This is a genomic window from Janthinobacterium sp. SUN176 (assembly GCF_030587335.1).
In the GTDB taxonomy this organism is placed as follows: Bacteria; Pseudomonadota; Gammaproteobacteria; order Burkholderiales; family Burkholderiaceae_D; genus Janthinobacterium; species Janthinobacterium kumbetense.
Genome location: NZ_JAPWIA010000002.1, coordinates 394679 through 452222 on the forward strand (window position 1 = coordinate 394679; position 57544 = coordinate 452222).

Sequence of the window (57544 nt, forward strand, 5' to 3'; positions counted from 1 at the left end):
CCGTAGTCGCCGCCATGAACGACAATCAGCTGCTGCGCTATTCGCGCCACATCCTGCTGGACCAGATCGGCATCGAAGGCCAGCAAGCCTTGCTCGACGCGCATGTGCTGGTGATCGGCGCGGGCGGACTCGGCTCGCCCGCGGCCATGTATTTGGCCGCCAGCGGCGTCGGCAAGCTGACCCTGGTCGATGACGACACGGTCGACCTGACCAATCTGCAGCGCCAGATCGCCCACACCACGCAGCGCGTGGGGCAGCCGAAAGTGCTGTCGGCGCGCCAAACCTTGACCGGGATCAATCCCGAGATCGATATCGTCGCCTTGCAGGAGCGCCTCGACGGCGCGCGCCTGGCCGAACTGGTCTGCTCCGCCACGGTGGTGCTCGACTGCACCGACAACTTCGCCACGCGCCACGCCGTCAACCGCGCCTGCGTGGCGGCCAGGGTGCCGCTGGTGTCGGGCGCCGTGATCCGTTTCGACGGGCAAGTGAGCGTGTTCGACCCGCGCACGGGCACGCAACCGTGCTATTCCTGCCTGTTTCCGCAGGAACAGCAGTTCACGGACGAGGCGTGCTCGACCATGGGCGTGTTCGCGCCGCTGGTGGGCGTGGTGGGCGCCATGCAGGCGGCCGAGGCCTTGAAGCTGATCATGGGCGTGGGAGAGTCCTTGGCCGGACGGCTGCTGCTGCTCGACGGCTTGCACATGGAATGGAGCAGCATGCGCGTCGCGCGCGACCCCGGCTGCGCCGTTTGCGGCGAAGTGGTCTTGCCGGCCTGACAGCCCCCGCACAAATTTTTCCCTATATGACAGGCTTTGTCATATTTCCGCTTTATACTCTGCACTCATTACTCACCTTCTTCTCTCTTTCTTATGCAAAACGCAGCAAACCATCCGATACGCCAGCGCCGCGCGCGCGGTTTCACTTTGATCGAAATCATGGTCGTGGTGGTGATCATGGGTATCCTCGCGTCGCTGGTGGTGCCCAAGCTGATCGCCCGCACGGGCGAGTCGAAAGTGGCGGCGGCGAAAGTCGATATCGCTACCGTGATGCAAGCCTTGAAACTGTATCGCCTGGATAACCAGCGCTACCCGACCACGGAACAGGGCTTGCAGGCGCTGATCGAGAAACCGACCACGGGACCGGCCGCGAATGGCTGGAAAGCGGGCGGTTACCTGGAAAAAATGCCGAAGGACCCATGGGGCAATCCGTACCAGTTCCTGTCGCCGGGCGTGAAAGGCGAAGTCGACATCATTTCGCTGGGCGCCGACGGCCAGCCTGGCGGTAGCGGCGACGATGCCGATATCGGTTCCTGGGAACTGTAAGTTTTCCATTGCATGCCAGCCATGACCACCGGTCGCGCACCGCCCCGGCCACGCGCCAGCGGCTTCACGCTGATCGAATTGCTGGTGGTGATGGTCATCATCGGCGTGACCCTGGGCCTGGTGTCGCTGAACGCCATGCCGAATGGCCAGCAAGCCTTGCAAAAGGAAGCCGAACGCATCGCGCTGCTGCTGCAGCTGGCGCGCGATGAAGCCATCGTGCGCAGCCGGCAGGTGGCGTTCGAGGCTGACGAAAATCAATACCGTTTCCTGGTCCTCAATGAAAAGCTGTGGCAACCCGTGACGCAGGACGATTTGCTGCGCGAGCGCGCGTTTGCCAACACGCCCATGCTGCTCAGCGTGCAGCCCTCGAACAGCGTGGCCCAGCCGCTGCGCATCATCTTCGGCCGCGAACCGGTCGACAAGCCTTTCGTGCTGACCCTGGCCAGCGGCGAGCGCAGCGTGGCCATCCGCGCCGACGGCATCGGCCACTTCACGGTCGAACAATGATGCGGCTCCCACGTCATGGCCGCCAGCGCGGCTTCACTTTGCTGGAAGTCCTGGTCGCCCTCGTCATCGTCGGCACGGCCCTGGGCGCGTCCTTGCGCGCCGTCGGCAGCCTGACGCAGAACAGCGACGGCTTGCGCAGCGCCATGATGGCCACCTGGTCGGCGGAAAACCATCTGGTGCGGCTGCGCCTGGCAAAAACCTTTCCGCAGACGGGCAAGCGCACGGTCGACTGCCCGCAGGGCGATTTAAAACTCATTTGCGAGGAGGAAGTGGTGGCCACGCCGAATCCCCGCATCCGCCAAGTGCGCGTCAACGTGTATGACGCACAGTACCCGGCCCGGCGCATCGTGCGCCTGGTCTTGCTTTCCTTTAACGACTGATGCTGCGCCGCCCTGTCCCTGCCGCGGGTTTCACCCTGATCGAGCTGCTCGTGGCCATCGGCATCCTGGCCATGGTCGCCGTGCTGGGCTGGCGCGGCCTGGACAGCATCATGCGCTCGCGCGAAGTGCTGACCAGCCAGCTGGAGCAGGCGCGCGGCATGCAGCTGGCGTTTGCCCAGATGCAGAGCGATTGCGACCACCTGGCCGGCGCCGGGCTGAACAACAGCCTGCTGAACGGCCGCATCAACCTGTCGGCGGAAAATGACCGCCTGACCCTGGTGCGCCTGGCCGCCTCGGAGCAGGAGCCGCAACAGTTGCAAGTGGTCACTTACCGGCTGCGCGGCGGCGTGCTGACGCGGCGCGAGTCGAACGGCACGCGCGACCTGGCCGTGCTCGACACCCTGTGGCAGGCGGCGCGCGACGATACCGATACCTCCAGCGCCGACGTGGCCCTGATGCAGGGCGTTGACAGCATGGTCATGCGCGGCTGGAGCAATGGCGCCTGGAACGTGCTGACGGCGGGCGCCACCATCTCCACCCAGGTGCCGGGCCTGGAAGTGACCTTGCAAATGCCGGGCCAGGACGCGGGCCTGTCCAAAGTCTTTTTATTGGGGCCGGGATGACGCGCTTCAAGTTCCCCTCGCGCCAGCGCGGCGTGGCCGTCATCACGGCCTTGCTGCTGACGGCGCTGGCCATCACCGTCGTCGCCAGCCTGTTCTGGCAGCAGCAGGTGCAGGTGCGCTCGATGGAAAACCAGCGCTTGCGCCTGCAGACGCAGTGGGCCATGCGCGGCATGGTCGACTTCGCCCGCTTCTGGTTGCGCCAGGACAATCCCATGCTGACGGCGGCCGACGGCGTGTGGGCCACGCCCATCGAGGAAGCGCGGCTCGACGATTATGTGGACCGCGAAAAGGTCGACACGGAAAAATTCGACGCCACCGTCTCGGGCCGCGCGCTCGATGCGCAGGCGCGTTTCAATATCACCAACCTGGTCGACGCCACGGGCAGCATCAATCCGAAACAGGTGCTGGCCTACCAGCGTCTGTTGTCCAACATGAAGCTCGACAGCGGCCTGGCGCAAGCGACGGCCGATGCCGTGCTGCGCGCGCGGCCGAAGCCGCGTACCGCCAGCGGCACCGACGGCAAGACGCCCGCTGCCACGCCCGCCACGGGTGGCAGCAGCGAGCCGGTGGCGTTCACCCAGGTCGAGGATTTGCTGGCCGTGCCCGGCTATACGCCGCAAATGATCGAGCAGCTGCGCGATGTCGTCATCATCTTGCCCGAAATCACGGGGGTCAACGTGAACACGGCCCCGGCCGAGGTGCTGGCGGCCGTAACGATGATGTCGCTGTCCGAGGCCAGTGCCCTGACTTTGAGCAATCCGCGCAAAAAGTTTGTCGATAAGTTAAATTTCCAGAATAATATTAATGCTGAACTGATTGAAGGCGTGGAACTCGATGTGAAGAGCCGCTATTTCCTTACCGTCATCCGCGTGCGGCTGGACCGTGCCGCGCTCGATGCCGTGGCGCTCATCAATCGAAAAACGGATCCGCAGCGCACCACCAGCCTGGTCTGGTTGCGGGAAAATTAACAGCTGAAAGCGAGTCACTTTGACAATATTGTATATCCGTCACCCGGCCAAGGCCTCCACCGACAGCGCGCCGGCCTGCTCCTTCGTGCTGGCCGGCGACGGCGGCGCCCTGTTGCAGCAGGGCAGCGTGCCGCTGGGCAGCCTGGGCCAGCTGATCGCCGGCGCGAAGCAGGTGGTGCTGCTGCTGGCGGCGGCCGACGTGACCCTGCTGCGCCTGAAAACGCCGCCGCTGGCCGGCGCCCGCCTGCGCGCGGCCTTGCCGGGCCTGGTGGAGGAACACATCCTCGGCGACACCCAGGATTGCCTGCTGGCCGCCGGCGCGCCCGATGCCGCCGGCATGCGCACGGTGGCCGTGGCGCAGCGCGCCTGGGCCGAGGTACTCGTGAAAGCCTTGCTGGCACAGGGCGCGCGCAAGGTGGCGCTGCTGCCGTCGCAGCTGTGCCTGCCTTTGCAGCCCGGCAGCGTGACGGCTGCCCTGCAAGCCAGCGGCGATGGCCTGGAACTGGCCTTGCGCCAGGCGCCGCAAGAGGGCCTGGGCCTGGTGTTGCCGGCCCAGCCGCAACAGGCCTTGCTGACGACGCGCGCGTTTGCCGGCGACGTGCCTCTGACGGTCTACGTGGCGCAGGCCGAGCTTGCGCAATATCAACAATTGGCCGCCGGCATGGACGGCGTGACGGTGGAACCGGACCACTGGGCGCACTGGATCGCCGGCGCCAAAGGCGCGGGACTGGACCTGGCCGCTTCCCTGGGCACGGCGACGGGCTCGGCCACCGAATGGCGCCGCTGGCGCTGGCCGCTGCGCCTGGCGCTGCTGGCCGTGATCGTCAACCTGGCCGGCATGAATATCGAATGGATGCGCTTGAAGCGCGAGGCCGCCACCGTGCGCACCTCGATGCAGCAAACCTTCAAGGCCGCGTATCCGAACGAAGCGCCCGTGTATGGCCTGGAAGCGGAGCAGATGCGGCGCAATATCGCCGCCGCCCGTCTGCAGGGCGGGCAAGCGAGCATGGATGACTTCACCAGCATGAGCGCGGCGCTGGGCGAGGCGCTGGGCGGCCTGGCCGGGCGCGGCGTGGTGGCCTCGCTGGAATACCGCGAGCGCAGCCTGATCGTCAAACTGAAACCGGACATGGTCGACGCCAGCGCCCAGGCGCAGGTGCGCGACGGCCTGGCCGCGCGCAAGCTGGCCTTGAATGAAACGGCGCCGGGCGTGTGGAAGATCACGCCGGCCACGGGAGCAAAAACATGAGTGCAGCAGTCAACAAGGCGCGCGCCGCGTGGGCGGGGCAGCAGCAGGCCGTGCAGGCCTTCTGGGCCGAGCGCACGCCGCAGGAGCGCAAGCTCCTGAGCATCGGCGGCGTGGTGGCGGGGCTGGCCCTCGTCTACGCCGTATTCTTCGAGCCGGCCTGGACGGGCCGCATCGCCTTGCAGAAGAGCTTGCCCGAGCTGCGCCAGAACGCGGCCCAGTTGCAGGCGCTGGCGCGCGAAGCGGGCGAGCTGGCGCGCCAGGCGCCCGTGCAGGTGGCAAGCATGAGCCGTGACAGTCTCGACGCGTCGCTGAAGGCGCGCGGCCTGGCGCCGCAATCGCTGTCGCTGACGGGAGAGTACGCGCGCGTGCAGCTGAACGGCGTGCCGTTCGCCAGCGTCATGCTGTGGCTGGACGGCTTGCGCCGCGAAGGCCGCGTGGCGGTGCAGGAAGCGAAGATCACGGCGCAGGGCAAGGCGGGGCTGGTCGACGCCAGCCTGACCCTGCACCAGAGCCCGGGCGCGGCGCGATGATGCGCCTGCTAGGCTGGCTGCTGGCCATCATCGTCAGCGTCTGCGTCACCCTGCTGGTGTTTTTCCCGGCCGGCTGGGTCGCCAGTCTCGTGGAAAAGCAGACGGGCGGACGTTTGACCTTGGGCGATGCGCAAGGTACCCTGTGGCGCGGCTCGGCCTTTGTCGGCGGGGCGGCCAGCGCGAATGGCGCCGTGACGCCGCTGCTGCCGGGGCGCTTCAGCTGGCGCATTTCGCCCTCGGTGCTGTGGGGATCGGTGGACGTGGAATTGCAGAATGCGCAGGCGCTGTCGCAGGCCGTCAATTTGCGCGGCTCGTGGTCGCACTGGCAAGTCAGCCCGGCGGCCCTGCTGCTGCCGGCCGACGGCCTGGGCGGCCTGGGCGCGCCCTTGAATACCGTGGCGCCGACGGGCAGCATGCGCTTGTCGTGGAGCACTTTGCAGCTGGCGCTGGAAAAACAGCAGTTTTCCGCCGTCGGCCGCACGACCCTGCAGATGACGGACATGGCTTCGCGCCTGTCGTCCTTGCGTCCGTTGGGCAGTTACGAGCTCGATTTCGATTGGCAGGGGCAGCAGGCGACGTTGACCTTGCGCTCCATCAAAGGACCGCTGCTGCTCGACGGCAGCGGGAGCCTGCAACAGGGGCGCATGCAGTTTTCCGGCCAGGCCCAGGCCGCAGCAGGATATGAAGAGACCTTGGCGAGTTTGTTGAATTTGCTGGGACAGCGCCGTAGCAATAGCGAAAAAAACATCATCGCCTTAGAGTTCAGACAATGAAAAAACCATCCGTGAGCCCCCATACCTTCTCCTTTTCGCTGCGCCGTCTGTCGGCCGCCGCCTTGCTGTGCTGTTCCGTGGCCGGCATGCCGGCTCCCGTCTGGGCCGCGCCCGGCGATGAAGCGGCGCTCAATTTCGTCGGCGCCGACATCGAGTCCGTGATCAAGGCCGTGGGCCATTACACCAACATCAATTTCGTCATCGACCCGCGCGTCAAGGGCACGATCACGCTGGTGTCGGAAAAATCCATCAGCAAGACGCAAGCCTTCGCGCTGCTGGCCTCGGCCCTGCGCCTGCAGGGCTATGCGGTGGTCTCCGGCGACGGCTACGCGAAAGTGGTGCCGGAAGCGGACGCCAAGCTGCAATCCGTGCCGACCCAGGTGGGCAACGGCAGCAGCCAGGTGAAGGGTGACCAGATCGCCACCCAGGTGTTTTACCTGAACTACGAATCGTCGGCCAACCTGCTGGCCGTGCTGCGCCCCCTGATTTCGCCGAACAACACGATCAATGCCAATCCGGGCAACAACTCGCTGGTGATCACCGATTACGCGGATAACCTCAAGCGCCTGGCGAAGATCATCGCCGCGCTCGACGTGCCCGCCTCGACGGACCTGGACGTGATCCCCGTGCGCTATGCCATCGCTTCCGACCTGGCCTCGATGGTGAATAAACTGATGGAAGGCGGCAATGCGGGCGGCGCCGCAGGGGCCGACGCGGGCAAGGTATCCGTGCTGGCCGATCCGCGCACCAATTCGCTGGTGCTGCGCGCGCCATCGGCGGCGCGCGCCAACCTGGCCAAGTCGCTCATTTCCAAGCTGGACCAGCCGACCACGCAGCTGGGCAACGTGCACGTGGTGTACCTCAAAAATGCGGACGCCACCAAGCTGGCGCAGACCCTGCGCTCGGTGGTGACGTCGGACGGCACGGCCGCTTCGGCGCAGCAGCCGGGCAACAACAGCCTGAATACGAATAACCAGAACAACCAGGGCGGCGGCATGAACACCACTGGCCTGGGCGGCAATACGCAAAGCGGCACCACGGGCGGCGCTTCGCTGAGCAACGGGCCGCAGCAGCTGTCCTCGGGCGGCGCGGCAGGCTTCATCCAGGCCGACGCCTCCACCAATACCCTGATCCTGACGTGCAACGAGGCCGTCTATCGCAACCTGCGCGCCGTGATCGACCAGCTCGACGTGCGCCGCGCCCAGGTCTACATCGAGGCGCTGATCGTCGAAGTGACGTCGGCCAAGGCCTCCGAGTTCGGCGTGCAGTGGCTGGGGCTTTCCGGCGACAGCAGCAGCAGCTACCGCGTGGGCGCGCTGCAGTCGTTCGCCGGCGGCACGGACAACAATATCGCCAAGCTGGCGCTGGGCGGCGGCAAGGTGCTGCCGACGGGGGGCCTGACGCTCGGTATCTTCAAGCAGATCAACGGCGCGCTGGGCCTGGGCGCCGTGGCGCATGCGCTGGAATCGGACGGCAACGCGAACATCCTGTCGACGCCGAACCTGATCACCCTGGACAACGAGCTGGCCACCATCAAGGTGGGCCAGAACGTGCCTATCCTGACGGGCCAGTACACCAGCACGGCCGGCACCAACACGAACCCGTTCCAGACCATCGACCGCAAGGAAGTGGGCCTGACCCTGAAGGTGCGTCCGCAGATTTCCGAAGGCGGCACGATCAAGCTGGGCATCTATCACGAGACGTCGAGCGTGGACAAATCCACCTCGACGGCCGTCAGCGGCATCACCATCAACAACCGCGTGATCGAAAACAATGTGCTGGCCGACGATGGCCAGATCATCGTCCTGGGCGGCTTGATCGAGGACAGCACGGGCGACAACGCGGAAAAAGTGCGCGGCCTGGGCGACATTCCCCTGATCGGCAACCTGTTCAAGTACCAGACGCGCGAGCGCAAGAAAACCAATCTGATGATCTTCCTGCGCCCCGTCATCGTGCGCAACAAGGAGCAGAGCGGCAGCCTGGCGGCCGACCGCTACGACTACATGCGCTCGGCCGAGACGGCCGCCGTGCCGGCGTCGGGCAATCTGATGCTGAAAGACCTGGGCACGCCCGTGCTGCCGGCCCTGCAGGATGGCCAGCCGGTGGGCGGCAGCATGGTGACGCGCCCCGTGCCGCCGGCACCGACGCCGCCGCCAGGCGCGCCGGCCAACGCGGCCACGCCGCCGCAGTCGCTGCTGCAGCAATATCAGCAACAACCGCAGCAGCCGCAGAAGTGATGGGACAGTCATGAGTAATCTGCTTCCCTACGCCTACGCGCGCGATTTCGGCTTGCTGGCCCGGCCCGGCGCCGTCGACGGCGCCCCCGTCGAGGTGCTGGTGGCCGCGTCGACGGCGCCGGCGGCGATTGCCGAAGTGTCGCGCCGTTTCGGCCAGATCCAGCTGACGGTGCTGCCGCGCGGCGACCTCGATGCGGCCATTGCCGGCGCCTACGCGGGCGGCGGCGGCGACGCGTCGCAGATGGCCGATGAATTCGACGCCGACCTGGATTTGACAAAACTGCTGCAGGACGTGCCGGCCATCGAGGATTTGCTCGAATCGTCCGACGACGCGCCCGTCATCCGCATGATCAACGCCTTGCTCACGCAAGCGCTGCGCGAAGGCGCGTCCGATATCCACATCGAGCCGTTCGAACAGACGTCCGTCGTGCGCTTCCGCATCGACGGCAGCCTGCGCGACGTCGTGCGTCCCAGGAAAGCCATCCACGGTTCGCTGATTTCGCGCATCAAGATCATGGCGCAGCTCGACATCGCCGAAAAGCGCTTGCCGCAGGACGGCCGCATCACCCTGCGCGTGGGCGGCAAGCCCGTCGACGTGCGCGTCTCGACCCTGCCCACCGGGCATGGCGAACGGGCCGTGCTGCGTTTGCTGGACAAGGAAGCGGGGCGCCTCGACCTGCAGCACCTGGGCATGAGCGCGCCCATGCTCGGGCAGTTCGACGGCCTGATCACGCAGCCGCACGGCATCGTGCTCGTCACGGGCCCCACCGGCTCGGGCAAGACGACGACCCTGTACGCGGCGCTGTCGATGCTCAACGCCACCACCACGAACATCCTGACGGTGGAAGACCCGATCGAGTACGACCTGGCCGGCGTCGGCCAGACGCAGGTCAATCCGCGCATCGACATGACATTTGCCAAGGCGCTGCGGGCGATTTTGCGGCAAGATCCAGATGTGATCATGATCGGCGAGATCCGCGACCTGGAAACGGCGCAGATCGCCGTGCAGGCATCCTTGACGGGCCACCTGGTGCTGGCGACCCTGCACACGAACGACGCTTCGGCGGCCGTCACGCGCTTGCTCGACATGGGCATCGAGCCGTTCCTGCTGTCGTCGTCGCTCCTAGGCGTGCTGGCGCAGCGCCTGGTGCGCAAGCTGTGCGGTTCCTGCAAGACCTTCGACGGCCAGTACTGGCAGGCGGTCGGCTGCGAGCATTGCGGCCAGACGGGCTACCAGGGCCGCGTCGGCGTGTACGAGCTGCTGCGCACGACGGAGCAGATCCGCGCGCAGATCCACAACCGCGCCTCGGAAGCGGAAGTGCGCGCCGTGGCCCTGCAGGACGGCATGACGAGCATGCGCGACGACGGCGAACGCTGGCTGCGCGACGGCACCACCACGCAGGCCGAGTTGCTGCGCGTGACCAAAGACTAGGCCCGCCACCATGCCCGCATTCCGCTATGAAGCCGTCGACGCGCAAGGCGCCACCCGCAAGGGCGTGCTCAATGCCGACAGTCCCCGTTCCGCGCGCGCCGAGTTGCGCGTGCAAGGCCTGGTGCCGCTGGCCGTCGAACCGATCGCCGCGCAGGTCGACGCCGCCGGCGTGACCAAACGGCGCGGCTTCGGCGAGCGCCTGTCCAGCACCGAGCTGGCGCTGTTTACGCGCCAGCTGGCCAGTTTGCTGGAAGCGGGCCTGCCGCTGGAGCAGGCGTTTTCCGCGCTGCTGGAACAGGCCGAGCGGCCTTACCTGCGCGACCTGATCGCCTCGATCCGTTCGGAAGTGATCGGCGGCGCCGCGTTTTCCGACGTGCTGGCGCGCCATCCGCGCGATTTCGCGGAAATTTACCGGGCGCTGGTGGCGTCGGGCGAGCAGATCGGCCATTTGTCGCGCGTGCTCTCGCGCCTGGCCGACTACATCGAGCGGCGCAATGCGCTGGTGCAGAAGGTCAAGCTGGCATTCACGTATCCGGCCATCGTCACGGTGGTGGCGTTTTCCATCGTGATTTTCCTGCTCACCTATGTGGTGCCGCAGATCGTCTCCGTATTCGCCAATACCAAGCAGAAGCTGCCCATGCTGACGGTGATCATGCTGGCGCTGTCGGACTTCGTGCGCAACTATGGCCTCGTCGTGGCCGTGATCCTGGCCGGCGCCTGGTTCGCCTGGCGCCGCGCGCTGCAGCAGCCGGCCCTGAAACGGCGCTGGCATACCTGGCTGCTGACGGCGCCCCTGTATGGGAAATTCGAGCGCAGCCTGAACACGGCGCGTTTCGCCAGCACCCTGGCCATCACCACGGGGTCCGGCGTGCCGATCCTGCGCGCGCTCGACACCAGCCGCGACACGCTCACCAACGTGGCGATGCAGGAACTGGTGGCTGACGCCAGCGGCGCCGTGCGCGAAGGTGTCAGCCTGGCGCGCGCGCTGTCGGCGCAAAAGCATTTTCCGCCCATGCTGATCCACATGATACGCGCGGGCGAAATCACGGGCGAGCTGCCGGCCATGCTGGAACGCGCCGCCAGCGCGCAGGAGCAGGACCTGGAACGCCGCACGCTCACCATCGCCGGCCTGCTGGAACCGGCCCTGATCCTGGCGATGGGCGTGGTGGTGCTGCTGATCGTGCTGGCCGTGCTGATGCCGATTATCGAAATCAATCAGCTTGTAAGATAAGTATCCAAGGAAGCCATGAAGCGTTTGCCTCAAGTTACAAGTTTGCTCGCCGTCGTGGCGCTGTCCGTGTCGCTGGCCTATTGGGCCATGCAGCTGTTCAAGGCGCCGCAGCGTCCCATCAATCCGCCCCCCAATCCGGTGGTGCAGGATGCCAGCGTGGAGGCGGGCGCCTCGCTGTTCGGCGGCCAGGTCAGCGTGGCCACGGCCAGCAACTACCAGCTCAAGGGCGTGGTGGCCGCCGGCAATGGCCGCGGCAGCGTGGCCATCATCTCGACCGACGGCAAGCCCTCCGTCGCCTTGCCGGAAGGCGCCGAAGTGGTGCCCGGCGTGACGGTGCTGGAAGTGCATGCGCGCCACGTGCTGCTGCGCGACGGCGGCGTGAGCAAGCGCATCGACCTGGTGGCCGACGACAAGGCGCTGGCCTTGCCGGGGCAGGTGTCCGCCACCCCAGCGCCGGCCGCGGCCCCTGCGCCGGCCACGAACCTGGTGCCGCCGCCGCTGCCGATGGAGCAGCAGCGGCCGGCGACCATGATGCCGGCGCCGCAAGTGAGCAGTGTGCCGCCGCCGAATTAACGCTGTTTTTATCGTATTTTGCCGATGGCGCCATGCCGCCATCGCCACAGGAGTCTTCATGTTCTCGATTCGTGCCGTCCTGGCGGGCTGCGTGGCGGCGCTGTGCGCCTTGCCGCCGGCTGTCGCCGCCGTTCCCGCCACCCCCATTACCTCCGCTGCCACGCCGGCCGTTCCCGCACCCGTCGCGGCGCGTCCGCGCATCGCCCTGGTGCTGTCGGGCGGCGGCGCGCGCGGCCTGGCGCATATCGGCGTCTTGAAAGTGCTGCAGGAGCTGCATGTGCCGATCGACATGGTGGTCGGCACCAGCATGGGCGGCGTGGTGGGCGGCGCGTATGCGGCCGGCGCTTCCGTGGCGGACCTGGAAAAGATGGCGCGCGAGACCAACTGGGCGCGCGTGGTGGCCGACCGGCCGCCGCGCGATGAACTGGCGTTCCGCCGCCGCGAGGAAGATTTGTTGCTGCCGTCGCGCATCGAGTTTGGCACCAGCCGTAACGGCATTTCCACGCCGCCGTCGGCGGCCAGCAATGCGGCGCTGGAAATGGCCTTGAACCGGCTGCTGCCGGCCGGCATGCGCGACCGCCCCGCCAGCCAGCTGCCGCTGCCTTTCCGCTCGGTGGCGTCGGACCTGGTCAATGGCGAACTGGTGGAACTGGTCGATACGCCCCTGTTCCTGTCGATGCGCGCCTCGCTGGCCGTGCCGGGCGTGTTTGCCCCCGTGCGCGTGAATAACCGGTTGGTGGTCGATGGAGGCCTGGTGCGCAACCTGCCCGTCGACATGGCGCGCGCCATGGGCGCCGACATCATCATCGCCGTCAACGTGGGCACGCCGCTGGCGCCGGAAAAAGAGCTGGGCAGCGCCATCGGCGTGGCGCAGCAGATGCTGCAAATCCTCACGGAACAGAATGTGCAGCGCTCGCTCAAGGAGCTGCAGCCGCAGGATATCCTGGTGGCGCCGGATTTGACGGGCGTCAGTTTCCTCGACTTTGAAAACTATGCGCGCGCCATGCGCGCCGGCGAGCAGGCGGCGCAGGCCCTGGCCGCCCGCCTGGCGCCGCTGGCCCTGCCGCCGGAACAGTATGCGGCGCGCGAGCAGCTGCGCCTGGCCGCGCCGGCCCTGCTGGACGTGGCCCTGCCGCTCACGCACCTGGCCGTGGAGAGCGAGGGCGATATCAATCCGCGCATCCTGCAGGCGCAATCGGGCCTGGTGGAAGGGCAGTCCGTCAGCCAGGAAGATGTGCTCAAGGCGGCGGCCAAGCTGTATGGCCGCGGCGACGTGGCGCGCGTGGAGACGGAAGTGGTCGATTCCGGCGACCAGCGCGCCGTCACCATCAAGGCCGTCGAAGCGCCGTGGGCCAGCAGCCGCCTGCGCGTGGGCCTGGAAGTGGGCAGCGATTTCAGGGACAGCAATACCTTTGCCCTGAAGCTGCTGCATGTGCGCTCGAATCTGAACAGCTGGGGCGGCGAATTGCGCAGCATGGCGCAGATCGGCACCACGCGCAACTTCGGGGTGCAGTACTGGCAGCCGCTGGGCGCCGGCAACCCGTGGTATATCGCGCCGTCGATCCAGTACAGCTCGCAGGCGGTCGACCTGTTCGACAAGGGACGGCGCAGCGCGCGCGTCGCTTACAGCGGCCAGGGCGCCAGCCTGGTGCTGGGACGCCAGTTCGGCTTCTGGGGCGACCTGCAGTTCGGCGTCTCGCGCAGCGAAGTCAAGGCCGGTGTCAGCATCCCGGCCGACCCGGCCTACCCGCAGGAGCGGGCGCTGGGCACCAACCAGTTCGTCCAGTTCCGCGTCGATACGCTCGATTCGCCCGGTTTCCCCACGCGCGGCGTGCTGTTTGACGCCACCTGGACGCGCGCCTCGACCACGGGTTCGGGCGAGACGGGCCTGGGGCGTTCCGCCATCACGGGCTTGAAGGCCTTTGGCCGCGGCAATTGGGCCGGCCATGTGTATGGCGAATGGGCGCGCGCGCAGCGCGGCGAGGCGCCACTCAGCCTGGGCGGCTTCCTGCGCCTGTCCGGCACGCAGTTCGAATCGGTGACGGGGCGCAGCGTGGCCCTGGCGCGCTTCGTGATGGCGCGCCGCATCGGTTCCCTGCCCAGCACCTTGGGCGGCGCCGTGCGGGCCGGCTTTTCGCTGGAAATGGGCGGCGGCTTCGATCAGAGCGAGCACTGGAAATCCACCAAATTCACGCAGGCCAGCAGCGCCTTCATCTCCGTCGATACGCGCTTCGGTCCCGTGTACGTGGCGTCGGGTGCATCGAAGGGCGGCGAGAGCACGCTCTACCTGTTCCTGGGGCCGGTCTGGTAGGGCGCGGCGGACGCCGTACTGCGGCGCAGGGCCGTGAAGGCGGCAAATTCCCATGAGCGAAAGCCCAGCAGCAGGGTAAAGCCATCGCGCTCGGCGGGCGCCAGGCGGCGGTCGTTCTGGTGCAGGCGCGCCAGTTCCTCGGCCAGCTGGCGGATCTTTTGCACCAGCTCCTGCGCGCTCGACAGCGACAGGCGCGCCGGGATGCACATCAGGGTTTCGCCGGCGCCGTCAAAATGCCCGCTGAAATAGTCGGCCACCACGTGTTCGCGGAAGTACTGCTGCACCGGGCCGTCGGCCAGCCAGTGGAAGGCGTTCGAGACGCGCAGGCTGTAGCGGTTCAGCGGCTTGAGCTCGATCAAGCCCAGCCGGTCCAGCTCGGCCAGGCAGCCGATGCATTCGGCTTGCGTCAGCGCATACGTTTCCACCACCTGTTCCAGGCTCCAGTGACCGAGGCAGCAGATCGCCACCAGCAGCAGGCGCGGATGCGCCACCAGCGACTTTTCCTGCACCAGGGTGAGCGTGTCGGCATGCGGCGTGATGTCGGCCGCGCCGCGCAGCACGTCTTCCATGGCGATGCCCGAGGCCTTGCAGATCAGGGCCAGGCGCGACAGCGACATGTCGTGCTGGCCAAACATGCGCTTGACGCTCGATTCGCTCATGCCGATGCGTTCGGCCAGCACTTTATAGGTGATGCCGGCGGCGCGCAGTTGCGTGCGCAGCACGCGCAAAACCAGTTCGGGTGAACTCACGGATATCCTTTTTGATAAGTTTGGTAGCGGGTAACGGTACCGAATGTAGCCCTTAATGGCACTTTGCACAAGGTGATAGTACTTTACGGCAAAAGAGATGACACTCCCGCTTGTGGCTCGCACGGCGCGCTACAACCAGGCAACTCATCCACTTGTAGAGGTTATTCATGTCCTTCAAATTACGTTTCCCCGCAGCGCTGCTGGCGCTGGCCGCCATCGCTCCCTTGCATGCATCGGCAGCCGATCCTGCGCCGGGCCCCATCTACATGGGCGCCAGCTATGGCTTTCGTGCCAGTACCGGCCTCGACTGCGTGCCGGGACAAAACGATTGCGACAAAAGCAGCAAGCGCAACGGCAAGGCCTACGTGGGTTACAGTTTCGACGCGCTGCCGTTTCAGGGCGGCGTGGCCCTGCCTTCGATTGAGCTGGTGGGGTATATGGGCGGCGAAGTGAAGTCCGGCTTCGACACGGGCGCCGGCCGGCGCGCGGGCCGCGGCAAGTTCACGGGCCTCGGCATGCAGGGCGTGCTCGGCTACCAGTTTGACGCGTTCACCCTGAGCGGCCGCCTGGGCGCGGCTTACACGCAGGGCAAGGTCGATTATCTGGGCGGCGGTTCGGACAAGAAGGACAAGATCGGCCTGACCTATGGCATCGGCGCGGCGTATGCGCTGAACAAGAACTGGGCGCTGCACCTGGACTGGGACCGCGTGCCGGTCAAGTACAGCAGCAAGCAGACGACCAAGGTCGACATGTTTTCGCTGGGCGCGTCCTACCGTTTCTAAGGGGACGCTGCTGCGGCAGAGAGTGGCCTGATGGCGGACGCCCTATGAAAAGGGTGTCCGCGGGCGGCCTATTTGTCTATTTCGACTTTCAACAGCAATTTCGCCAGCAGCCGTTTTTCCTGCTGGCGCTGGCCTGACACGGTTTTTACATGCGCCCCGGCGGCGCGCTGCAGGGCGGCAGTGGCGACGGGGTTGCGCGGTTTTTGCGAGGGTTCGACGCGGAACTGCATTTTCTGCCGCGTCGCCAATGCCTTGTTTGCCATCGGTCCCCTCCCTGATTACAGCACGTAGCGCGACAGGTCTTCGTTGACCGACAGCGCTTCCAGGCGTTCGTTGACATACGCGGCATCGATCACCAGCAGGTTTTCCGTGCTGCTGCTGCCTTCGCTGGCCGTAAACGACACTTCTTCCAGCAGTTTTTCCATCACCGTGTGCAGGCGGCGCGCGCCGATGTTTTCCGTGCGCTCGTTTACCGAGTAGGCGATTTCCGCCAGGCGCGTGATGCCTTCCGGCGCAAACTGCAGCTTCAGGTTTTCCGTCGCCAGCAAGGCTTCGTACTGCATCGTCAGGCAGGCGTCGGTGCTCGTCAAAATGCGTTCGAAGTCCGAGATCGACAGCGATTCGAGTTCCACGCGGATGGGGAAGCGCCCCTGCAGTTCCGGGATCAGGTCCGACGGTTTCGACAGGTGGAACGCGCCCGAGGCGATGAACAGGATGTGGTCCGTGCGGATCATGCCGTACTTGGTATTGACGGTGGTGCCCTCGACCAGCGGCAGCAGGTCGCGCTGCACGCCCGCGCGCGAGACGTCGGCGCCGCCGGACTCCGAGCGCGAGGCGATCTTGTCGATTTCATCGAGGAAGACGATGCCGTTCTGCTCGACGTTCTGGATCGCCTTCTGTTTCAGTTCATCTTCGTTCAGCAGCTTGGCCGCTTCTTCCTCGACCAGCAGTTTCAATGCTTCGCGGATCTTGACCTTGCGCGCCTTCTTGCGCTGTCCGCCCACGCCCGAGAACATGGACTTGATCTGCTCCGTCATTTCTTCCATGCCCGGCGGCGCCATGATTTCCATCTGCGGGCCCGCCTCGGCCAGCTCGATCTCGATTTCCTTGTCATCGAGCTCGCCCTGGCGCAAGCGCTTGCGGAAGGTCTGGCGCGTGCTGTCGCCGCTGCCCGTGTCCACGGCCGCCGCCGTATTCGGCGTGAAGCCGAAGTCGCGCGCCGGCGGCACGAGGATGTCGATCACGCGGTCTTCGGCCGCATCTTCGGCGCGCGCGCGCACTTTCTTCATTTCCAGCGCGCGCGTCTGCTTGATGCCGATGTCGATCAGGTCGCGGATGATGGTGTCGACGTCGCGCCCCACATAGCCCACTTCCGTGAACTTGGTCGCTTCGATCTTGATGAACGGCGCCTCGGCCAGCTTGGCCAGGCGGCGCGCGATTTCCGTCTTGCCGACGCCCGTGGGGCCGATCATGAGGATGTTCTTGGGCGTGATTTCATGGCGCAGGGGCTCGGCCACCTGCTGGCGGCGCCAGCGGTTGCGCAGGGCGATGGCGACGGCGCGCTTGGCCTTGGCCTGGCCCACCACGTGCTTGTCGAGTTCGGTGACGATTTCCGACGGGGTCATGTTCATGATCATAGTTGGCTTTCTATCTTTCTTTTGCGTAGAGTGCCCGAAAAACGTTCAGGGCAAGGCGCTTGGCCGCAGGCAGTACCTTTTTGTACGCCCAGGCCATGCAACGCAGCCATGGGCGTTTTCTCGGGGACTCTTAGTCCAAGGTCTCGATGATGTGGGACATATTCGTGTAGATGCACAGTTCCGCGGCGATGGTCAGCGATTTCTTGACCACCTCGGCCGGCGAGAGGTCCGTGTTTTCCTGCAGCGCCTTGGCGGCGGACTGGGCGTAGGTGCCGCCCGAGCCGATGGCGCCGATGCCGTCTTCCGGTTCCAGCACGTCGCCATTGCCCGTGATGACCAGGGTCGACTCGCTGTCGGCCACCAGCAGCATCGCTTCCAGGCGGCGCAGCACGCGGTCGGTGCGCCAGTCCTTGGCCAGTTCGACGGAGGCGCGCAGCAGGTTGCCCTGGTGTTTTTCCAGCTTGCCTTCGAAGCGGTCGAGCAGGGTGAATGCGTCGGCGGTGCCGCCGGCAAAGCCGACCAGGACCTTGCCCTGATACAACTTACGCACTTTGCGGGCCGTGCCCTTCATGACGATGTTGCCCAGCGTTACCTGGCCGTCGCCGCCCAGGGCGACTTGCTTGCCGCGCCGGACGCAGAGGATGGTGGTGCCGTGAAATTGTTCCATAGTGACCTCAAAAGATTCGTGCCGATGCGTGCAAGGCCATGCGATTGCGCGCCCATGGCTCAAAAGTGGGGATGGAAAAGGCAATTGCAAGCGGCAGTGTTTGCTTCAGTGTAGTCGGCGCGGGACGAAAAAAAAGCACGCAACCGGAGGTCGTGTGCTTTTTTATTCGCCATCGCGGGCCGCCGGGGCGGCCGCGCAAGGGGAGGGCGATCAGTCGCCGTACAGCTTTTGCTTCAGTTCGCGCCGTTGCTGGGCTTCCAGCGACAGGGTGGCGGTCGGACGGGCGATCAGGCGCGGGATGCCGATAGGCTCGCCCGTTTCTTCGCACCAGCCATAGTCGCCGGCGTCGATGCTGGCGATCGATTGCTGCACTTTCTTCAGCAATTTGCGTTCGCGGTCGCGCGTGCGCAGTTCCAGCGCATGCTCTTCCTCGATGGTGGCGCGGTCGGCAGGGTCCGGTACGAGCACGGTTTCACGCAAGTGTTCCGTGGTTTCGCCGGCGTTTTTCAGCAAGTCTTTTTCGAGCTGCTGCAGGCGCGCCTTGAAGAATGCCAGTTGTGCCGGATTCATGTAGTCATCTTCGCTCATGGCGCGAATTTGGTCTTCGCTGATGAGAGGGATGTCTTGGTTGGCGGCCGGGGTCGATTTATTAGTTTTGGTCATAACTTCGCTTACCTTCGATACGACAGAGTTTTCAAATTGATCAGTTGATGCGGCGATACCGAGCAACTGTACAGGTTCCGCTTGGCATTGCTGTCCCGCTGTACTGCGTGCGACCTTGGCTTGCCGGCGAAAGCCAGGACTACCGGCCGGCTAAGGTGCCATGTTGATAACTTTTTACCGCTCTATGCCAGTCGCGCTATGCGCGCGTCAACAGGCGTGTTGGGTGGATCGGTTGCATGCCTGGCATGCGGCCAGCGGCAGTTTGCCAGCATTTCATGACAGGCGAACGACATGGGCCGTTTTCGTCGCTGATTTTGGCACGCTTTGCTTTATATTGCCATCCCGATTTGTTGACTAGCCGATCAGAAACGGCTACTTGTTGGTTTATGCCAGCAAGACGGGTGTCAGACAGCGGGAAAGCGTGCTTAACTTTCCCTTTTGTTTCTGCTTTGCAACGGATACTTTGCAAAACCCGGCTAGTTTATACCAAACATTGTTCGAGTCCGCGAATAAAAATGTCTTTTGGTAGATTCTTGCCAATAAACACCATTTTGCTGCCGCGCACTTCATTTTCGCCCCATTTGGCGCCCAGGTCGCTGCCCATCAGCTGGTGCACGCCCTGGAAGACCACCTTGCGCTCCGCGCCCTGCATCAGCAGCACGCCCTTGTAGCGCAGCATGCGCGGGCCATACACTTGCACCAGGCCGCCGAGGAACTCGTCGAGCTTGGCGCTGTCGAACGGTTGCGTGCTCTTGAAAACAAAGGCGGCGATATCGTCGCTGTGCTGCGCATGGTGATGGTCGGCATGGCCGCAATCGGTGGCGCAGGCGTCGCTGTGCTCATGCTTGTGCCCGTGGCCGTGCTCATCTGCGTGCTCATGCGCGTGGTCGTGGACGTGCGCCGTTTCCGTTGCCAGGAAATCCGGGTCCAGTTCCAGCTTTTCATTCAGGTTGAAGCCGCGGATGTCGAGCACCTCGGCCAGCGGCGCGCGGCCGAAATCGACCTTGGCGATGGGCGCGCGCGGGTTGATGCGTTTCAGGCGGCGCGTCAGGATGGCCACGTCGTCTTCGCTGACGAGGTCGGTCTTCGACAGCAGCAGCTTGTCGGCAAAGCCCACTTGCCGCTGGGCTTCCTCGTATTCGTCCAGTTGCTTCATGGCATGGCGGGCATCGACTACCGTGATAATAGCGTCGAGCATGTAGTGGCTGCCCACTTCTTCGTCGACAAAGAAGGTTTGCGCCACGGGACCGGGATTGGCCAGGCCCGTCGTTTCGATGACGACGCGGTCGAACGCCAGCAAGCCGGCGTCGCGCTTGCGCGCCAGTTCCGTGAGGCCCACGATCAGGTCGCCCCGCACGGTGCAGCAGATGCAGCCGTTGTTCATCTCGATGATGTGCTCGTTGCTATCCTGCACCAGGATCTCGTTATCGATGTTTTCCTGGCCAAACTCGTTTTCGATCACGGCGATGCGCATGCCGTGCTCTTCCTGCAGTATGCGGTTGAGCAAGGTGGTTTTGCCTGCGCCCAGGAAACCGGTGAGGATGGTGGTTGGAATCAGTGCCATGAGAGATGCCTTGTAATCGGTGGTGCCGCCGCGCAAGCGGAAGAATGCGGACGATTATGCCGGAATTTTGCAAAAGCTTGCAAATGCGCGCCCATCCGCTTGATATGGATCAGGCTGCCCCACCGGCGCCGCTGCCTACTTGAGCTTGGCGCGCGGGTGCGCCTGGTCGTACACGTGCGCCAGGTGCTGGAAGTCGAGGGCCGTGTAGACCTGGGTCGAGGTGATGCTGGAATGGCCCAGCATTTCCTGCACGGCGCGCAAGTCGCCCGACGATTGCAGCACGTGCGAGGCGAACGAGTGGCGCAGCACGTGCGGGTGCACGTTGGCGGGAATGTCCGTCGCCAGCGCGTGCGCCTTCAGGCGCAGCTGCAGCACGCGGGGCGAGATGCGCGTGCCGCGCGTGCTTAAAAACAAGGCAGCGCTGCCATCGGCCGCAGGCGGGCGCACGCCCAGCCAGGCGGTCAGGGCCACGAGGGCCGCCTTGCCGACGGGCACCTTGCGCATCTTGTTGCCCTTGCCCGTGACGATGACTTCGAAGCTGGCCATGTCGAGCCAGCCCAGCGAGGCGGGCTGGCCGCCGTCGGCCTTGCAATAATGGGTGTCCAGGCTGGTCAGTTCGGAGACGCGCAAGCCGCTCGAGTACAGCAGTTCGAACATGGCGCGGTTGCACAGCTGTTCCGGTTCGGCGGCGCCTTGTTGGTGTTGCGCGGGCGCAACGAGGCGCACGGCATCGTCCACCGACAGGGCTTTCGGCAAGGTCTTGGCCCGCTTGGGGGCGCGGATGCCGTCGACGGGATTGGCGTCGAGCGGGGTCTCGCCGCTGAGCCAGTTGAAAAATCCCCGCCACGACGACAGCTTGCGGGCGATCGAACGCGGGTCGAGGCCGCCGGCATGCAGCTTGGCCGTGTAGCGGCGCACTTCATTGTGCGCCAGCGCCGTCCAGGGCGTACTGCCGCTCAGTTCCAGCAAGGTGCGCAAGTCGCGCCCGTAGGCGTCCAGCGTATGCGGCGACAGCTTGCGCTGCGTGGCCAGCTGCGCCAGATAGGCGTCGAGCCAGTCAGCCTTGCCGCGCGCCTCCATGGCGTGCTCAGGCAGGCGTGCCGGCGCGCAGCGCGGCCAGGGCGGCGCTGGCCGTGGCGCCGATATGCACGAGGAAGTCCGTGCCCATGCTCGAGGTAAAGCGTTCGCTGTCGGGTGAACCGAGCACCAGCAAGCCGAAGGTGCCCGTGGTGTTCGGCGCGCGCAGGGCGATCATGACGGTCGATTCGATCTTGTCGGCCTGCAACCAGTGCACGGCTTCGAAATCGCGGTTGCTGCCGCAGTACGGCGCTTGCAGGCTGTTGGCGAACATGCGCACGTCGGCCGTCACATCTTCCGTGAACCAGCCGTTCGCGTGTTCCGGCAGCACTTGCCACAGGCGCAGGCTGACGCAGGGCACGTCGAAATTGCTTTGCAAGGCGTCGACCAGCACGCGCGGCATGTCCGCATCGTTGCGCACTTGCAGCATGGCCTGGTTCCAGCCGTGGAATTTGCTGGCGATGTCGCCATTTTCCTCGGCCAGGCGGCTCAGCTTGGACATGCGCAGTTCCAGCGCCTTGTACTTGTCGCGCATCACTTCCATCTGCCGCTCCTGCAGCGAGATGGTGCGTCCCGTCAGCGGGCTGCTCAGCTTGACCTCACCGAGCAGGGCGGTATGCTCTTCGAAGAAATTCGGGTGCTCGCTCAGGTACTGGGCGACGGTGCTGGAATCGAGTGTGGCGGTCATTGAGAATATCTGTCAGTGAAAGTTGAACACTTCATTCTAACCGAGAGTGCGGCGGCATAGGCGCAAAGGGGACGGCGTCGATGCATTTTCCGCGCGCGCATGAAAAAAGCGGCATGGTTGCCCATGCCGCCTTGCATTCTTAGCTCAGCAATCACCCGCGGAGGGTGACAGGCCGGGCATTAGAAGTTGTGGTGTACGCCCAGACCGATGTAGCTGACCGAGGTGGTGTTGTTGTAGTTGGTGAGGCTGGCCGATTTCTTGTTCGAAATATCTGCGTACAGGTAGGTACGCTTCGACAGATTGTAGTCGTAGCCCAGCGATGCTTGCTTGGTCTTGGCGACGCCATCCGGCGTTTTTTGACCGTAGCCAGCGCGGATCTTGCCTGGGCCGACGTCATAGTTGGCGCCCAGCACCCACGATTTGGTGTCGGTGTTGACGATTTTGAAATTGCCGTCATCCTGATGTTGGTACGTTGCCATCAGTTTCAATTCCGCGATCGGATTGAACGATGCGCCGACCGACCACAGCTTGGCTTGCAGGCCGTTACGCTCGTAGGCAGCCATGGCGGCGAACTGGGCATTGTTGTACGTTGCCGACACCGAGTACGGATTCGATTCTGGCGCCACATTGGCTGGCAGGGCGAAGTTGCCGGTGGCATTCGTCGTCAGGTTGCGCACGGTGGCTGCAACGGCGGCGTTGTTGTTCGCTTCCTTGGCGGCCACGGTGGCGTTGAACTGGAAGCCGCTGATGACTGGCGAGTTGTAGAACACGGCGTTCGAGAAGCGGTTACGCGAATTGCCTGGCGCGCTCAGCGGATCGCTGGTGTAGCCGGCAACGGTCAGGTCGGTCTGGAAACCGGCTGGCGTAGGCATGCCCGACCATGGTTCGAAACCGGTACTCGTTTCCTGGAAAGCGGTCAGGCCACGGCCCAGGCGTACGGTACCGAAGTCGCCTTGCAGGCCGACGCGGCTTTGACCCTGGAACAGGGGACGCGAATTGATGCCCGAGGTGTTTTCGATGGTGCCCGTGTCGGATTCATAGCGAATTTCAAGTTGGAAAATAGCTTTCAAGCCATTGCCCAGATCTTCCGTGCCCTTGAAACCCAGCTTGTTGTTGTCGCGCTTGGTGACGGCGGTGGTCGAACCAGTCAATTTGCCCAGGCCAGCATCGATCGTGCCGTAGATTTGGACGGACGACTGCGCTTGTGCTGTGGCGGCAAAGGCGCCGAAGAGTGCGAGGGCAACGAGTGATTTTTTCATGTCTTATTCCCTATTAAAAGTGAGTTCCGTCCGAGATCCGAGCAGATTGAAATGCGCTAACTGTCGCGTTTCGATGAATGAACCTTAATTCGTCGGCGCGCAAGACGTGCGGGATTGGTCAAATGTGCGTGAAAAGATTGGTGAAAAGCGGCATAACTGCATGCCCCTGTTGTATTTTCGTAACGCACGGTTTCTGCCGATCCCGCGCCGAGGGCCAGCGTTCTTCCATCGTTGCGCCAGCGGCGCCTCGCCATCTTGGCGTGTCAGGGCCAGGACATTGTTGCGTTGAATCAAGTTCTTAAGCGGGCTTAGTCGGATTTATGACACAAGGACGTTACACTAAGGGACGGCCTGCATGGATGGGCCTGGAGATGGCTCACTATTATTAGAATCATTGACTCAATATCGAGAATCGATGGCAAATCGCGAAACATTAGGATTGATCAAGGGCGCACGCGCGGGCGATGTCGCTTGCCAGCTGGCGTTGGGACGGGTGTATCTGTTTGGGCAGGGTGTGCCGCAAAGCCTGCCCACGGCCTTGCACTGGCTGGCGCGGGCGGCCCAGGAGGATAGCGAGGAAGCGTGCTTGCTGATTGGCACGCATGTGCCGTTCGAAGTGGCGCAGCCGGCCGCCAAGGCGCTGATTCCGTATTACGCGCAGGCGTTCGATGCGGGCCTGGTGCAGGCGGGCCTGGTGCTGGCGCAACTGGTGCTGGGCAATGCCGCCAGCCACTGTGAAGCCTTGCGCGCCAAGGCGCGCGTGGCGCTGGACGCCGCCGTGCGGGCCGGCTTGCCCGATGCACAATGGTTGTTGTCCATGCAAGAGGGATCGCTTGCCGCTGCCGGGCGGGACACCAGTCTTGCTGGCGAGCAAGTCCTCGATGGCGACGCGCCGCTGTACTCGTGGCTGGAGCAGGCCTGGAGCCAGGGCAATCATGCGGGTTTCCTGTCGCAAGGCTTGCCGCTGGCGCGCGAGCTGCTGCAGCGCCAGGCAGCGGCCGGGGCGCGCACGATCGCCCTCGACGCGCAGCAGGTGCTGTTGTTGTCGCGTTGCGCCCAGGCCCTGGCGCCAGGCGGCGATGCCGAGGGCTGGCAGTGTTGCGAGCTGGCCGCGCATGGCGGCGACCGCACGGCGCAGCTGGAGCTGGGGCTCGGCTATGCGCGCATGGATGCGCATGGCCAGCGGCTGGCCACGCGCAACGGCGCGGCCAATTTCAAGCGTGCCGTGCGCTGGCTGACGCAGGCTGGCGAGCAGGGACTGGCCGAAGCCTGGTTCGTGCTGTCGCGCATCTATACGAAACCGGAATTTTCCCAGCGCAATGTGGTCGAAGCCCATTCCTGCCTGGAGCGTGCCGCCGACCTGGGGCATGGCCCGGCCCAGCTCGAGTGCGGCATGCATGCCTGGCGTAATCGCCGCGACGGCGTCAACAACGATGTGCGGGCCGCGTACTGGCTGCTGCAGGCGCAGGCGCAAGGCAGCCGCGAGGCGGAGGCGGCGCTGGCGAAGATCGCGCCGCAAGGCGAACCCGGCGACTGGGGCCAGTGCGCCGCCATGCACGCCGATGGGCATTTACGGCAATTGGGCCAGAGCCATCCCCTGCTGGCGATGCGGCTGGCGCTGGCGCGCTGCTTTCATCTGTCGCGTGCCGAGGCATTGCTGCTCGATATACACGCGGCCGACCAGGGGCATTGTCTGTTGATCGATATCAGCGCCACGCATGGACGCGGCAAGCGGCGCCTGGCATTGATCCGCACGGCGCAGGAGCGCCAGCTGCTCGACCAAGCGGTGCGCCTGTTCGAGCGTGTCGATTGCGGCGTGGCGGGACCGGAAGGCAATTACCGGCAGCGCCTGTACCGCCTGAAGTGCTACCTGGCGGAACTCGACGTTGCGCAGGAACAGCAGTTCCTGGCGGCCTGACTTTTCATTCGCTTACAGTTCGATCGTGCCTTCGAACACGGTCACGGCCGGGCCCGTCATCAGGACGGGATGGCCGGGGCCTTGCCAGGCGATCGACAGTTCGCCGCCGCGCGCGCTGATGCGCACGGGGGAATCGAGCAAGCCGCGCAAGATGCCGGCCACGGCGGCGGCGCAGGCGCCCGTGCCGCACGCCAGGGTTTCGCCCGCGCCCCGTTCAAACACGCGCAGTTTCACGTGCTGGCGGTCGACGATCTGCATGTAGCCGGCGTTGACCCTGCGGGGAAAGCGCGGGTGGTGCTCGATGCGCGGGCCCGTCGCGTCCAGGTCTTGCGCATCGACATCGTCGACCACTTGCACGGCGTGCGGATTGCCCATCGAGACGACGGACACCAGCACGGGCGACGTTTGGCCCGGCAGCGCCAGGTCCAGCGGCCACACGGTGTCCTTGCCTTGTGCTATGCCGTCCAGGCCGCTGGCATCGAACGGCACCAGCTTTGGCTCCAGCACGGGCGCGCCCATGTCGACCGTGATGCTGCCGTCGATCTCCAGGCGCGGCGCGATGATGCCGGCCATGGTTTCCACGCGGATGCTGGTCTTGTCGGACAAGCCTTTTTCGCTGACGAACTTGACGAAGGCGCGCGCGCCGTTGCCGCATTGCTCGACTTCGCCGCCATCGTTGTTATAGATGCGGTAGCGGAAGTCGCAGCCGGGCAGGCGCGGCTTTTCCACCACGAGGATCTGGTCGGCGCCGATGCCGAAACGGCGGTCGGCCAGGCGCTGCCACTGGGCCGGCGTGAAGTCGATCTCTTGATGGATGGCGTCGATGACGATGAAGTCATTGCCGGCGCCATGCATTTTGGTAAATTGGAGTTTCATGGTCTGCCGTATCACTTGTGCTGGTTGTAGAACGATGCTTCGCCTTCCGGACGCGTCTTGAAGCGTTTATGCGTCCAGAAATATTCGGCCGGCGCTTCGCGCACGCGCTCTTCGATGAATTCGTTCATGCGGCGCGTGGCGGCCGTGATGTCGTCGCCCGGATAATCGTCCCACGCCGGGTAATACGTCACTTGCCAGCCCTGGTAATTGGGCAGGAAGGTGGCGATGACGGGAATGACTTGCGCCTTGGCGGCCAGCGCCAGGCGCGCCGTGGCCGTCAGGGTGGCGGCGGGCACGCCGAAGAAGGGCACGAATTCCGCATCCTTTTCGCCGAAATCCATGTCCGGCAGCATGAAATACGGCAAGCCGTCGCGCAGCGCGCGCAGGATCGTCTTGATGCCGTCCTGACGTGTAAACAGCTTGGGCGGCTTGAAGCGCGAACGGCCGTTGCGCAAGGCCTGGTCGAAGGCGGCGTTCTTTTGCTGCACATACATCGACGAGGCGGAAATTTCCATGGCCGTGGCGGCGCCGGCCACGTCGAGGCAGACAAAGTGCGGGCACAGCAGGATGGTCGGCTTGGCCGCGATCTGCTGGCCCGGGAAGGCGGGCACCTTTTTGATCAGGCGGTTCAGGCGCGCTTCCGACGACCACCACAGGATGCTGCGTTCCCACACGCTGCGCGAATATGCCTGGAAATGCTGGCGCGCCAGCGCCACGCGCTGGGCTTCCGTCAATTCCGGTATGCACAGGCGCAGATTCGTCAGGGCAATCTTGCGCCGCGTGGGCATGGCGATGAACAGCAGGCTGCCGACGGCCACGCCGAAGCGGCCGAGGATGGGCAAGGGCAGCCAGTGCAGCAGCCACATGAAGGCGATCAGCAGTCTCATGCCTGCTCCCCGGCGGCATCCGGCGCGGCCGGCGTGGGCGGCGGCGCGCCGCGCGGCACTTTATAGCGATTGTAGCTCCACAGGTATTGCGCCGGGCTGCGCGCGATCAATTGTTCCATGGCCGCATTGATGGTGCGCGCCTGTTCCGCCGAGGTGCTGTCGAGGGACTCGGTGAAGGGCACGAAATGCACGACATAGCCGCGCCCGCCCGGCAGGCGTTCCGCGTAGGTGATGATGACTTCGGCACCGCCCATCTGCGCCAGCTTGGCGGGCAGGGTCATGGTGTAGGCGGGGCGGCCGAAGAAATCGGCCCACACGCCTTCGCCTTCCTGCGGCACCTGGTCGGGCAGCAGGCCGATGGGCTGGCCTTTCTTCAGGCATTTGGCGAAGATGCGCACGCCCGACATATTGGCCGGCGCCAGCATCAGGTTTTCGCGCGCGCGCGCGCCTTCGATCAGCGGCTTCAATGCGGCGCGCTTGGGCGGGCGGTACATCACGGTGAGCGGCGTGCGCAGCGCGATTTGCTGGGCGACGATTTCAAAGCAGCCCAGGTGCGGCGTCAGGAAGACGATGCCGCGGCCGTGCTGCAGCGCTTTTTCCACCAGTTCCCAGTTTTCCACCGTCGCATGGCGTGCCACGCGTTCGGCTGGCGCGCACCAGATGAACGGCAGTTCCAGCACACTCTTGCCCGCTTCGGCCACGGCCGTGTGCAAGTGTTGCGAAAACCCCGCACCTTGCAGGTTCTCGCGCATGCGGCGGCGGTAGGACGGGGAAATGGCGTAAATTACCCAGCCGAGCGCAGCGCCCAGACCATGCAGGACGGGCAGGGGAAAGATCGATAAGAAGCGGAAAATTGGGACTAACATGTATAAGCTGTTTCCAGGAATGGCGTGTTGCCGTGCCAAAATTTTTTAAGAAGCGTAAAATACCACGTATGCAGTAACCGCTGAGTTAATAGACAACTTGCGATGCGGAATATAAATCTCGCTAAAGCGTCGCAGGCAAAATCCTCTTTACTGCGACAGAACATTCACATAGTAAACAGGAGCTTGCAATGTCAAACGACTATCTCTTCACTTCCGAATCCGTTTCGGAAGGCCATCCCGACAAGGTTGCCGATCAAATTTCCGACGCCATCCTTGACGCCATCCTGACCCAGGATCCAGCCGCCCGCGTGGCTGCCGAAACCCTGTGCAACACCGGTCTGGTGGTGCTGGCTGGCGAGATTACCACGCACGCCAATGTGGATTATATTCAAGTTGCGCGCGAAACCATCAAACGCATCGGCTACGACAACACGGAATACGGCATCGACTACAAGGGTTGCGCCGTGCTGGTGGCCTACGACAAGCAATCGCCGGACATCGCGCAAGGCGTCGATGAAGGTGCGGGCATTGACCTGGATCAAGGCGCTGGCGATCAGGGCTTGATGTTCGGTTACGCCTGCGATGAAACGGCCGAGCTGATGCCTGCCGCCATCCACTACGCGCACCGCCTGGTCGAGCGCCAGTCGCAGCTGCGCAAGGATGGCCGTTTGCCATGGCTGCGTCCGGATGCGAAATCGCAAGTCACGCTGCGCTACGTCGATGGCCGCCCGGTCGGCGTGCACACGGTCGTGCTGTCGACCCAGCATGCGCCGGAAATCTCGCACAAGCAGATCGAAGAAGCCGTCATCGAAGAAATCATCAAGCCGATCCTGCCGCGCGAATGGCTGACGGAGACCAAATTCCTCGTCAACCCGACGGGCCGTTTCGTCATCGGCGGTCCGCAAGGCGATTGCGGCTTGACCGGCCGCAAGATCATCGTCGATACCTACGGCGGCGCAGCCCCGCACGGCGGCGGCGCGTTCTCGGGCAAGGACCCGTCGAAAGTCGACCGTTCGGCAGCCTACGCGGCCCGCTACGTGGCGAAAAACATCGTCGCGGCCGGCCTGGCGCGCCAATGCCAGGTGCAGGTCAGCTACGCCATCGGCGTGGCCAAGCCGATCAACATCACCGTCTACACGGAAGGCACGGGCGTGATTCCCGACGCGGAAATCGCCAAGCTGGTGCTGGCGCACTTTGATCTGCGTCCAAAAGGCATCGTGCAAATGCTCGACCTGCTGCGTCCGATCTACCAGAAGAGCGCCGCCTACGGCCACTTCGGCCGCGAAGAGCCGGAATTCACGTGGGAACGCACGGACAAGGTCGCCCTGTTGCGCGACGCTGCCGGCCTGAAGTAATCTAGTCGGATTTGCAAGAAAAGCGCCCCGGCCTGCTGGCCGCGGGCGCTTTTTTTATGTGTTGTTACGTGGCAATGCCGTGCAAACAGGCTGGCGCGGCGGCCTTGACAATGATAAAATCCCGTGTCCGAGGAGCGTTGCGACGAAGAAATTCGCCAGGCTCGGAATATCCTGCAACTGCGCTCACGTACCTTTTTCAACAACTGAAAGGAGGGCGTGATGAACGCCGTACTCAAATCGCAACACGACTACACCATCGCCGATATCACCTTGGCCGCATGGGGCGACAAAGAAATCAAGATTGCTGAAACGGAAATGCCTGGCCTGATGGCCATCCGCGAAGAATTCGCGGCAGCGCAGCCTCTGAAAGGCGCGCGCATCACCGGTTCCATCCACATGACCATCCAGACCGCCGTGCTGATCCAGACCCTGGAAGCACTGGGCGCGCAAGTGCGTTGGGCATCGTGCAACATTTACTCCACGCAAGATCATGCCGCCGCCGCCATCGCTGCCGCCGGCACGCCTGTATTCGCCGTCAAGGGCGAGTCGCTGGACGACTACTGGGAATACACGCACCGCATCTTCGAATGGCCGAACGTGGACGGCAAGGCCGTCTACTCGAACATGATCCTCGATGATGGCGGCGACGCGACCCTGCTGCTGCACCTGGGCGTGCGCGCGGAAACCGACCTGTCGGTGCTGGCCAATCCAGGCTCGGAAGAAGAAATCTGCCTGTTCAACTCGATCAAGAAGCACTTGCTGGCCGACCCGACCTGGTACTCGAAGCGTCTGCCGGAAATCCTCGGCGTGACGGAAGAAACCACCACCGGCGTGCACCGTTTGTACCAGATGCACAAGGAAGGCAAGCTGGCTTTCCCTGCGATCAACGTGAACGATTCCGTCACGAAATCGAAGTTCGACAACCTGTATGGCTGCCGCGAATCGCTGGTCGACGGCATCAAGCGCGCCACCGACGTGATGATCGCCGGTAAGGTCGCCGTCATCGCCGGTTACGGTGATGTCGGCAAGGGTTCGGCGCAAGCCATGCGCGCCCTGTCGGCGCAAGTATGGGTGACGGAAGTCGATCCGATCTGCGCACTGCAGGCGGCGATGGAAGGCTACCGCGTCGTGACCATGGATTACGCCTGCGAACACGGCGACATTTTCGTCACCTGCACCGGCAACTACCATATCCTCACGCACGATCACCTGACGCGCATGAAAGACCAGGCCATCGTCTGCAACATTGGTCACTTTGACAATGAAATCGACGTTGCTTCGTTGAAACAATACGAGTGGGAAAACATCAAGCCACAAGTCGACCACATCATCTTCCCGTCGGGCCGCCGCATCATCCTGCTGGCCGAAGGCCGCCTGGTCAACCTCGGTTGCGGCACGGGCCACCCGTCGTACGTGATGAGCTCGTCGTTCGCCAACCAGACGATCGCGCAGATCGAACTGTACGCGAACACGGCCAACTACCCGGTCGGCGTGTACACCTTGCCGAAACACCTCGATGAAAAAGTCGCTCGTTTGCAACTCAAAAAGTTGAATGCGCAGCTGACGGAACTGACGCAAGAGCAAGCCGACTACATCGGCGTGCGCACGGAAGGTCCTTATAAACCTGAACACTACCGTTACTGATCGGTAGTCCGGGGCTGTCACTCACCCTCCGAGGGCCGACGCCTGGCGCCGGCCTGACCTCACTTTTGACAGGCTAGAGAAATGCGCTTGCTACTGATTTGGTTTATCAATGCGGCGGCCCTGTTTGCCGTCCCTTACCTGATGCACTCGGTGACGATGAGCAGCGGCTGGACCGCGCTGCTGGCCGCTGCCGTGCTGGGGCTGGTTAATGCGCTGATCCGTCCCTTGCTGATCCTGCTGACCCTGCCCGTGACGTTCTTGTCGCTGGGCCTGTTCATTTTGATCATCAACGGCTTCATGTTCTGGCTGGTGGCGCAGATGATCGCTGGTTTCCATGTCGCCAGTTTCTGGTCGGCCGTGGGCGGTGCCATTCTGTACAGCATCATTTCCTGGGCCTTGTCGACCTTACTTTTGAGCAACGACGATGGAAAAGCATAACTTCAGTATTGAGTTTTTCCCGCCGAAAACCCCGGAAGGGGCGGAAAAGCTGCGCGCCACGCGTGTCAAGTTGTCTGAATTGCATCCGAAGTATTTCTCGGTGACGTTTGGCGCCGGCGGCACCACGCAGCAGGGTACCTTGGACACCGTGCGCGAGATCCTGGCGGCCGGCGAACAGGCCGCGCCCCATCTGTCTTGCGTGGGCGGTTCGCGCGAATCGATCCGCGCCGTGCTGGCCGACTTCAAGGCGGCCGGCGTGAACCGCATCGTGGCCTTGCGCGGCGACTTGCCGAGCGGCTATGGCGCCTCGGGCGAGTTCCGCTACGCCAACGAGCTGGTGGAATTCATCCGCGCCGAGACGGGCGACCATTTCCATATCGAAGTGGCTGCCTATCCGGAAGTGCACCCGCAAGCCCGTTCGCCGCAGGACGACTTGAACGCGTTCGCGCGCAAGGTGCAGGCCGGCGCCGATGCGGCCATCACCCAGTACTTCTACAATGCCGACGCGTATTTCCAGTTTGTCGAGCAGACGCAGAAGATGGGCATCAACGTGCCCATCGTGGCCGGCATCATGCCGATCACGAATTACACGCAGCTGATGCGCTTTTCGGACATGTGCGGCGCGGAAATTCCACGCTGGGTGCGTCTGAAACTGGCCAGCTTCGGCGACGACAGCGCGTCCATCAAGGCTTTTGGCCTGGACGTGGTGACGGGCTTGTGCGAACGCCTGCTGGAAGGCGGCGCGCCAGGCTTGCATTTCTATAGCATGAACCAGGCGGCGCCTACGACCGCACTGTGGCAGCGCCTGGTCAAGTAATTCCTTGCAGTTATAGCGCCTAACAAAACCGTCGCGAGCGGCAGCGAGTTGCGGCCGAGAAGCGGAGCTGTGCTATCGCACAGTGAGCATCGGAGGCCGCAAATCGCGACGCGCAGTAGGTTATGTTAGGTGCTTTCAGAGCAGATCGCCCTCGGTCACGATGTGATCGAGGGCGATGTCGTATTCGCCGTTGGGAAAGCTTGCCGCCAGGCAGGTATAGGCGATGCCCAGGGTGCGCGGACGGGGCAGTTGCGCCAGGGTGCGGTCGTAATACCCGCCGCCATAGCCGAGCCGGTACCGTTCCCCATTAAAACCCAGGCAAGGTACCAGCAGGGTGGCGGGCGCCGGGCGCAGGCGCAATTCGGCGGGCACGGCCACGCCCATGCCATCCTTGACCATCGCTTCTCCCGGCGTCCAGCTGGAAAACGCCAGCGGTGCATGCTTTTCCAGCACCACCGGCAAGCTTAATTGCACGCCGCGCGCGGCCAGCTGCGCATACGCGCCGTGCAAGTCCGGCTCGCCATGCAGGGGCCAGTACACGCCCAGTTCCTCGACGTTTTCCTGCGCGCACCAGTCCAGCAGGCGCTGCGCGATGGCCGCATCCCACTGCGCGCGCGTGGCGTCGGGCAGGGCGCGCCGGGCCGCCAGCAAGGCTTTGCGCAAGCCGGCTTTTTCCTGTGGCGCAATGGGTGGCCGTGCAGCCGGATCGCATGTTATTCTAGGGTCGCTATTCATATCACCATCAAGTTAAGATTGAGAGTCGTACATTGATTTCCCCACTGAAATGGATTGCCGGCACGATGCTGTGTGTTGCATCGGCCTTGTCTCCCCTGGCCGCCCTGGCCCAGGTGTCCGCTACCGTAACGCCCGCCGCTCCCGACACGCGCAGCGAGGACGATGCCTTCCTGCTGCTGCGCGACGCCGCGCGCAAGGATGACGTCGAAAAAGCCGACTTTTATGCGGGGCGCCTGACGAATTACCAGATTCCCTCGTATGTCGACTATTATCGGCTGAAACCGCGCATCAAACAGTTGACCGAGGCACAATTTCGCGATTACCTGAACCGCTACAAGGGCAGCGCCATCGCCGACCGCTTCCGCAACGACTGGCTGCTGGAGCTTGGCCGCAAGCGCGACTGGGTCGTGTTTGATGAACAATACCCGCAATTCGCCCTCGACGACGACACCCAGCTCAAGTGCTACGCGCTGATGTCGCGCGCCGCCAAGGGGCAGAACGTGGCGTCCGAGGCGCGCAACCTGCTCGTCTCGCCGCCCGGCTATGGCGAAGCGTGCGGCAGCCTGATCGCGGCACTGGCGCAAAATGGCCAGTTCGATACGAACGACCTGTGGGCGCAGATCCGCCTGGCGGGCCAGACGAATGCCACGGGCCCGGCCCGCCGCATCGCGCTGTTGCTGGGCGCGTCCGACGCGAAGATGGCGCAAGCCATCGACTTGCCGGCGCTGGTGCTGGCCAAGGGCGCGGGCGCCAGCCGTGCCGACCACGAGATGTACCTGGTGGCCGTCGGCCGCATGGCGAAAAGCACCTTGAAACTGGGCGTCGTGGCCCTGCAAAAGGCGAGCGCGCAATTGACGCCGCAGGAACAGGCCATCGGCTGGGCCAGCCTGGCCCTGCAAGCGTCGTATGCGCTGGCGCCGGAAGCGTTCGAATATTGGCAAAAAACCAATGGCGCTCCCCTGACCCAGGAGCAGATGCAATGGAAGGCGCGTATCGCCTTGCGTGAAGGCAACTGGCCACTTGTGAAGGCCGCCATCCAGGCCATGCCGGCGTCCCTGCGCACGGATCCCACCTGGGTGTACTGGCTGGCGCGCGCACAGCAGGCGGAAACGCCGGGCCGCCCGAACCCGCAGGCGGACGCCCTGTACCGCACGATTTCCGACCAGTCGAATTTCTATGGCTTGCTGGCCAATGAAGAGCTGGGCAACCATCTGGTCTTGCCGCCGCCGGGCCAGCCCGTCAGTCCGACGGAAATTGCCGCCATGGCCGCCAATCCGGGCTTGCAGCGCGCCTTGAAATTTTTCAATATGCGCCTGCGCTTCGAAGGCACGCGCGAGTGGAACTGGGAATTGCGTTCGATGACGGACCGCCAGCACCTGGCGGCCGCGGAATTTGCGCGCCAAAACAATGTGCTCGACCGCATGGTCAACACCTCGGACCGCACGCGCCTGGAAGTGGACTATACGCAGCGCTACCCGACGCCGCACGACGACGTCATGCATCCGGCCACGCAAACCCTGGGCCTGGACAAGGCCTGGGTGTATGGCTTGATCCGCCAGGAATCGCGCTTCATCATGGATGCGCAGTCGCACGTGGGGGCGTCCGGTTTGATGCAGGTCATGCCGTCGACGGCCCGCTATGTCGCCAAGAAGATCGGCCTCACCGATTTCGTCACGGAAACCTTGAGCGATGTGCGCACGAATGTCTTGCTGGGCACGAATTACCTGAACATGGTGCTCGGTGGTCTTGACGGCTCGCAAGTGCTGGCCAGCGCCGCCTACAACGCGGGACCGGGGCGTCTGCGCATCTGGCGCGCCACCATGACGCGTCCGCTGGAAGGCGCCGTCTTTGCCGAGATCATTCCGTACACGGAAACGCGCGGCTACGTGAAAAACGTGATGGCCAACGCCACCTATTACGCTGCCCTGTTCGAGAAGAGCCCGCAGTCGCTGAAGGCGCGCCTGGGCACCGTGGGACCGAAAAACAGCGCCGTTTCCGCCGATTTGCCATCCTCCAACTAAAGTCCGCCGACCATGCAAACGACCATCCTTGATCCCAGCCTGACGCAAACCCTGGCCGCCGCGCGCGAGCCGGGCCTGACCCTCATCATCGGCAACAAGAATTACTCATCGTGGTCGATGCGCCCGTGGGTGGCCATGACGGCCTTCGGCATCCCGTTCCAGGAAGTGCGCGTGCTGCTCGACCAGAGCGACACGACCACCAAGATCGCCGAATATTCGGCCTGCGGCCGGGTCCCCGTGCTGCTGGCGGGCGAGATCACGATCTGGGACAGCCTGGCCATCTGCGAATACCTGGCCGAGCAGTTTCCGGATAAACACATGTGGCCGCAAGACGTGGCCGCGCGCGCCATGGCGCGTTGTATCTGCGCGGAAATGCATTCCGGCTTTACCGGCTTGCGCACCGATATGTCGATGAATATCAAGGCAAAATTGCCGGGACGTGGCCGCACGGCCGCCGCGCAGGCCGACATTGGCCGCATCAGCGAAATCTGGGAAGAGTGCCTGTCGCGCTTTGGCCACCACCAGTTCCTGTTTGGCGACTTTTCCATCGCCGACGCGTATTTCGCCCCCGTCGTCATGCGTTTCCGCACGTATGGCGTGAGCCTGGCGCCGGCCCTGAACGCGTATTGCGAGCGCGTGCAGGCGCACCCGGCCGTGGCCCGCTGGATCACGGAAGCGCTGGCGGAAACGGAAGTCGCTGCCAAGCACGACGCGGAATTACCTGAATAAGAAAAGAGTGTTATGAAGATTTACACGGTCGGTGGCGCGGTGCGCGACCAACTGCTGGGCTTGCCCGTGAAAGACCACGACCACGTCGTCGTGGGCGCCACGCCGGAAGACATGCTGCGCCAGGGCTTCCGGCCCGTCGGCAAGGATTTCCCCGTGTTTTTGCACCCGAAGACGCAGGAAGAATACGCCCTGGCCCGCACGGAGCGCAAGACGGCGCCCGGCTACCGGGGCTTTGTCTTCCACACGGCGCCCGACGTCACGCTGGAAGACGACCTGGTGCGCCGCGATCTGACCATCAACGCCATCGCCCGGGCCGAGGACGGGACGTTGACCGATCCGTTCGGCGGTATCGAGGATATTCGCACTAAAATCTTCCGCCACGTCTCCGACGCCTTTGGCGAAGACCCCGTGCGCATCTTGCGCCTGGCCCGCTTTGCCGCCCGTTTTCATACCTTCACTGTCGCTCCCGCCACCCTGGCCCTGATGCGCCGCATGGTGGCCGACGGCGAAGTCGACGCCCTGGTGGCCGAGCGCGTGTGGCAGGAAGTGGCCAAGGGGCTGATGGAAAGCCATCCTTCGCGCATGCTGACGGTGCTGCACGAATGCGGCGCCCTGGCGCGCATCATGGGCGAAATCCCGCTGAGCGAGCGCTTGCTGCAGGTCGTCGACCATGCCGCCGCGCAAGGTCATGACTTGCCCGTGCGTTTCGCCGCCCTGATGCTGCATATGAGCAAAGATGCCATCGAGCAACTGAGCGAGCGCTTGCGCGTGCCCAACGAGTGCCGCGAGCTGGCCGTCATGGCGGCGCGCGAACGGGACCATATCAATGGCGCGCTGGCGCTGAGCGCCGAAGCCGTGGTGAGCTTGTGCGAACGCTGCGACGGCTTGCGCAAGCCGCAGCGCTTTGCGCAACTGCTGCAAGCCGTCGCTTGCGACGGGCTGGTCACTGGCGATTTCCCTCAGGCGGCGCGGCTGCAGGGCGGATTGGATGCGGCGCGCGCCGTGAATGCGGGCGCGCTGGCGCAAGGCTGTGCGGAGCCGAAACGCATCCCCGAAGTCATCCACGCGGCGCGGGTGGCGGCCGTGCAGGCGTTCCTGGGCCAGGCTTGAATGGCGGGAATACGCTACAATGGCGCCACAATGTTGCACCGCACAATACCAGCCTGACGTGCCGCAGCACCGCCCCCAGGAGTCGACGTGACCTTACCCAAGCTGTTTCAAAACCCGTTTCGCCGCTGGCTCAGCCGTAGCGGTGGCGGGCGTCCTACCGTGCTCGTCAAACAATTGCATGAGCGCGACCGGCGCCGCATGATGAAGCATTTCCTGTCGCTCGAGAAAAGCGACCGCCTGCTGCGCTTCGGCAGCGCCTTGCCCGATGAACTCGTGGCCCAGTACGTGCAAAAGATGGATTTTTCGCGCGACATGATCTACGGCGTCTACAACAGCCTGTTCAAGCTGGTGGGCGTGGGGCACCTAGCGTTCGCGCCGAAGGACCAGTCGCCGGCGAAAAGCGTGGTGACGGACAAGGAACAGGTGGCGGAGTTTGGCGTATCGGTGTCGAAATCCATGCGCGGCATGGGGGTCGGGTCGAAATTGTTCGAACGGGCGGCGATTCACTGCCGTAACAACGATGTCGATACCCTGTACATGCATTGTTTGTCGTCGAACAAGACGATGATGCATATCGCCAAGAAGGCGGGCATGGAAATCCAGCGCGACTATGGCGAAGCCGATGCATATCTGAAACTGTTGCCGCCGAACCCGACCAGCATGCTGCAGGAAGCCGTGCAGGAACAGTTCGCCATGTTCGACTACACGTTCAAGGCCAACGCGCGTGCCGCGTTCAAACTGTGGGATCGCTTGCCGGGGCGCAAGAAGAAGCCCGGGCCGCCGTTACAATAAGGGCAGGGCCGTCGTATCCTTGATGCGCTGCAAGGCAAAGCTCGATTTCACGTCCAGCACGGCCGGATGGCGCAGCAGGGTCGCCATCATGAAGCGCGAAAAATGCTCCATGTCTTCCACGTGCACGCGCAACAGATAATCCATTTCGCCCGTCATTGCATAGCAGGCCACCACTTCCGGCCATTGCGCCACGGCCACGGCAAAGTCGGCGCGCGGCGAGGTATTCGTCACCAGATTCGGCGCCAGCACGCGCGCCGTGCTGTGCGCCGTGGCGTCGCTGTGCTTTTCCAGCCGCACGTTGACGTAGGCGAGCAAGCCCAGGCCGATCTTTTCCGGGTCCAGCAGGGCCACGTACTGGCGGATCACGCCCGCTTCTTCCAGCCGTTTGACGCGGCGCAAGCATGGCGACGGCGACAGGCTGACCTGCTCGGCCACGTCCTGGTTCGACAGGCGGCCATCGGCCTGCAGGACGGCGAGGATCTTGCGATCCGTTTTATCCAGCGTAATTTTGCTCATGCTTCCTCCGGTGGTTCTTGTTTCACGCAATATTATTGCGCAAATCATGATTGTTCGGGAGATCTTTGGCATTTAATGCCCACAGACCGCGCCTATACTGTGCGCTACTTCTTGGAGGAGACATCATGCAATTTCAGCCTTGGGATAACCCGATGGGTACCGATGGTTTCGAGTTCGTCGAGTATGCAGCACCAGACCCAAAAGCATTGGGCAAGCTGTTCGAGAACATGGGCTTCACGGCCATCGCGCGCCACCGCCACAAGGATGTGACCCTGTACCGTCAGGGCGACATCAATTTCATCATCAATGCCGAACAAGATTCGTTCGCGCAGCGTTTTGCCCGCCATCACGGCCCGTCCGTGTGCGCCATCGCCATCCGCGTCGACGACGCGGCCTTCGTGTACCGCCGCGCGCTGGAACTGGGCGCCTGGGGCTTCGACAATAAAACGGGGCCGATGGAGCTGAATATCCCCGCCATCAAGGGCGTGGGCGATTCCCTGTTGTACTTCGTCGACCGCTGGCGCGGCAAGGGCGCCGACAAGCCGGACGTGGCCGCGCCAGGCGGCATCGGCGACATCAGCATCTATGACGTCGACTTCGTCGCCATTCCCGGCGCCGTCGCCAACCCCGTCGGCCATGGCCTGACGTATATCGACCACCTGACGCACAATGTGCACCGTGGCCGCATGAAGGAATGGGCGACGTTCTATGAAAGCCTGTTCAACTTCCGCGAAGTGCGCTATTTCGACATCGAAGGCAAGTTGACGGGCCTCAAGTCGAAGGCCATGACTTCGCCGTGCGGCAAGATCCGCATTCCGATCAATGAATCGTCGGACGACAAGTCGCAGATCGCCGAATACCTGGACCAGTACCATGGCGAAGGCATCCAGCATATCGCCCTGGGTACGGACAATATCTACGCATCCGTGCAAGGCATGCGCGATACGGGTATCGATTTCCAGGATACGATTGAAACTTACTATGAGCTGGTCAACCGCCGCCTGCCGAACCATGGCGAGCAGCTGGAAGAACTGCGCCGCCTGCGCATCCTGATCGATGGCCACAGCACGGAAAATGAACGCGAGCTGCTGCTGCAAATCTTCACGCAGACGGTGATCGGCCCGATCTTCTTTGAGATCATCCAGCGCAAGGGCGACCAGGGCTTCGGCGAAGGCAATTTCCGCGCCCTGTTCGAATCGATCGAGCTGGACCAGATCAAGCGCGGCGTGCTGAAAGATACGAACGCCGCGTAATGTTGCTCTGTAACAAATAGTAGTGAAAATGGTACCCGCCCGGGAGTGCAGCGCAGCAAAGAACTGCGCGCATTCCTGTGGTAGTCTACGACAAACAAGTCATTTTTCCGCACCGGCATTGTCCACAAGGCACAGCCGGTACGTGTGAGTTCAACCGACTTTGCACGCGTAGCACAGAGAATAATGGAGACAAGTAATGAATGCACCAATCAAGGGCTCGAGTCTTGAGCCGGGCGCGCACGCGTCCGAAATTTCCCTGAACGACAAATACACGCTGGAGCGTGGCCGCGCCTTCATGACGGGCACGCAAGCGCTGATCCGCCTGCCCATGCTGCAGCGCGAGCGCGATTTGAAGGCGGGCCTGAATACGGCCGGCTATATCACCGGTTACCGCGGTTCGCCTGTGACATCCGTCGACATGACGGCGATCAAGGCCAAGAAATATCTCGATGAACACCACGTCAAATTCCATCCGGGCCTGAACGAAGATCTGGCCGCCACAGCCGTCTGGGGCACGCAGCAAACGAATCTGTTCGAAGACGCGAAATACGACGGCGTGTTCGGCATGTGGTACGGCAAGGGCCCTGGCGTCGACCGCTGCGGCGACGTGTTCAAGCACGCCAATAACGCCGGCTCCGCCAAGCATGGCGGCGTGCTGGTGCTGGCCGGCGACGACCATGCGGCAAAATCCTCGTCCACGGCGCACCAGTCCGACCATATCCTGAACGCCTGCGGCATCCCCGTGCTGTACCCGTCGTCGGTGCAGGAATACATCGACTACGGCTTGCACGCGTGGGCCATGAGCCGCTACACGGGGCTATGGGTGTCGATGAAATGCGTGACCGACATCATCGAGTCGGGCGCCGCCGTCGATTTCGACCCGGACCGCGTGCAGATCACCCTGCCGACCGACTTCGAAATGCCTGCCGGCGGCTTGAACATCCGCTGGCCCGACACGGTGCTGGAACAAGAAGTACGCATGAACAGCTACAAATGGTATGCGGCGCTGGCGTATGCGCGTGCCAACAAGCTCAATAAAATCATCTGGGACAGCCCGAAGGCGCGCATTGGCATCATCACGGCCGGCAAATCCTACCTGGACACGCGCCAGGCGCTGGCCGACCTGGGCATCGACGAACAGACGGCGTCCGACATCGGCATCCGCCTGTACAAGATCGGCATGACGTGGCCGCTGGAAGCGGACGGCGTGCATGAATTTGCCAAGGGCCTCGACGAAATCCTCGTGGTGGAAGAAAAGCGGCAAATCCTCGAATACGCGCTGAAGGAAGAACTGTACAACCTGAAGGACGGCGAGCGTCCGCGCGTGGTCGGCAAGTTCGATGACACGGGCGAATGGAGCAACCAGAAGGGCACCGGTCACGGCGACTGGCTGCTGCCGGCCACGTATGAGCTGAACCCGGCCATGATCGCCCGCGCCATTGCCAGCCGCATTTCGCGCTATTACGCCGGTCATCCGGTGGAGCAGCGCGTGAAGGAACGCATCGCCTATCTGGAAGCGAAGGAAAACGTCCTCAAGGCCATCAGCGTGAAACCGGATCCGCAAAAGGACCGCACGCCGTTCTTCTGCTCCGGCTGCCCGCACAACAGTTCGACCAAGGTGCCGGAAGGCTCGCGCGCGCTGGCCGGCATCGGCTGCCACTACATGGTGCTGTGGATGGACCGCGAAACGTCGACATTCACCCACATGGGCGCCGAAGGCGTCACGTGGGTTGGGCAGGCGCCGTTCACGAATGAAAAGCACGTATTTACCAACCTCGGCGACGGCACGTATTTCCACTCGGGCATCCTGGCCATCCGCGCGGCCGTCTCGGCCAAGGTGAACATCACTTATAAAATTCTGTTCAACGATGCGGTGGCCATGACGGGCGGCCAGGAATTCGACGGCCCGCTGTCGCCGGCCATCATTTCGCGCCAGATCGCCGCCGAAGGCGTCGGTCCCATCATCGTCGTCACGGATGAACCGGAAAAATACCCGGACGATTACGCCTGGGCGGAAGGCGTCACCGTGCGCCACCGTTCGGAACTGATGGACGTGCAGCGCGAACTGCGCGACATGCCCGGCGTATCGGCCATGATCTACGACCAGACCTGTGCTTCGGAAAAACGCCGCCGCCGGAAACGCAATGAATACCCGGACCCGGCCAAGCGCGCCGTCATCAACGAAGCCGTCTGCGAAGGCTGCGGCGACTGCTCCGTGCAATCGAACTGCCTGTCGGTGGAACCGCTGGAAACGGAACTGGGGCGCAAGCGCCAGATCAACCAGTCGTCCTGCAACAAGGATTTCTCGTGCACGACGGGTTTCTGTCCCAGCTTCGTGACGGTGGAAGGCGGCGGCTTGAAAAAGCCGAAGAAGGCGGCGGCTGCCGCCGACAAGGACGCGCCAGCGGCGCCGGCCTTGCCGACGCCCGTCATTCCGTCGACGGCCGAGCCGTTCGGCATCCTGGTCACCGGCATCGGCGGCACGGGCGTCGTCACCGTCGGCCAGATACTGGCCATGGCGGCCCACGTGGAAGGCAAGGGCTGTTCCGTGCTGGACATGAGCGGCCTGGCGCAAAAAGGCGGCCCCGTGATGTCGCACGTGCGCCTGGCGGACCGCCAGGAAGACATCCACTCGACGCGCGTGGGCACCGGTGCGGCCGATCTCGTCATCGGCTGCGACTTGATCGTCACGGCCAGCCGCGACGCCCTGTCGCGCATGGGAGAGGGCCGCAGCTGGGCCATGATCAACTCGACCAGCTCGTCGACGGCCGCGTTCGTGAAAAACCCGGACTGGCAATTCCCCGGCGCCTCGGCGCGCATGGAAATCGAAAAGGCGTGCGGCAGCGACCACGTGGACTTCATCGACGCGGGCCAGATCGCCACGGCGCTGATGGGCGACTCCATCGCGACGAACATGTTCATGCTGGGCTATGCCTGGCAAAAGGGCAAGGTGCCGCTGTCGGAAGCTGCCATCATGAAGGCCATCGACTTGAACAACGTCTCGGTGGCGTTCAACAAGGCCGCCTTCAACTGGGGCCGCGCGGGCGCCCACGATGCGGCCAGCCTGGTGCGCATGACGACGCCAGCCAAGGTGGTGGAATTCAAGCGCATCGAAACGCTCGACGACCTGATCGAAAAACGCGTGGCTTTGCTGACGGCTTACCAGGACCGCGCGTATGCGCAGCAATACCTGGACTTCGTCGGCCAGGTGCGCGCCGCCGAAAGCGCCCTGAATGGCCCGCACCTGCGCCTGACGGAAGCCGTGGCCCGCTACTTCTACAAGCTGATGGCCTACAAGGACGAGTACGAAGTGGCGCGCCTGTACACGGACGGCGCCTTCCAGGCGAAGATCGCCGCCATGTTCGAAGGCGACATCAAGCTCAAGTTCCACCTGGCGCCGCCGATCATGGCGAAAACGGATGCCCATGGCCATTTGATCAAGAAGGAATATGGCCCATGGATGCTGAAGGCCTTCGGCGTGCTGGCCAAGTTCAAGGGCTTGCGCGGCACGGCTTTCGACGTGTTCGGCCATACAGCCGAGCGCAAGATGGAGCGCGCGCTGATACTCGAGTACCGCACGACGGTGGGCGGCTTGCTGCCGAAACTGACGATGGCCAAGCTGGCGCAAGCCGTGGCGATTGCCAGCATCCCGGAAGACATCCGCGGCTATGGCCACGTGAAGGAGCGTCATTTGAAGGCGGCGAAAGAGAAGGAAGCCAGTTTGCTGATCGCCTTCAACGCACCGACGCCGTTGCCGCCCGTCATGGCGGCACCCGTGGCGGCCACCGTGGCGTGATGGGGTGAACTTCACGCTGTAGCAATGGCGCCTGCGGGCGCCATTTTTTTTGTATCAAAGAAAACAACGCCTGTTTGTAAAACGTCTTATAATTTTTCGATAATTTCTTTTCGGAAAGTTCGTCATGTCTTCCCTGCGCTTTTCCGCCCTGGCGGTTCCTCTCGTATTGTTGTTGAGTGCCTGCGGCGGAGGTGGCGGCGGCAGCGATAGCGCGCCCGTCGTGCCGCCCGTGACGCCGGCGGGTCCGGCGGCGCTGGTCGCTTCGTCCACGGTCGAGAACCGCTGCGCGGCGCCGCGCGGCAGCAGCATCGACAAGCCGGGCACCTTGCTCGATGAACTGACGTGGGTGCGCAGCTGGATCGATGAAACGTATCTGTGGTACCGCGAAGTGCCGGCCACCTACCAGGCGCAAAGCTTCGCCACGCCCGTCGCGTACTTCGATGTGCTGAAAACGACGGCGATGACGGCATCCGGCAAGCCGAAGGACCAGTTTCATTTCACCTTGCCGACGACAGAATGGGAAGCTTCGCTCAACGGCGTGGAACTGGGCTACGGCATGCTGCTGGCGCTGACGCGTAGCACGCCGCCGCGCAAGGCGGTGATCTCGATCGTCGAGCCGGGCTCGCCGGCGGCACTGGCGGGCTTGCGGCGCGGTGACGTGCTGCAAACCGTCGATGGCGTCGATTTCGTCAATGCCCCCGACGCGGCCAGCGTGGCTATCCTCAACGCCGGCCTGTTCCCCAAGGCGCAAGGCGCGCACACGCTGGGATTGAGCCGTAACGGCGCGCCCCTGTCGGTGAGCCTGACGGCGGTGGACGTGAGCACCAGCGCCGTGCAGAACGAGCGCATCATCGACACGCCCACGGGCAAGGTGGGCTACCTGACCTTCAACACGCACAACAACGTGGCCGAACGCCAGCTGGTCGAGACCATGGCCCGCTTCCAGGCGGCCGGCATCAGCGACCTGGTGCTCGATGTGCGCTACAACGGCGGCGGTTACCTCGATGTCGCCAGCGAACTCGCCTACATGATCGCCGGTCCGCAAGTCACCACCGGCAAGACCTTCGAGCAGGTGCTCTTCAATGACAAGACGCGGCCGGAAGCGCCCGTGCCATTCCATGCGCAAAGCCAGGGCTTTCCCGCGCAGAATCCCTTGCCCAAGGGCACGCCGCTGCCCTCGCTGGGGCTCAAGCGGGTGACCTTATTGACAACGGGCAACACCTGCTCGGCCAGCGAAGCGATCATCAACGGCTTGCGCGGCGTGGACGTGCAAGTCAACCTGATCGGCGGCACGACATGTGGCAAGCCCTACGGTTTCTATCCCGCGCCGAATTGCGGCACCACGTATTTCGCCGTGCAATTCCAGGGCGTCAACGCCAAGGGCTTTGGCGACTTTGCCGATGGCATGGCGCCGACCTGCGACGTGGCGGACGATTACCAGCATGCGCTGGGCGACGCGGCGGAAGGCATGCTGGCGGCGGCGCTGCGCTACCGCAGCAGCGGCAGCTGCACGCCGGCCATGGGGGCCACCAGGCTGTTGAGTTCGATGGAGAGTCCGGCCGACGCGGCCACGCGCCTGTTGCGGCCCTCCTACAAGGAAATTGCCATCAGGCGCCGTTAACACGCATGTTCCTGCCATGAGCTAGCGAGGACGCCTGGCGTTTTCCTGCTCATGAATATTTCTATATAACAATTTTGATATATAGAAAGATGAATCCATTCGTTCTGGAATGACTGACATTTTGCTATCTTGCCGCTTTTCTCCCACCTTGAGAAGCGCAACGATGTCGAAACAGTTCAAGTTAACACCGCTCAGCCTTGGCGTACTGGCCATCCTGGGCGGCACCGCATGGCAGGCGCACGCGCAAACGCAAGCGCCCGCAGCGGATCAGCAGGCGGCGGCCACCCCGCCAGCCGTCGTGGTCACCGGTTCGCGCATTCCCCGCGCCAGCCTGGAAGGCCCGTCTTCCGTCACCATCCTGACCGGCGACGAAATCACCAAGCAGGGCTACAAGAACGTCTTCGACGCGCTGACCAGCCAGGTGCAGAACAGCGGCTTTACGCAGGGCGAGGATTACGGCAATACCTTCACGCCGTCGGCCAATACCATCAGCCTGCGCGGCCTGGGCCCGAACCATACCTTGATCCTGCTGAACGGCCGCCGCCTGGCCGACTTCCCCATCGCCTATGACGGCGCCGTCAACTTCACCAACCTGGCGAACATCCCGTCGAGCATTGTCGACCGCATCGAAATCCTCAACGGCGGCGCCTCGGCCATCTATGGCTCGGACGCGATCGCCGGCGTGGTCAACGTGATCCTGAAAAAACAGACGGACGGCTTCGATATCAACGTCAAGCTGGGCGGCACCTCGCGCGGCGGCGCCGGCAACCAGCGTGTGCAGCTGACGGGCGGCGGCAATTTCGACAAGCTGCATACCCTGTTTAGCGTGGAACTGAGCCAGCGCGACCCGCTGTGGAGCATGGACCGCGACTTCATGACCAGCCGCTCCGGCGTGCCGACGACGATCGCCGCGCGCCGCACCCTGGTGAAAGGCAAGGCCGGCAACTATGTCGACCTGGGCGACACCTGCGGTCAGTTCGGCGACATGTTCGGCGGCAGCGTCAGCAAGTATACGGCGGCAAACGGCAGCTATTGCGCCAGCCCGAAAGCCCGCCCGACCTTCTGGACCACGCAGACGAAGAACCAGAGCCAGAACGTGTTCGGCAGCGCCAATTACGAGCTCGATGCCGACACCACCCTGTTTGCCGATGTCCTGATCGGCAAGAACAAGACCGTCAACAATACGCGCGGCCCGTCGTGGACCTCGGCTTCGCTGAACGGCAATTCCTTTCTGAACCAGAACAGCGGCGCCTACGAAGAGTGGACGCGCTTTATCTCGCCCGAGGAAATCGGCGGCGTGCAGCGCTACAACCGCAGCTGGGACGACCTGGCCACGGCCATCTCGCTGGGCGCCAAGGGCCGCATTCCGGGCAGCGCCTGGCAATATGAGGCGAACTACAACGCCTCGGTCTACACGAGCGAAGCCCACCGGCCGCAATTGCGCTCGAACATCGACAGCTTCTTCCTGGGACCGAAGCTGGGCACGGACGCGAATGGCGTGGCCATCTACGCCCCCGATCCCGCGCGCCTGTCGCAGCGCCTGACGCCGGCCGAATTCGACAGTATCAGCGGCTACAGCGACAGCAAGGACAAGGCCTGGACGAATACCCTGAGCCTGGCCACGAATGGCGACCTGTTCCAGCTGCCTGCCGGTACGGTGAAAATCGCCACGATTGCCGAAGCAAGCAAGCAGGGCTTCAGCAACGAACCCGACGCGCGCATCGACCAGGGCTATTTCAATGTCGCCACCGGTTCGGGCGTCACGGCCGGCACCCGTTCGCGCTATGCGCTGGGTGCGGAGTTGAATGTGCCGCTGCATGAAAAGCTGACCGCTACCGTCGCCGGCCGCTATGACCGCTACAGCTTTGCCGGCCGCAAGGAAGGCAAGTTCACCTACAACGGCGGGCTCGAATTGCGCCCGGCGCCGGAGCTGCTGTTCCGCGCCAACTATGCCACCAGCTTCCGCGCGCCGGACATGAATTACATCTACCAGGCACGCGGCAAAGGCTATTATTCGAGCACCACCGACTATTACCGTTGCGATGCTGCGGGCAAGGCCATCGACGGCTGCGAGTATGCCAATAAATCGCCGGGTGCCGATTACGTGCAGAACGGCAGCCGCGACCTGCAGTCGGAAAAGGGCAAGTCCTTCGGCGTGGGCGCCGTCTGGTCGCCGAGTTCCAATTTCGACGTTTCGGTCGATTACTGGAACATCAAGATCGACGACCTGGTGACGAATCTGGACGCCGACAAGCTGCTGCGCGACGAATCCGATTGCCGCCTCGGCAAGGCCGATATCGGCTCGCCGACCTGTATCGATACCCTGGGCCGCATCGAGCGCTACGCGGCCAATGCCTTGAACAAGGCGGGCGAGATCAAGACCATCACCGTCAACCCGATCAACGCGGCCAAGAAAAGCAGCAGCGGCATCGACGTCAGCCTGAAATACTTGCTGCGCACGACGGACTATGGCCGTTTCGCCTTCAAGGCCAACTACGCCCGGGTGCTGAGCAAGAAATCGCAGCAATTCGCCGGCGATGCAGAGACCGATGAAACCAAATCGATGACCAACATGGATTGGCCCGACAAGCTGAACCTGAGCGTCAACTGGGCTGCGGGCGACTGGTCGAACACCTTGCTGGTCAGCCGTTACGGCAAGCTGCCGAATGCCGCCGGCAAGGCTTACCTGACGCCGACGGCGCTGGCCAACATCAGCACCGTCTACCGCATCAACGACCGCGCCACCGTTTCGCTGATCGTCAACAACGTGTTCGACAAGATCAAGCGCGACGCCAGCAACGGCTGGCCGTACTACCCGATCGGCAACTACAGCCCGCAAGGCCGCCAGGGGTGGATCGAGTTCAACTACCATTTTGGCTCGTAATTCACGCTTGCCAGAACAAGGCCGGAGCAGCTGACGCTGTTCCGGCTTTTTTATTTTCCGGCGCGTTTTTATCCGACCGCCACTCTATAATTGCCCGCTTGTCCTCTCTCGATGGAGTTTGACCCATGCTACGCCACGCCCTGCTGTCCACCGCCCTGTTGACCGTGTTTGCCGCCAGCGCACACGCCGCTCCCGTCCTGACGACGGTGGCCGAGCGCTCGGGCTTTTTGAATACGGGCCGCTACGCGGAAGTGGAAGCTTTGTGCCGCCAGTTCCAGGCGCGCTATCCGAAGCAGGTGCGTTGTATCGAATTTGGCCGCACGCCGGAAAACCGCCCCATGCTGGCGCTGGCCATGACGAATACGGGCGCCCTGACGCCGGCCGAAGCGGCGCGCCGCAAGCTGCCCGTGCTGCTGGTGCAGGGCGGCATCCATGCGGGCGAAATCGATGGCAAGGATGCGGGCTTCCTGGCCCTGCGCGAAGTCCTGGAAGGCAAGGCTGCTCCCGGCGCGCTGGACAAGCAGGTGCTGCTGTTCGTCCCCGTCTTCAATGTCGATGGCCATGAGCGCTTCGGCCAGTGGAACCGTCCGAACCAGCGCGGTCCCGTGGAAATGGGCTGGCGCAGCACGGCGCAAAACTACAATCTGAACCGCGAATACATGAAGGCCGATACGCCCGAGATGCAGCACATGCTGGCGCTGGTCAATGCCTGGGATCCGCTGGCCTATGTCGACCTGCACGTGACGGACGGCGCGCAGTTCGAACCCGATATCTCGATCCAGGTCGAACCCGTGCATGCGGGCGATGCGGCCCTGCGCGTGGCGGGAACGGCGCTGCGCGACGGCGTGCTGGCCGACCTGGCAGAGCAGGGCTCGGACCCGAAACCATTCTATATTTCGTTTGCCGAGAACGACAATCCGCAATCGGGTTTTGTCGATTCGGCGCCGAATCCCCGCTTCTCGCATGGCTATTTCCAGCTGCGCAACCGCTTCGGCATGCTGGTGGAAACCCATTCGTGGAAGGATTATCCGACCCGCGTGCGCATTACCCGCAACACCATCGTCTCGCTGCTGTCGCAAGTGGCGCAGCATGGCGCGCAGTGGCGGCAAACGGCGCTCGAGGCGGACGTGCGCGCCGCGCTGCTGGCCGGTGCCACCTTGCCGCTCACCTACAAGACGACGGAGAAGAGCCGCATGATCGCGTTTCGCGGCTACGCCTACACGCGCACGCCGTCCGAAGTGTCGGGCGCGCTGATGACGCGCTACGATGAAACCACGCCGCAGATCTGGAACGTGCCCCTGCGCGACGAGATCGTGCCCGACCTGCAGCAGGCCGCGCCGCAGGCCGGCTATCTGGTGCCCGCCGCGCAGGCGCAGATGGTGGCGGCCAAGCTGCGCCAGCATGGCGTGTCGTACCAGGTACTGGCTGGCGCGCCGGGCAAGCTGCCGGTCGAAACATTCCGCGCCACGCAGGTGAAATTCGGCGCGCAGTCGTTCGAGGGACGCCAGACGGCGGCCGTGCAGGGCGAGTGGCAGAAAGAGGCGCGCGTGGTCGGTGCGGGCGCGCTGTACGTGCCCGTCAACCAGGCCAAGGCGCGCCTGGTCGTGGCCCTGCTCGAACCGCGCGCGCCCGATTCCCTGCTGGCCTGGGGCAGTTTCAATACGGCCTTCGAGCGCAAGGAGTACATGGAAGAATACGTGGCCGAAGACGTGGCGCGCGCGCAGCTGGCGGCCGACCCGGCGCTGGCAGCGCAGTTCCAGCAGAAGCTGGCCAGCGATCCCGCATTTGCCAAGAGCCCGGCCGCGCGCCTGGAATTCTTCGCCCGCCGCCACGCATCCTGGGATGAGCGCCTGAACCTGTATCCGGTGCTGCGCACGGATGTCGCGCCGGCCGGCCTGGCATTGCCGCCGACGCGCACACCGAAGTTGTCAAATCGCACGGATTAATCGGAAGAAAATGCTATTCTCCGCTCGATGATGGCGCCGCCACCACGAGCAGAGAACATGCATGGTCAACAAGACACTCTACAACCAGCACCGCGAGACGTTTTTTCGCCTCTGCGACGCCGTCGGCGAAAATCAGGTGGAACAGGTGCGCAGCCTGCTCGAGGCCACGCCGCTGCTGTTGACCTTGCGCCGCTACAACATGGATGACGGCGAATCGCTGCTGCATCTGGCCGCGGCCGGCGGCAGCCGCGACGTCTGCGTCCTGCTCGTGTCGCTGGGCCTGGACATCGACCTGCCCTTGCCCGGCTACCGCAACCATACGCCGCTGGACGCGGCGGCAAGCCATGGCCATCTGGATACCTGCCGCTGGCTGCTCGGGCAGGGTGCTGCCGTCGACGGCTTGCCGGACAATATACTGTCGCCGCTGGCCAGCGCCTGCGTGGGCGGCCACGAGGAGGTGGTGGCATTGCTGCTGCAGTCGGGCGCCAATCCGAACCGCCTGCATACGCGCTGGAACCAGGCGCCGGTCGATATCGCCACCGGCTGGGGTTTTCCCGCGATCGCCCAATTGCTCGCTGCCGCCGGCGGCGTCAGCATACTCGATGTGCCGCAGCAAGCGGCCGCATCGCCGCAGCAAGCGGCCGCATCGCCGCAGGAATCGATCCGCACCTTCATGCACAACAGCGCCGGCTGGGTGCTGCCGGCCGTGTTCAGCCCGGACAGCGGCGATGCGCGCTTTTCGCTTGGGATCAGCTGCATCGGCGGCAAGAGCGATTTCAAGCTGCTGTTTACGGCCGGCCTGTTCCAGCAATCCCCGATGACCGAACTGGCCATCTGCCTGCCTGGCCGCTGGCCGCTGACCGTGCACGGCTTTGCGGAGCACAGCCCCTGGCGCTTTCCGGTGGCGCTGCTGGCACGCCTGGGGCGGCGCACGCTCGACCGGGCCAGCCTGGCGGCGGGCAAGCTGCTGCTGCGCGACGATCCGCACCTGGCGGACCTGGCCTGGCCGGACGGCGTCGACGCGCTGCTGGCCATCGACAAGCGCTGGAATCCGGAGCCGGAGGAGGACATTGCCGACGATGACAAGGTCACCATCTATCTGCTGGTGCCGGTGAAATTCACGAAAAAAGGCGCGCCTGACGCCAGCGCCTTGCCGGCCTTGATCGAACGCAAGCTCAAAGGCAGCTGGAAAGTGTCGGCCTTGCCCGTCCCGGTCATTGGCTAGCGCGCGCGTGGCCAGATCAAACCGGCCAGCTTGCAGCGATGTTATCCTGCTAATGCATCTTCCGCGTCCGCGCGCAACCTGTTCACGCATCGGCTTTTCATGACACAAAAAATTCTTCTCCTGAGCGTCTCGGCCGGCGCCGGCCACATGCGCGCGGCGCAAGCCATCGAGGCGTATGCGTCGCGCGATGGCGGCGCAGGCCCTGCGGCGCTGGCCCTGCATCTCGACGTGATGGACTTCGTCACGCCTGCATTTCGCAAGCTGTACACGGATTTGTATATCAAGCTGGTCAACAAGGCCCCCGCGCTGTGGGGCTATTTGTATCACGCCACCCACGATGCGCCGCGCGACGGCTCGATGCAGCGCCTGCGCCGCGCCGTCGAGCGCCTCAACACGCGCGCGCTGATGGCGCGGATCGCCGCTTTTCAGCCCGACGCCATCATTTGCACGTATTTTCTGCCGGCCGAATTGCTGTCGCGCGCATTGCGCCAGCAGCAGCTGGCTTGCCCCGTGTGGGTGCAGGTCACGGATTTCGACTTGCACCGCATGTGGGTGCACGAGCAGATGCAGGGCTATTTCGCCGCCACCGACGAAGTGGCGTTTCGCATGCGCCACGAAGGCATCCCCGCCGGGCGCATCCACGTGACGGGCATCCCCATCATGCCCGCATTCGCGCAGGCGCCCGACCGCGTGTCGTGCGCGCAGGCGTTTGGCCTCGACCCGCGGCGCACGACGATCCTGCTGATGGGCGGCGGGGCGGGACTGGGCAGCCTTGAAACGGTCGCCGCGCGCCTGCTGGCGCTGCCGGGTGACTTCCAGCTGATCGTGCTGGCGGGGAAAAACACCGTCGCGCTGGCGGCGCTGCAGGCATTGGCCGGCCAGTATCCGGGCCGCTTGCTGGCGCAAGGCTTTACCAGCGAAGTCGAGCGCCTGATGGCGTGCGCCGACCTGGTGATCACCAAGCCGGGCGGGCTGACCACCTCGGAATGCCTGGCGCTGGGCTTGCCCATGATCGTCAACTCGCCGATTCCCGGCCAGGAAGAGCGCAATGCCGACTATCTGCTGGAGCAGGGCGTGGCCCTGAAGGCATTCGATGCCGTCACCCTGGAATACCGGGTGCGCCTGTTGCTCGAGCATCCCGAGCAGTTGCAATCGATGCGCGCAAAGGCGCTGGCCCTGGGCCGCCCGCGCGCCGCCCTGGACGTGCTGGCGCAGGTGCTGCGCGCCGGCGCCGTTCTTCAATAACCAGGAAACCATGATGCTGCATGTCGTACTGTTGACCCTCGCCCTGGGGCTGGCCGCCGCGCCGGCCGGGGCGCAACCATCGCCGCCACGCCATCCGGACTGGGCCACGCCGCTGCCGCAGGTGTCGAACCTGCACCAGGTCACGCCCGTCCTGTACCGCAGCGCCAGGCTGGATAGCGCCGACGTGGCCCAGCTGCAGGCGCTGGGCGTGAAGACGGTGATCAGCCTGCGCTCCTTCCACTCCGATACGCAGGTGCTGGAAGGCAGCGGCATCCGCGCCGTCCGCATCCCCATCAATACCTGGGCCATCCGCGACCGCCATGTGATCGACACCATGCGTGCCATCCGTGCCGCCGGACAGCAGGGTCCCGTGCTGCTGCATTGCCTGCACGGCGCCGACCGCACGGGCATGATGGCCGCCATGTACCGCATGCTGTACCAGGGCTGGCCGCGCGAAAAGGCGATCGACGAGCTGAAAAATGGCGGCTACGGCTACCACGCCGTGTGGAAGAATATCGAAAGCTACCTCCAGCGCGTGAATGTCGACGAACTGCGCGCGCGCATCGATGCGCCGCAACCCTGATACCCCGCTGGCGCGCCACTTCAGGCATGATTGCGATTCCAGTCACGTTTTTCCGGAATCCGCATGGAACACCACAGCTTTCTCATCAACATACTGTTTTACCTGGTCGCGGCCATCATCATGGTGCCGCTGGCCAAGCGCCTGGGCATGGGCGCCGTGCTGGGTTACCTGGTGGCCGGCGTCGTCATCGGTCCCTGGGGCCTGGGCCTGATCAAGAATGTCGAGGTGATCCTCAGCTTTTCCGAATTCGGCGTGGTGCTGCTGCTGTTTTTAATTGGCCTGGAGCTGGAGCCGAAGCGCTTGTGGCTGCTGCGCCGCCCGATTTTCGGCTGGGGCGGGGCGCAGGTGGGCGTCGTCAGCGCGGGCTTGTGCGCCGTGGCCATGGCCTTTGGCGTGGACTGGCGCACGGCGCTGGTCGGCGCGCTGGGCCTGTCGCTGTCGTCGACGGCCATCGTGCTGGCCACCCTGGGCGAACGCAAGCTGATGAGCACCCCGGCCGGTTCTGCCGGCTTTTCCATTTTGCTGTTCCAAGATATCGCCGCCATTCCCATGATCGCGCTGGTGCCGCTCTTGGGCGGGCTGGTCACGCACAGCGGCGAACCGGGCTGGCTGCGCGTGGCCAAGCTGGCCGCCGTGCTGGCGGCGCTGGTGATCGGCGGGCGTTTTCTGGTGAACCCCATCCTGCGCTTCATCGCCAGGACGGACTTGCGTGAAATCTTCACGGCCTTCGCCCTGCTGCTGGTGATCGCCATCTGCGTGCTGATGGAATCGGTGGGCCTGTCGATGGCGCTGGGCACCTTCATGGCGGGCGTGCTGCTGGCCGACTCCGAATACCGCCATGAACTCATTTCTGACCTGGAACCGTTCAAGGGACTGCTCCTGGGCCTATTCTTCATTGCCGTGGGCATGTCCGTCGATTTCGGCGTGCTGCGCGCGCAGCCCTTGCTGATCCTGGCCCTGGTGGCGGGCCTGCTGGCGGTGAAGATCGCCTTGCTGTATGTGCTGTCGAAGTTTGTCGACATTCCCCGCGGCCAGCAGCTGTTCTTTGCGCTGCTGCTGTCGCAGGGCGGCGAATTTGCCTTCGTCGTGTTTGCCGCCGCCGAGGCCGCGCACGTGTTTGCGCCGGAGACGGCCGCGCTGCTGGTCGTGGTGGTGACCCTGTCGATGGTGGCCACGCCCTTGCTGCTGCTGTTGCACGACAAATTCGTCGCGCCGCGCTTGCAAGGCGAGAAGAAACGCCGTCCCGACGACCATATCGAGGCGCAGGACAATCCCATCGTCATCGCCGGTTTCGGCCGCTTCGGCCAGATCATCGGCCGCCTGCTGGCAGCCAACAAGATCGGCGTGACGGTGCTCGATCACGACCCGGACCAGATCGACCTGCTGCGCAAGTTCGGCTTCAAGGTGTTTTATGGCGACGCCACGCGCGTGGACCTGCTGGTGGCGGCCGGCATCGAGAAGGCCAGGGCGCTGGTGATCGCCATCGACAATGTGGACGACAGCCTGGCCCTGGTCGACGCCGTGCGCCTGCGCCTGCCGGAACTGACGATTCTGGCGCGCGCGCGCAACGTCACGCATTACTATGAATTGATGAAGCGGGGCGTGACCCTGATCGAGCGCGAAACGTTCGCCGCGGCGCTGCTGCTGGGCGAGCAGACCTTGCAGCAGGTGGGCTTCAGCCCGGAGCGGGCGCAGCGCGCGGCCGGCATCTTTGGCCGGCATAACCTGAAAACCTTGCTGGAAGTGGCGCCGCACTTCCAGGACCAGCAAAAAGTCATGTCCCTCACGCGCCAGGCGCGCGAGGAACTGGAAGACATGTTCGAGAGCGATGCGGCGGCGTTTGCCTCGGAGCAAGCGGGAGAACCGGGGTCAGACCCTCAACACCGTTAACGCGAAGGCTTGTGCTAACAATCGAGGGGGTCTGACCCCAGCATTATTTCCCCCGCTTCGCTTCAATCGCCTCGATCTGGTCCATGATGCCGTTCATGCGCGCCGCCAGCGCCTGGTACGGTTTCGGCGAGGCCAGGTCGACGCCGGCCGCCTTCACCAGCTCATACGGATACGCGGAACCGCCGGAGCTGAGCATCTTCAGGTAGGCGGCCAGCGCGCCCGGCTCCTTGTCGAGGATGCGCTGCGCGAAATCCTGCGCTGCGGCGATCGAGGTGGCGTACTGGAACACATAGAAGCCGTGATAAAAATGCGGCACGTAGGCCCATTCCAGCGCGTAGGCGGGATCGATGGTCATGACGCCTTGCGCCTCGCCATGGTAGCGCTTGAGGATGCCGGCATAGATGGCCGTGATCTCTTCGCCCGTCAGCGCTTCTCCTTTATCCACCTTGCCGTGGATGGCCGCTTCGAATTCGGCGAACATGGCCTGGCGGAAGTAGGTGCCGCGCAGGTTTTCCAGCGCCGCGCCCAGGTACAGCAGGCGCTCGTCATCGTCCTTGGCCTGCTTCAGGCGCGCGTCGAGCAGCAGCGCCTCGTTCGTCGTCGAGGCGATTTCCGCGACAAAGATGCTGTACGGCGCATAGACCGATGGCTGTGCCTTGTTGGCCAGCACCGAGTGCATGGCGTGGCCCCATTCGTGCGTCAGGGTGCTGACGGCTTCGTAATTGTCCGTGTAGTTGAGCAGCACGAACGGGTGCACGTCGTACGCGTCGCCATTCATGTAGGCGCCCGCTACCTTGCGCGGGCGCGGGTATACGTCCATCCAGCGCGCGTCCACGGCGGCGGTGAGGGCCTTGACGTAGTCCGGGCCCAGCGGCGCGACGGAATCGAGCATCATCTGCTTGCCGTCGGCCAGCGGGAAGGTGTGGTCGCTTTTCAGCAGCGGCGCATAGATGTCGTAATACGCGAGGTCCTTGACGCCCAGCATGCGCGCGCGCAGCTTGAAGTAGCGGTGCAAGGTGGGCAGATTGGCGTTGGTTTGCGCGATCAGGGTCTGGTAGACGGCCGGCGGCAGATGGTCGGCGTCGAGCGCCGCGCTTTGCGAGTCGGCATAGCGGCGCACTTTCGCATACGCGGCGTCCGTCTTCAGCTGGCCGTACAGGGTTTCGCCGAACGTGCGTTCATATTCCTTCCACTTGCCGAAGAAGGCGTCGAACACCAGCTTGCGGTCGGCGCGCTGGTCGTCACCGCGGTATTTCGTGTACGCCGCCTGGTCGAGACGTATTTCCTTGCCGTCCGACAGTTTCACGGTCGGCCACGGGATTTCCGCATTGGCCAGGGTGCGGTAGACGCTGGCGGCCGAGCTTGTTGCGAGGCCGAACTGCGCCACCAGTTGTTCGCCAGCCGCGTCGAGCGTGTGCGGCGCGCTGCGCAGCATGTTGCTCAATTGAAAACGGTATAGTTGCAAACCCTTGTCTTTCGCCAGCATGGCATCGATGCGCCTGGCGCCCAGGGCGAGGATTTCCGGCTGCAGGAAGGTCGTCGCCTGGGAGAAGTCGTTGCCCAGCAGGGCGGCGCGCTGGTTCAGCTGGTTGCCCTTGCTGTCGCCCGTATCCTGGTCGTAATACTGCGCTGCATAGGTGGTGAGCGTGTTGACGCGCTTGCGCGCCTCGGCGTACAGGTCCAGGCAGCTTTTCAGGCGGGCCGGCGACGCTTTCAGCTGTCCCTTGCAGGCGCCCAGTTGCTGCAGCTGCACCGACAGCTTTTTCGCGTCGGCGTCGAAGGCGGCGTCGTCTTGATACAGCGCCGTCAGGTCCCAGCGGTCGGCTTGCCGGTCGCCTGGCGTTGGGACGGGCGCAGCGAAGGCGGTGGAGAGGCCGAGAGCGAGCAGGGAAAACAGCAGGGGGCGCTTGAGCGCGGATGGCGTCATGGTTCATTCCAGTGAGGTTGTCGGAAGAATGCGTGCTGACCGCCGTGCAGGGATGCGCGCGTGACGCACCGCGTACCGGCAGAGCTGACTACGGTACCTCAAATGGACGCGGGGGGAAAGAGGCGGAGGGAAGATACCGCGCGCCACCTGGACGGTGGCGGCGGAACAACAGGAGGTTTTTACAGCGGTTGCAGCGCGATGGTGCCGAACGTGGTCGGCGTCGAGCATGGCTCTTCGTCGAAGGCGATGTCGCCCATGGGGTTGGCCACGCCGTCCGCCTTCAAATCCTTGAAGCCGAACAGTTTCGGGTCCATCAGGTGGGACGGCGCCACGTTCGACAGGGCCGAGAAGATGCTTTCCACGCGGCCGGGGAATTTCTTGTCCCATTCGCGCATCAAGCCCTTGATCTGCTTGCGCTGCAGGTTTTCCTGCGAACCGCACAGGTCGCATGGAATGATGGGGAAGCCCTTGACTTCCGCATAGCGCTGCGTGTCTTCTTCCTTCACGTAAGCCATCGGGCGGATGACGATGTGCTTGCCGTCGTCCGACTGCAGCTTGGCCGGCATGCCTTTCAGTTTGCCGCCGAAGAACATATTCAGGAAGAATGTTTCCAAAATATCATCGCGGTGGTGGCCCAGGGCGATCTTGTTGGCGCCCAGCTCGTCGGCCACGCGGTACAGGATGCCGCGGCGCAGGCGCGAGCACAGCGAGCAAGTCGTCTTGCCTTCCGGGATCAGACGCTTGACGATGCTGTAGGTATCCTGGTTTTCGATGTGGAAGGCGACGCCCAGTTCCGTCAGGTAGGCGGGCAGGATTTCCGGCGGGAAGTTCGGCTGCTTCTGGTCCAGGTTGACGGCGACGATATCGAAGTGAATCGGCGCGCGTTCGCGCAAGGTCATCAAGATGTCCAGCAGCGCATAGCTATCCTTGCCGCCGGACAGGCAGACCATCACCTTGTCGCCGTCTTCGATCATGTTGAAGTCGCCGATGGCTTGTCCCACCAGACGGCACAAGCGCTTGTGCAGCTTGTTGTTTTCCAGGGCGACCTTTTCCGCCTTCTTGCGCGCCAGTTTCTGCGCTTCCACATTGGCCGGCACTTCCACGGCGGCCGTCATCGTTTCCAGTACGGCGGTGTCATTCATGTTGTTCATGCTTCATCCTTGATCTTGAATACTTCCACGCCCACGCCTTCGCAGTCGGGATACACATCCGGTTTCATGCTCGATACGCGCGCGGCGCGCACGCGCG

51 protein-coding genes and 1 riboswitch (2 of these 52 cut by a window edge) are annotated in these 57544 nt (G+C 63.9%); of the genes, 34 read left to right on the forward strand and 17 right to left on the reverse strand.

Features of this window, described 5'->3' with window-relative positions:
• From O3299_RS21050 to O3299_RS21120, 15 genes are all read left to right on the forward strand, one after another.
• Positions 1–6 carry the end of a S41 family peptidase gene (locus tag O3299_RS21050; RefSeq protein WP_305063125.1) on the forward strand. Its footprint begins 1488 nt before the window's first position, so only the last 6 of its 1494 coding nucleotides appear in the window; its start codon lies beyond the left edge, outside the window; its stop codon occupies positions 4–6.
• An 8-nt stretch (positions 7–14) separates the two neighbouring features.
• Positions 15–776: a molybdopterin-synthase adenylyltransferase MoeB gene (locus tag O3299_RS21055; RefSeq protein ID WP_305063126.1), complete on the forward strand. Its 762-nt coding sequence runs from the start codon at positions 15–17 to the stop codon at positions 774–776.
• Between the two features lie 93 nt (positions 777–869).
• Positions 870–1322: a type II secretion system major pseudopilin GspG gene (gspG, locus tag O3299_RS21060; RefSeq protein ID WP_035823835.1), complete on the forward strand. Its 453-nt coding sequence runs from the start codon at positions 870–872 to the stop codon at positions 1320–1322.
• A gap of 12 nt (positions 1323–1334) precedes the next feature.
• Positions 1335–1829, forward strand: a complete 495-nt coding sequence (locus O3299_RS21065; protein WP_051959291.1) for a GspH/FimT family pseudopilin — start codon at positions 1335–1337, stop codon at positions 1827–1829.
• Positions 1826–2209: a type II secretion system minor pseudopilin GspI gene (gene gspI / locus O3299_RS21070; protein ID WP_034783570.1), complete on the forward strand. Its 384-nt coding sequence runs from the start codon at positions 1826–1828 to the stop codon at positions 2207–2209. Before O3299_RS21065 ends, gspI begins: the two co-directional genes overlap by 4 nt.
• The gene (locus O3299_RS21075) at positions 2209–2832 is read left to right on the forward strand and encodes a type II secretion system protein J (RefSeq protein WP_099665805.1); all 624 of its coding nucleotides are present in this window, start codon (positions 2209–2211) and stop codon (positions 2830–2832) included. Before gspI ends, O3299_RS21075 begins: the two co-directional genes overlap by 1 nt.
• Positions 2829–3800: a type II secretion system minor pseudopilin GspK gene (gspK, locus tag O3299_RS21080; RefSeq protein WP_305063127.1), complete on the forward strand. Its 972-nt coding sequence runs from the start codon at positions 2829–2831 to the stop codon at positions 3798–3800. Before O3299_RS21075 ends, gspK begins: the two co-directional genes overlap by 4 nt.
• A 19-nt stretch (positions 3801–3819) precedes the next feature.
• Positions 3820–5049, forward strand: coding sequence for a type II secretion system protein GspL (gspL, locus tag O3299_RS21085; RefSeq protein WP_305063128.1), 1230 nt, complete (start codon positions 3820–3822; stop codon positions 5047–5049).
• Complete coding sequence (gene gspM, locus O3299_RS21090; RefSeq protein ID WP_251349449.1) at positions 5046–5579, forward strand: type II secretion system protein GspM; 534 nt, start codon at positions 5046–5048, stop codon at positions 5577–5579. Before gspL ends, gspM begins: the two co-directional genes overlap by 4 nt.
• The gene (locus O3299_RS21095) at positions 5576–6352 is read left to right on the forward strand and encodes a type II secretion system protein N (protein WP_305063129.1); all 777 of its coding nucleotides are present in this window, start codon (positions 5576–5578) and stop codon (positions 6350–6352) included. The genes gspM and O3299_RS21095 overlap by 4 nt, the downstream gene beginning before the upstream one ends.
• The gene (gene gspD / locus O3299_RS21100) at positions 6349–8589 is read left to right on the forward strand and encodes a type II secretion system secretin GspD (protein ID WP_289918522.1); all 2241 of its coding nucleotides are present in this window, start codon (positions 6349–6351) and stop codon (positions 8587–8589) included. The genes O3299_RS21095 and gspD overlap by 4 nt, the downstream gene beginning before the upstream one ends.
• 10 nt (positions 8590–8599) lie before the next feature.
• Entirely contained in the window at positions 8600–10021 is a 1422-nt protein-coding gene (gene gspE, locus O3299_RS21105; RefSeq protein ID WP_077398708.1) for a type II secretion system ATPase GspE, read from the forward strand.
• 10 nt (positions 10022–10031) lie between these two features.
• Positions 10032–11252: a type II secretion system inner membrane protein GspF gene (gene gspF, locus O3299_RS21110; protein ID WP_099665799.1), complete on the forward strand. Its 1221-nt coding sequence runs from the start codon at positions 10032–10034 to the stop codon at positions 11250–11252.
• A 15-nt stretch (positions 11253–11267) separates the two neighbouring features.
• Entirely contained in the window at positions 11268–11825 is a 558-nt protein-coding gene (locus tag O3299_RS21115) for a type II secretion system protein N (protein WP_099665798.1), read from the forward strand.
• A 58-nt stretch (positions 11826–11883) separates the two neighbouring features.
• The gene (locus O3299_RS21120) at positions 11884–14136 is read left to right on the forward strand and encodes a patatin-like phospholipase family protein (RefSeq protein ID WP_305063130.1); all 2253 of its coding nucleotides are present in this window, start codon (positions 11884–11886) and stop codon (positions 14134–14136) included.
• On the opposite strand, the gene O3299_RS21125 is transcribed toward O3299_RS21120, so the two are convergent.
• Positions 14109–14885, reverse strand: coding sequence for a helix-turn-helix transcriptional regulator (locus O3299_RS21125; RefSeq protein ID WP_180278646.1), 777 nt, complete (start codon positions 14883–14885; stop codon positions 14109–14111). The genes O3299_RS21120 and O3299_RS21125 overlap by 28 nt on opposite strands.
• Before the next feature lie 167 nt (positions 14886–15052).
• Between O3299_RS21125 and O3299_RS21130 the strand changes: the two genes are divergently transcribed.
• Positions 15053–15667, forward strand: a complete 615-nt coding sequence (locus tag O3299_RS21130) for an outer membrane protein (RefSeq protein ID WP_099665796.1) — start codon at positions 15053–15055, stop codon at positions 15665–15667.
• A 68-nt stretch (positions 15668–15735) separates the two neighbouring features.
• Here O3299_RS21130 and O3299_RS21135 read toward each other — a convergent pair whose 3' ends face one another.
• The 8 genes from O3299_RS21135 to O3299_RS21170 form a co-directional block, all read right to left on the reverse strand.
• On the reverse strand, positions 15736–15930 hold the full coding sequence (locus tag O3299_RS21135) for a hypothetical protein (RefSeq protein WP_099665795.1): 195 nt from the start codon (positions 15928–15930) through the stop codon (positions 15736–15738).
• A 15-nt stretch (positions 15931–15945) separates the two neighbouring features.
• Positions 15946–17298 carry an ATP-dependent protease ATPase subunit HslU gene (gene hslU / locus O3299_RS21140; protein WP_285817091.1) on the reverse strand — a complete coding sequence of 451 codons (1353 nt, stop codon included), beginning with the start codon at positions 17296–17298 and terminating at the stop codon, positions 15946–15948.
• A 136-nt stretch (positions 17299–17434) separates the two neighbouring features.
• On the reverse strand, positions 17435–17971 hold the full coding sequence (hslV, locus tag O3299_RS21145) for an ATP-dependent protease subunit HslV (protein WP_010394217.1): 537 nt from the start codon (positions 17969–17971) through the stop codon (positions 17435–17437).
• A gap of 210 nt (positions 17972–18181) precedes the next feature.
• The gene (gene dksA, locus O3299_RS21150) at positions 18182–18634 is read right to left on the reverse strand and encodes an RNA polymerase-binding protein DksA (RefSeq protein WP_034753066.1); all 453 of its coding nucleotides are present in this window, start codon (positions 18632–18634) and stop codon (positions 18182–18184) included.
• A gap of 481 nt (positions 18635–19115) precedes the next feature.
• The gene (locus O3299_RS21155) at positions 19116–20198 is read right to left on the reverse strand and encodes a GTP-binding protein (RefSeq protein ID WP_305063131.1); all 1083 of its coding nucleotides are present in this window, start codon (positions 20196–20198) and stop codon (positions 19116–19118) included.
• A 135-nt stretch (positions 20199–20333) separates the two neighbouring features.
• Positions 20334–21278, reverse strand: a complete 945-nt coding sequence (locus O3299_RS21160; protein WP_305053793.1) for a tyrosine recombinase XerC — start codon at positions 21276–21278, stop codon at positions 20334–20336.
• 7 nt (positions 21279–21285) lie between these two features.
• Entirely contained in the window at positions 21286–21963 is a 678-nt protein-coding gene (locus tag O3299_RS21165; protein WP_099665791.1) for a DUF484 family protein, read from the reverse strand.
• Between the two features lie 179 nt (positions 21964–22142).
• Entirely contained in the window at positions 22143–23222 is a 1080-nt protein-coding gene (locus O3299_RS21170; protein WP_305063132.1) for a porin, read from the reverse strand.
• A 415-nt stretch (positions 23223–23637) separates the two neighbouring features.
• Here O3299_RS21170 and O3299_RS21175 point away from each other — a divergent pair, with 415 nt between their 5' ends.
• Positions 23638–25140 carry a hypothetical protein gene (locus O3299_RS21175; RefSeq protein WP_305063133.1) on the forward strand — a complete coding sequence of 501 codons (1503 nt, stop codon included), beginning with the start codon at positions 23638–23640 and terminating at the stop codon, positions 25138–25140.
• A gap of 12 nt (positions 25141–25152) precedes the next feature.
• Here O3299_RS21175 and dapF read toward each other — a convergent pair whose 3' ends face one another.
• The 3 genes from dapF to O3299_RS21190 are packed head-to-tail and all read right to left on the reverse strand — an operon-like array spanning position 25153 to position 27769.
• Positions 25153–26016: a diaminopimelate epimerase gene (gene dapF, locus O3299_RS21180; RefSeq protein WP_289905847.1), complete on the reverse strand. Its 864-nt coding sequence runs from the start codon at positions 26014–26016 to the stop codon at positions 25153–25155.
• 11 nt (positions 26017–26027) lie between these two features.
• Positions 26028–26903, reverse strand: coding sequence for a lipid A biosynthesis acyltransferase (locus O3299_RS21185; protein ID WP_305063134.1), 876 nt, complete (start codon positions 26901–26903; stop codon positions 26028–26030).
• Positions 26900–27769, reverse strand: a complete 870-nt coding sequence (locus O3299_RS21190; RefSeq protein ID WP_099665787.1) for a lysophospholipid acyltransferase family protein — start codon at positions 27767–27769, stop codon at positions 26900–26902. The genes O3299_RS21185 and O3299_RS21190 overlap by 4 nt, the downstream gene beginning before the upstream one ends.
• 188 nt (positions 27770–27957) lie before the next feature.
• Between O3299_RS21190 and metK the strand changes: the two genes are divergently transcribed.
• The 4 genes from metK to metF all read left to right on the forward strand — a co-directional run bounded on the left by metK (position 27958) and on the right by metF (position 32023).
• Entirely contained in the window at positions 27958–29124 is a 1167-nt protein-coding gene (gene metK, locus O3299_RS21195) for a methionine adenosyltransferase (RefSeq protein ID WP_034783537.1), read from the forward strand.
• 123 nt (positions 29125–29247) lie between these two features.
• A riboswitch (S-adenosyl-L-homocysteine riboswitch) is annotated at positions 29248–29316 on the forward strand.
• A 27-nt stretch (positions 29317–29343) separates the two neighbouring features.
• Complete coding sequence (gene ahcY, locus O3299_RS21200) at positions 29344–30768, forward strand: adenosylhomocysteinase (RefSeq protein WP_070258574.1); 1425 nt, start codon at positions 29344–29346, stop codon at positions 30766–30768.
• Between the two features lie 81 nt (positions 30769–30849).
• Entirely contained in the window at positions 30850–31206 is a 357-nt protein-coding gene (locus O3299_RS21205; RefSeq protein WP_099665786.1) for a phage holin family protein, read from the forward strand.
• A complete protein-coding gene (metF, locus tag O3299_RS21210) occupies positions 31193–32023 on the forward strand; it encodes a methylenetetrahydrofolate reductase [NAD(P)H] (protein WP_034783533.1) in 831 nt (276 codons plus the stop codon). Before O3299_RS21205 ends, metF begins: the two co-directional genes overlap by 14 nt.
• A gap of 135 nt (positions 32024–32158) precedes the next feature.
• On the opposite strand, the gene O3299_RS21215 is transcribed toward metF, so the two are convergent.
• Complete coding sequence (locus O3299_RS21215) at positions 32159–32686, reverse strand: 5-formyltetrahydrofolate cyclo-ligase (protein WP_305063135.1); 528 nt, start codon at positions 32684–32686, stop codon at positions 32159–32161.
• Between the two features lie 137 nt (positions 32687–32823).
• Here O3299_RS21215 and O3299_RS21220 point away from each other — a divergent pair, with 137 nt between their 5' ends.
• From O3299_RS21220 to O3299_RS21235, 4 genes are all read left to right on the forward strand, one after another.
• Positions 32824–34779 (forward strand): lytic transglycosylase domain-containing protein, encoded by a 1956-nt coding sequence (locus O3299_RS21220; RefSeq protein ID WP_305053798.1) that lies wholly within the window; start codon positions 32824–32826, stop codon positions 34777–34779.
• Between the two features lie 12 nt (positions 34780–34791).
• Positions 34792–35508, forward strand: coding sequence for a glutathione S-transferase family protein (locus O3299_RS21225; protein ID WP_305063136.1), 717 nt, complete (start codon positions 34792–34794; stop codon positions 35506–35508).
• A 12-nt stretch (positions 35509–35520) separates the two neighbouring features.
• Entirely contained in the window at positions 35521–36618 is a 1098-nt protein-coding gene (locus O3299_RS21230) for a multifunctional CCA addition/repair protein (protein ID WP_305063137.1), read from the forward strand.
• A gap of 87 nt (positions 36619–36705) precedes the next feature.
• The gene (locus tag O3299_RS21235; RefSeq protein WP_305063138.1) at positions 36706–37410 is read left to right on the forward strand and encodes a GNAT family N-acetyltransferase; all 705 of its coding nucleotides are present in this window, start codon (positions 36706–36708) and stop codon (positions 37408–37410) included.
• Here the strand turns inward: O3299_RS21235 and O3299_RS21240 are convergent.
• On the reverse strand, positions 37402–37926 hold the full coding sequence (locus O3299_RS21240) for an Lrp/AsnC family transcriptional regulator (RefSeq protein WP_034753092.1): 525 nt from the start codon (positions 37924–37926) through the stop codon (positions 37402–37404). The genes O3299_RS21235 and O3299_RS21240 overlap by 9 nt on opposite strands.
• Before the next feature lie 125 nt (positions 37927–38051).
• Between O3299_RS21240 and hppD the strand changes: the two genes are divergently transcribed.
• From hppD to kefC, 9 genes are all read left to right on the forward strand, one after another.
• A complete protein-coding gene (gene hppD, locus O3299_RS21245) occupies positions 38052–39179 on the forward strand; it encodes a 4-hydroxyphenylpyruvate dioxygenase (protein WP_305063139.1) in 1128 nt (375 codons plus the stop codon).
• A 196-nt stretch (positions 39180–39375) separates the two neighbouring features.
• Positions 39376–42975: an indolepyruvate ferredoxin oxidoreductase family protein gene (locus O3299_RS21250; RefSeq protein WP_305063140.1), complete on the forward strand. Its 3600-nt coding sequence runs from the start codon at positions 39376–39378 to the stop codon at positions 42973–42975.
• Between the two features lie 124 nt (positions 42976–43099).
• Complete coding sequence (locus O3299_RS21255) at positions 43100–44596, forward strand: S41 family peptidase (RefSeq protein ID WP_099665778.1); 1497 nt, start codon at positions 43100–43102, stop codon at positions 44594–44596.
• Positions 44597–44759: 163 nt separating this feature from the next.
• Positions 44760–47480, forward strand: coding sequence for a TonB-dependent siderophore receptor (locus tag O3299_RS21260; protein WP_305063141.1), 2721 nt, complete (start codon positions 44760–44762; stop codon positions 47478–47480).
• 125 nt (positions 47481–47605) lie between these two features.
• On the forward strand, positions 47606–49426 hold the full coding sequence (locus O3299_RS21265) for a M14 family metallopeptidase (RefSeq protein ID WP_305063142.1): 1821 nt from the start codon (positions 47606–47608) through the stop codon (positions 49424–49426).
• 61 nt (positions 49427–49487) lie between these two features.
• Positions 49488–50651 (forward strand): ankyrin repeat domain-containing protein, encoded by a 1164-nt coding sequence (locus O3299_RS21270; protein ID WP_305063143.1) that lies wholly within the window; start codon positions 49488–49490, stop codon positions 50649–50651.
• A gap of 99 nt (positions 50652–50750) precedes the next feature.
• The gene (locus O3299_RS21275; protein WP_305063144.1) at positions 50751–51896 is read left to right on the forward strand and encodes a glycosyltransferase; all 1146 of its coding nucleotides are present in this window, start codon (positions 50751–50753) and stop codon (positions 51894–51896) included.
• Positions 51897–51909: 13 nt separating this feature from the next.
• Positions 51910–52479, forward strand: coding sequence for a dual specificity protein phosphatase family protein (locus O3299_RS21280; protein WP_251349430.1), 570 nt, complete (start codon positions 51910–51912; stop codon positions 52477–52479).
• A 63-nt stretch (positions 52480–52542) separates the two neighbouring features.
• The gene (gene kefC / locus O3299_RS21285; RefSeq protein WP_305063145.1) at positions 52543–54369 is read left to right on the forward strand and encodes a glutathione-regulated potassium-efflux system protein KefC; all 1827 of its coding nucleotides are present in this window, start codon (positions 52543–52545) and stop codon (positions 54367–54369) included.
• 43 nt (positions 54370–54412) lie between these two features.
• Here the strand turns inward: kefC and pepF are convergent, their stop codons facing one another.
• The 3 genes from pepF to O3299_RS21300 form a co-directional block, all read right to left on the reverse strand.
• On the reverse strand, positions 54413–56296 hold the full coding sequence (gene pepF / locus O3299_RS21290; protein ID WP_305063146.1) for an oligoendopeptidase F: 1884 nt from the start codon (positions 56294–56296) through the stop codon (positions 54413–54415).
• A gap of 179 nt (positions 56297–56475) precedes the next feature.
• Positions 56476–57411: a tRNA 2-thiocytidine(32) synthetase TtcA gene (ttcA, locus tag O3299_RS21295; RefSeq protein ID WP_305063152.1), complete on the reverse strand. Its 936-nt coding sequence runs from the start codon at positions 57409–57411 to the stop codon at positions 56476–56478.
• Positions 57412–57443: 32 nt separating this feature from the next.
• Positions 57444–57544 carry the final stretch of a dihydroneopterin aldolase gene (locus O3299_RS21300; protein ID WP_046682033.1) on the reverse strand. It continues 298 nt past the right edge of the window, so the window shows 101 of its 399 coding nt (coding positions 299–399); its start codon lies off the right edge, out of view — the gene reads right to left on this strand; the stop codon is at positions 57444–57446.

Excerpts from the sequence above, each read along its gene's own strand:
- gspE (WP_077398708.1), top strand. The coding sequence starts at position 8,600 with ATGAGTAATCTGCTTCCCTACGCCTACGCGCGCGATTTCGGCTTGCTG.
- O3299_RS21255 (WP_099665778.1), top strand. The coding sequence starts at position 43,100 with ATGTCTTCCCTGCGCTTTTCCGCCCTGGCGGTTCCTCTCGTATTGTTG.
- O3299_RS21240 (WP_034753092.1), bottom strand. The coding sequence starts at position 37,926 with ATGAGCAAAATTACGCTGGATAAAACGGATCGCAAGATCCTCGCCGTC.
- metK (WP_034783537.1), top strand. The coding sequence starts at position 27,958 with ATGTCAAACGACTATCTCTTCACTTCCGAATCCGTTTCGGAAGGCCAT.
- O3299_RS21190 (WP_099665787.1), bottom strand. The coding sequence starts at position 27,769 with ATGTTAGTCCCAATTTTCCGCTTCTTATCGATCTTTCCCCTGCCCGTC.
- O3299_RS21270 (WP_305063143.1), top strand. The coding sequence starts at position 49,488 with ATGGTCAACAAGACACTCTACAACCAGCACCGCGAGACGTTTTTTCGC.
- gspG (WP_035823835.1), top strand. The coding sequence starts at position 870 with ATGCAAAACGCAGCAAACCATCCGATACGCCAGCGCCGCGCGCGCGGT.
- O3299_RS21220 (WP_305053798.1), top strand. The coding sequence starts at position 32,824 with ATGCTGTGTGTTGCATCGGCCTTGTCTCCCCTGGCCGCCCTGGCCCAG.
- gspK (WP_305063127.1), top strand. The coding sequence starts at position 2,829 with ATGACGCGCTTCAAGTTCCCCTCGCGCCAGCGCGGCGTGGCCGTCATC.
- O3299_RS21095 (WP_305063129.1), top strand. The coding sequence starts at position 5,576 with ATGATGCGCCTGCTAGGCTGGCTGCTGGCCATCATCGTCAGCGTCTGC.
- O3299_RS21065 (WP_051959291.1), top strand. The coding sequence starts at position 1,335 with ATGCCAGCCATGACCACCGGTCGCGCACCGCCCCGGCCACGCGCCAGC.
- O3299_RS21120 (WP_305063130.1), top strand. The coding sequence starts at position 11,884 with ATGTTCTCGATTCGTGCCGTCCTGGCGGGCTGCGTGGCGGCGCTGTGC.
- gspF (WP_099665799.1), top strand. The coding sequence starts at position 10,032 with ATGCCCGCATTCCGCTATGAAGCCGTCGACGCGCAAGGCGCCACCCGC.
- gspD (WP_289918522.1), top strand. The coding sequence starts at position 6,349 with ATGAAAAAACCATCCGTGAGCCCCCATACCTTCTCCTTTTCGCTGCGC.
- O3299_RS21135 (WP_099665795.1), bottom strand. The coding sequence starts at position 15,930 with ATGGCAAACAAGGCATTGGCGACGCGGCAGAAAATGCAGTTCCGCGTC.
- O3299_RS21230 (WP_305063137.1), top strand. The coding sequence starts at position 35,521 with ATGAAGATTTACACGGTCGGTGGCGCGGTGCGCGACCAACTGCTGGGC.
- dksA (WP_034753066.1), bottom strand. The coding sequence starts at position 18,634 with ATGACCAAAACTAATAAATCGACCCCGGCCGCCAACCAAGACATCCCT.
- gspI (WP_034783570.1), top strand. The coding sequence starts at position 1,826 with ATGATGCGGCTCCCACGTCATGGCCGCCAGCGCGGCTTCACTTTGCTG.
- O3299_RS21225 (WP_305063136.1), top strand. The coding sequence starts at position 34,792 with ATGCAAACGACCATCCTTGATCCCAGCCTGACGCAAACCCTGGCCGCC.
- kefC (WP_305063145.1), top strand. The coding sequence starts at position 52,543 with ATGGAACACCACAGCTTTCTCATCAACATACTGTTTTACCTGGTCGCG.
- gspM (WP_251349449.1), top strand. The coding sequence starts at position 5,046 with ATGAGTGCAGCAGTCAACAAGGCGCGCGCCGCGTGGGCGGGGCAGCAG.
- ttcA (WP_305063152.1), bottom strand. The coding sequence starts at position 57,411 with ATGACGGCCGCCGTGGAAGTGCCGGCCAATGTGGAAGCGCAGAAACTG.
- O3299_RS21260 (WP_305063141.1), top strand. The coding sequence starts at position 44,760 with ATGTCGAAACAGTTCAAGTTAACACCGCTCAGCCTTGGCGTACTGGCC.
- dapF (WP_289905847.1), bottom strand. The coding sequence starts at position 26,016 with ATGAAACTCCAATTTACCAAAATGCATGGCGCCGGCAATGACTTCATC.
- O3299_RS21205 (WP_099665786.1), top strand. The coding sequence starts at position 30,850 with ATGCGCTTGCTACTGATTTGGTTTATCAATGCGGCGGCCCTGTTTGCC.
- O3299_RS21250 (WP_305063140.1), top strand. The coding sequence starts at position 39,376 with ATGAATGCACCAATCAAGGGCTCGAGTCTTGAGCCGGGCGCGCACGCG.
- O3299_RS21170 (WP_305063132.1), bottom strand. The coding sequence starts at position 23,222 with ATGAAAAAATCACTCGTTGCCCTCGCACTCTTCGGCGCCTTTGCCGCC.
- O3299_RS21075 (WP_099665805.1), top strand. The coding sequence starts at position 2,209 with ATGCTGCGCCGCCCTGTCCCTGCCGCGGGTTTCACCCTGATCGAGCTG.
- O3299_RS21185 (WP_305063134.1), bottom strand. The coding sequence starts at position 26,903 with ATGAGACTGCTGATCGCCTTCATGTGGCTGCTGCACTGGCTGCCCTTG.
- O3299_RS21275 (WP_305063144.1), top strand. The coding sequence starts at position 50,751 with ATGACACAAAAAATTCTTCTCCTGAGCGTCTCGGCCGGCGCCGGCCAC.
- O3299_RS21115 (WP_099665798.1), top strand. The coding sequence starts at position 11,268 with ATGAAGCGTTTGCCTCAAGTTACAAGTTTGCTCGCCGTCGTGGCGCTG.
- O3299_RS21155 (WP_305063131.1), bottom strand. The coding sequence starts at position 20,198 with ATGGCACTGATTCCAACCACCATCCTCACCGGTTTCCTGGGCGCAGGC.
- hslU (WP_285817091.1), bottom strand. The coding sequence starts at position 17,298 with ATGAACATGACCCCGTCGGAAATCGTCACCGAACTCGACAAGCACGTG.
- metF (WP_034783533.1), top strand. The coding sequence starts at position 31,193 with ATGGAAAAGCATAACTTCAGTATTGAGTTTTTCCCGCCGAAAACCCCG.
- O3299_RS21175 (WP_305063133.1), top strand. The coding sequence starts at position 23,638 with ATGGCAAATCGCGAAACATTAGGATTGATCAAGGGCGCACGCGCGGGC.
- ahcY (WP_070258574.1), top strand. The coding sequence starts at position 29,344 with ATGAACGCCGTACTCAAATCGCAACACGACTACACCATCGCCGATATC.
- O3299_RS21055 (WP_305063126.1), top strand. The coding sequence starts at position 15 with ATGAACGACAATCAGCTGCTGCGCTATTCGCGCCACATCCTGCTGGAC.
- pepF (WP_305063146.1), bottom strand. The coding sequence starts at position 56,296 with ATGACGCCATCCGCGCTCAAGCGCCCCCTGCTGTTTTCCCTGCTCGCT.
- O3299_RS21160 (WP_305053793.1), bottom strand. The coding sequence starts at position 21,278 with ATGGAGGCGCGCGGCAAGGCTGACTGGCTCGACGCCTATCTGGCGCAG.
- hppD (WP_305063139.1), top strand. The coding sequence starts at position 38,052 with ATGCAATTTCAGCCTTGGGATAACCCGATGGGTACCGATGGTTTCGAG.
- O3299_RS21130 (WP_099665796.1), top strand. The coding sequence starts at position 15,053 with ATGTCCTTCAAATTACGTTTCCCCGCAGCGCTGCTGGCGCTGGCCGCC.
- O3299_RS21280 (WP_251349430.1), top strand. The coding sequence starts at position 51,910 with ATGCTGCATGTCGTACTGTTGACCCTCGCCCTGGGGCTGGCCGCCGCG.
- O3299_RS21165 (WP_099665791.1), bottom strand. The coding sequence starts at position 21,963 with ATGACCGCCACACTCGATTCCAGCACCGTCGCCCAGTACCTGAGCGAG.
- hslV (WP_010394217.1), bottom strand. The coding sequence starts at position 17,971 with ATGGAACAATTTCACGGCACCACCATCCTCTGCGTCCGGCGCGGCAAG.
- O3299_RS21265 (WP_305063142.1), top strand. The coding sequence starts at position 47,606 with ATGCTACGCCACGCCCTGCTGTCCACCGCCCTGTTGACCGTGTTTGCC.